Origin of the sequence: uncultured Psychrosphaera sp., assembly GCF_947500655.1 — a bacterium.
Lineage (GTDB): Bacteria > Pseudomonadota > Gammaproteobacteria > Enterobacterales > Alteromonadaceae > Psychrosphaera.
The window spans coordinates 1-57671 of sequence record NZ_CANMSK010000011.1 but is presented as its reverse complement, the minus strand read 5'-3'; the positions used below and the strand labels follow the sequence as shown (position 1 = coordinate 57671).

Below are 57671 nucleotides of genomic sequence, written 5' to 3'. Positions count from 1 at the left end.
AAGCAGATTATTACGGTTACGACAGCATTGGTAACGTCACAGATCGTTTATTCAAAGGCATGGACACACAAGAATTTAGCTATGACGCGCTTAACCGTGTTACCCATGTGGACGGCATACAGTTATATCATTATGACGATAACGGCAGCATAACCGAAAAAGATGGCTGGACACTTGAGTATGCAGGCACCGGCAGCAGTGAAAGCACAGAAGCCAGTCCGTTACACGGTGTCACCAGTCGCAGTAAAAGCGGTGAAGCCACAGAAACCTACGGTTACGACGCCAACGGTAATCAAATATGGGGCAGAAAAGACGCTGTAGACTGGCGTACATTTACTTACAGCGGTCGTAATAAAGCCACAAGCATAACCGTAGGTGATAAAACCACCACCTTTAGTTATGACGCCAATAACAAACGCTTTAAACGTACCGACAGTGAAGGCACTATCTTCTACGTAGGCAGCCTTGAGCTAACCATTAAAGATGCCGTTAGTGCAGGTGTGGATGAAGATGGCAAGGAAGAGTTTAATAAAGAGCTTTACATCAAGCGCTACCTTGGCGAAGCCATGCAAACCTATTACGTTAATGGTAATAGTATGTTGCGCTGGTTGTACAAAGACAACCTAGGCTCTGTTATCGCCATTGCCAACGACAGCGGTAAGTTAGTCAAACGTTTTAAATATGACGTATTTGGTCAACAAACCGAAATACTACCAACGCAACAAGAACGTGAGCTTTATTACGAACTCACCTTTGCGTCCGTATTAGGCTTGGCTGAAATATCAAACAATACCCGTGGTTACACAGGGCATGAGCCGGTATTTTTTGATAACGGTGGTGACGATGACAAACGCATAATCCACATGAACGGCCGCATGTACGACGCCTCACTAGGACGCATGTTACAAGCAGACCCAGTAGTTCAAGCGCCAAATAACCTACAAAACTACAATGCGTATACGTATGTGTTGAATAATCCGCTGAATATGACCGATCCTAGTGGGTATTTTTTCACTGCTAAGTCAAGAAGAAATATTATCAAAGGACTGGGGAAGGTATTTGGTAACGATTTTGTTTATCTAGCTGGCTCAATAGCTTCTGGTTATTGTTTGGCTTTGGCTCCTGCTTGTGCTGCAGCATGGTCATATGAATATAACCGCGCGATGGGTGTAAAACCATCAGATGCTTTAAGAGGTGCGGCTATAGCTGGAGTGGTTTCATATATCGGGCAGGGGGCGAATTCTTATTGGGGACAAGGATCTTGGCAGGCAGTAGGAACTCAAGCTGTAATTGGTGGTTTAGCCTCTGATGCACAAGGTGGTAACTTTGGTCATGGTTTCTGGGCCGCAGGATTAAACTCTGCAGTGGGAGGCGGGGATGTAAGTAACAATGCAACTCTTAATGTTATAAGCTCTGCCGTTATTGGTGGTACTATTTCTGAAATTACAGGTGGCAAGTTTGCCAATGGCGCATTGAGTGCTGCGTTTAGTTCTGCCATGAGGCAGGATTGGGGGAGTACCCGTGGTCAATTCAATAATAATATTGATATCGAAGCTGGGTATCAAGCAAGTGTTGATGCACATGGTAGTCAAGAAGCTTCTTTTAAACTTTCAGATGACCTTTCTGTAGATTACTCTGTGAGTGGCTCCACAGGTTTTGCTGATGATGTGGCATCTCACATTAGCGGATTAAGCAAAACCGATACAGGTCTCGAGATTCTAATTGGCTTAGCAGAAAGTGGTACAGGATTAGCAATCTTTGAAAATGCAGGACAATCTGCGGCTACAGCTAGAAAGGGCTATCATTTCTCATGGGATAAAACAATTATTGCACTTGACCCCAGAGCTGTTAGAGCGCCTGCTGGTTTATTTCAAACTGTGGCAGGTAAAGCTGCAAGACCTTATATCTCAGCCCAACATTCTTTGGGACATGAACTGGTTCATGCGTGGCAAAATACTTCATGGAGTAATGGTGCCCCTCAAATTTCTCACAATATTTCAGGGAGTTCTCCTTGGGAAACCCAAGCTTCTGCTTATATGAACTTGATCCGACAACAACAAGGTTATAGATATAGGCGAGTCAAATATGATTAATCAGTGGAGCAGCAAATATGAAAATGTATAAGATTAGAAATGCGCTTTTATTGTTTTCTCTAGCAGTATTTGGTTTGCTGGTAGGGGTTTGGCTCTCACCTCAAGAGCCAATTACTTCCTTTTTACCAACTCAAAGCGAAAGCGAAGCGTATAAAGGTGCTGTGAATACATTGGCATTTGTGTCAGGTGTTTGTACGTCTATTTTTGCTTTCTTAGCAGGTTGCCTACTTAGATTCACCTACGTTCAAGTTGCTACGGCAGTCGCAATTGTAGGCCTACTTTATATAGGGAACGATATAATTCGATTTGGACAGCTTACCCTTGGAAACTTAATGTGGCTGTTTATTTTCGGACTAGGAATGTTACTAATTCTTGTTTTTGAAAGATTTTTAGTCTTTTTATTTAAGAGAATTATAATAAATAATAAATAAAAGGGGTCAGGGTCAAATTAAATCTGCCTCTTTTTTGCAAAACCAGAAGTTTACAATCCTTTAAATAAAAGGGGTCAGGGTTAAATTAAAATCGAGAATAATTAAATCTGCCTCTTTTAATAAAAGGGGTCAGGGTTAAATTAAATGAATAAAAGGGGTCAGGGTTAAATTAAATCGCGAATAATTGAATCCGCCTCTTTTCTGCAAAACCAGAAGTTTACAATCCTTGTGCTATTCTTTTTTTATCATCCGTATGGAAAAAGGAAGCACCATGCCACGACGTCCACGAGTTTCTATCCCCGGTTATCCTGAGCATATAATTCAGCGCGGTAATAATCGTCAGCCTATCTTTGCTAGTGATGAGGACTTTAAAGCCTACGCTTATTGGCTGCGTGAATATGCTGAAAAATTTGAAGTCGCAATACATGCTTGGGTGTTTATGACTAACCACGTCCATTTACTTTGCACGCCACGTAGCTCAATGGGGGTATCTAAAATGATGCAATCGTTAGGGAGACAATACGTGCGTTACTTTAACTATTCATATCAACGCAGTGGAACATTATGGGAAGGGCGTTTTCGCTCTTGTTTGGTACAAAATCAAGATTATCTTTTCCACTTGTATCGTTACATTGAACTTAATCCTGTCCGCGCCAATATGGTGGCAGACCCTGCTGAGTATTCTTGGTCTAGCTATCAATGCAATGGTTTGGGCAAACGCAGTAAATTACTAACCCCACACCAGTGTTATTTGTCACTTGGGCATACAAATGAGATGCGCTGCAATGTTTACAGAGGAATGTTCCGTGAACAAGTCAGTGTTAAGTTAATAGATGATATTCGGTTAGCGACCAATAAAGGTTTAGCGTTAGGGAATGATAAATTTAAAGACAGGATAGAGGCGCTAACAGGGCAACGGCAAAAGGAAATTAAACGAGGCAGAAAGGTAGGTTGGCGGAAAGAACAAAAGAAAAAGTAGGCTTTAATTAATTTTACTCTGACCCCTTTTATGATAAATTCAATTAACTCATTGTTTTTATAAATATATAAAAGGATAGTCAATGATTTCTAGAACGCTCTACAGCTCAATTTTCACTTCCCTTATTAGTTTAACCCTTGTAGGTTGTGGTAGTGACTCAGCTAAAAATTCTGAAGAAATTTTAACGACTCTATCTGTTGCAAATCCAATTGCTGACTCTACATTGATAGCAGACACCAGTTTAGATCTTTCCATTCCAACAAATACTTGTACCGACAGTAGCGGTGCAGGTATTAGCTATCAAATGGGCTTTTCAAATAATCTTGGTTTTACATTTAACGGATCTCAATTAAGCGGCTTACCCACAGGAGTTGGCGTAGTTAACGTAACTATGACTTGTAGTACAGCAACAGAAAGCTTAAGTGACGAATTTATAATCACTGTTATAGATTTTGAAGCTAATCCTATCGTTGAAGTGACGGCACCTAACTTAGCTAGAGTGGATGAAAATACAACCTTAACCGCAATAGCAGAAGATGTTAATTTTACCGGCTCAATTGTTTCTTATGTGTGGGAGCAAGTGTCAGGCCCAATTATTGAACTAACAAGTACAAACACAGCAACCACTCGCTTTACTGCGCCAGATACAACAGAGCAAAGCTCGGCTGTTTTTTCAGTAACCGTTACTGATAATGATGGTGATACAGCAACAGATACGGTTGAAATCGACTTAATCTCAAGCTTAGCGCCTAGTATTTCTTTATCATTTCCGCTAAACCTTGGTATATATAATCAAGATAGTATTGATATGTTTGGTAATGTAGAAGTGACTACTGGAGATATTATTGATGCTAATGGTGATGTGACGACAGTAGATGTTATTGTAGATTCAGTTGAGTACTCAGCAATTATTACTGAGAATAGTTGGCGTATAGAAGATGTTACGCTAACAGAAACAACTGACATAAAAGTATTAGTCACAGCGACAGATGGTTTTATTAATTACGAAGAAATTAGCTTAGTTCATGGTGAGTTATTTACAACGGCGTTGGACAATAATGTTTCTGATATTGCTGTAAATGATGCAACGGATGAAATATACGTACAAGCAAATGGTGATTTGGTCAGCGACACTAAATTTACACGGTTTAATTTAACTTCTGCTGTAGGTAGGGTTTTAACCGTTAATCAACCTAGTAGTTACAGCTATAGCTCATATGCGCCAACAAGCATAGCGCTAGATGCTATATCGAATATTTTATTTGTTGGTTATTCAACGGCTATAAGTACAATTGATTTAAGCACTGGTGATGAAACACTTTTGTCGGATTCAAGTAACGGAGCTGGTACTTATCCTCAATTTATTTCAGATTTATCTTATAACTCCACTACGGATACTCTTTACAGTATAGATATTGATGCTCAAAGCATTAACACTGTGAGTACTACTTCTGGTAACCGTTCGGATATAATTGTTAATTTAAGCAATGGCTCTGCGGTAGCAACAAATTCAACTACAGGCGATCTTTATTATTCTCAAGGCCTTACAACCAGTGATCAAACTTTAATTAAAGAATACGACTCTTCCACCAACTCAAGTTCAACAATATACAACATTGCCGCTGGTGATCAAGGAAGCCCAATCTCAGACATAGCAATAAACGAAGCAGGTGAAGAATTATTTTTTGTTGATGGTAAAGGTAGCTTAATTAAGCTTGATTTAGAGGATGATTCAACAACGGAAATAATAAGTAACATATTTACTGTAGAAGATATAACTAATGAATACTCCTCTATGGTTGGTCTGCATTACCATACGCAACGTGATGTACTTATTGCCGCTGGTAAAGATGTTGACGGTACTAACAAGTTATTGGTTATAGATCCTCAATCAGGTAACTACGCAAAAGTAGCAACCGGTAAATAAATAATAAATGGGGTCAGAGTAAAATTATTTAATTTTACTCTGACCCCATTTAACCAAAGAAAGGATAATCTCAATGACTTCTCGGAAGCTTTATAGCGGCCTAATTTTTTTTATTAGTTTAACATTATCAGGTTGTGGAAATAATCATTCTGCCACTAAGGTACCTGAAACCACTACAGAAGAAGATACTTTATCAGTTGCAAATCCAATTACTGATATTACATTAGTAGCTGATGCCACGTTAGATTTTTCTATTCCAACAGATACGTGTATTGACAATAGTGGCCTGGATATTAATTACCAAATAGAAGTTACTAATAATGTTGGTTTTACATTAGTTAACGATATCCAGTTAAGTGGTTCAGCAACGGAGATGGGGGTTGTTAACGTAACTGTTGTTTGTAGTACAACAACGGAAAGCTTAACCGATGAATTCACCATTACCGTTATAGACTTTGAAGTGGATCCAACTGTAACGGCGGTAGCTCCCACTTTAGCTTATGTTGACGACATTGTTTCACTAACTGCAACAGCTAAAGATAATAATTTATTTGGCTCTATTGTTTCTTATTCCTGGGTAGAAACCTCGGACCTTGGTATTACATTAACCAATTCCGATATGGCAGTTGCTTCGTTTACAGCGCCAGATACTGTTGCACAAAGTAAGGCGATTTTTTCTATAACAGTAACAGACAATGATGGTGCTACGGCAAAAGAGACTGTAGAAATAGATTTAATATCCACTTTAGCACCTACTGTGTCTTTATCATTCCCGTTAGCTTTTGGTGTATATAACCAAGATAGTATTGATATTTTTGGTAACGTAGAGCCATTAGTTGGTGATGGTGTAGCAAGCGTTATTATCAACGTGGATGATGTGGATCACACCGCGACTGTTTCTAATAATATATGGCGCGTTGAAGATGTAATGCTTAGTGAACAAGCAAACATTAAAATGTTAGTGACCTCTACAAATGGCTTTATTAATTATAAAGAACATATACTTAATAATGATACGTTTTATTCTAGCTCGATAGATAATAGCGTTTCTGATATTGCCGTTAATGATGAAACAGATGAAATATATGTGCAATTGAATGGCGGTTTTATTAATCCAATTCAATTTATACAGTTTAATTTAACATCCGCTAAAAATAGTACGTTAATAGTAAATCAAGCCGATAACTATGCTTATCGCACCCATACTCCAACGAGTATTGCCTTAGATTCAGAATCTAATACTTTATTCGTTAGTTACCCAAGTGCAGTAAGTAAAATTGATTTAACTACAGGTTATGAGACGGTTTTGTCAGATTCAACAAATGGTACAGGTACAGCACCTTTATATATTTCTGATTTATCATATGACTTAGGTTCACAAGCTTTGTATGTTACAGATTTGACAAACAAAACTATTAATTCAATTGATGTCGATACTGGTGATCGTTCAGAATTAAGAAACTCAATAACAGATGTACTTTCTATAAATGTCAATTCAACAAACGGCGATTTTTATTACTCTCAAGGGAGAACTACAGCTTCACAGAGTATACTTATAGAATACGATAATACAGCGGTATCTCTTAACCCTATATACGATATTGCAGCCGGTAATGAAGGTGGACCAATATCGGACATAGCAATTAATGAAGACGGTGAAGAGCTGTTTTTTGTTGATGGTAAAGGTAGTTTAATTAAACTTGATTTAGCTGATAATTCGACAACAGAAGTCATAACTGGTTTATTCTTGATGGAAGATATTATAGATGAAACATCTTCGATTATAGGCCTCCATTATCATGCAGTTCGTAATGTACTAATTGCAGTAGGTAAAGACATTGATGGTATTACTAACAAGTTATTGATAATTGATCCGAAGTCCGGCGACTACGCAAAAGTTGCAACTGGTGAATAAAAGTCGTAGATTTCTTTGAACAAAATGGGTCAGAGCAAGATTATAAATAAACAAAAGAAATAATTTTACTCTGACCCCATTTAAAAATACAGGTTAAATATGAGTGAAGAAAAAAAGGACTCTGCATTACGCGTATTTGCAGTAAAGCTAAAGGGGCGTATTCAAAGAGCTTTAAAAGCAGCAATTTCACATCCTTTACATATACTAAAAAATACCTTCATTGTGACCGGTGGTTTGGTGTGGTTTGGTTTTTTACTATTAGCTATTTATTTTTACAGTGTATTTAGTAATGTACCTGACTTAGAAGATGTTGAATTTCAAAAGGTTAGGGAAGTAGCCGTTGAAAGCGTTCAGTCCAAAATAGACTCAAAATCTAAAAGAAATCAATATAAATGGGTAAGAATAGATAGTATAAATCGTGACTTATTGTACTCAATTGTTATGAGTGAAGATGGTCAGTTTTTTACTCACGGTGGTGTTAATTGGGACGCATTAATGAATGCTATTGGTGAGAATATTAAACGTCGTAAGTTCAGTTATGGCGCTTCTACTATTACTCAGCAAGTAGCCAAAAATGTGTATTTACGCTCTAACATTAAAAGTTTACACCGTAAATTTACTGAGCTGTTTGTTACCAGAGAGTTAGAGCAACATCTGTCTAAAAATGAAATTTTAGAGCTGTATTTAAATGTGGCTGAGTTTGGTCCAGATATTTACGGCGTTGCACACGCTTCCAAATACTATTTTAATAAAAAACCTTCAGAAATTAATGCAGCAGAGGGCGCTTTTTTAGCGGTTATGCTGCCATCACCTAGAAAATACCATTACAGTATTTTCAAAAACAAGTACCTATCAAAACGACATAAAACAAAACTTAAACGAATTTTAGCGGATATGTTGTACAAGGAATATATAAGTCCAAGGCAATATCGACGCTACCTTAACTGGAACTATTTCACGGATACAAAAAACTAATTATTATTTATAGTGCGTTATTTGAGCCCTTGCATATTATTTGCACTATTCTTGAGTAGGATAAGCAAATAACCCCTTGTATAGATAATTTTTTGGAGTGTGCAGTATGAATTTACAACTTACTACTAAACCATCGTTACTTGTTAAAGCGCGTCGTGCGGTATTGCTTAGTGTTGTATTGTTAGGCACAGTGTTTCTTAATGCTTGTTCTAGCGATGATGATGACGATAGCTCTACTGATACTGATGAAATAATTTACTCAGTAGATGAAAGTCTATTCGATACTGACTCGCTAGAATCCATTGAAATTGTCGACTGTACCTTATCTAATGGGGATTCATCGTCTTGTTATGAAATTACCGTGTCTGGCTTTCCCTCAGACCGCACTGAACTAGGTCCATTTTGTCCAACAACATTAACAACAACCGCTGAAGATACCGGTAAATGGTTTGATGATGGCGTTTTATACGACTTAACTGGCGACTTTATTTCTAGCTTAGACACGTTTTACGGTGACGATAACTGGTTGTTATACGATGAAACTACCAGTGAAGTTAAAATAACGGATACTCAAACATCTTGTGAAGCAGCAGCAAGACCAGATGTAGCTGATGAATATAATAACTATTGTGTACAGTGCGATATCGACTATTACAGTGAAGAAGAAGGTGGTGGTGTTTCTAGCACGTATTTAATTCCAGTAACGCCAGTGCTTCGTAGTTCATCTGGCAGTATTGGAAACGATGGTGTTGGTGTTGCATTTAACGGCGTAAATTTAGCCGCAGCTGCACCTACTGATGCTATTTTAAGTGCTTATACCATTGCTGCATTTGATGACTGTATTGGCCATGTAAATCCTTTTGAAGGATATCATTATCACGGAGCCAATCATGGTGACGGTACTTGTCCAGCAATAGAGTACGAAACCGATGGTCATGCAGGTGCTTTTGCTTATGCATTAGATGGTTTTGCTATTTACAGTATGCTTGATGAAAGTGGCGAAGAAGAGTCAGATTTAGACACATGTCGAGGTCATACCGACGAGACTCGTGGTTATCATTACCATAGTGCAGGTCCAGGTGAGAATACATTTATAGGTTGTTTCTCTGGAGAGGTTGCAGAGTAATGATATTTGTTAAAAAATTGAACACCATAAAAAGTGTATTGTTTACTTTTAGTTTGATTATAACTTCTCTTCCTATTTGGGCGCACAGTGGTCACACTCATAAAGCGCCGTGGGAAGCCTGTTTTGATGAAAAAAAAGATCAAGCTTGTGAATACAAAAATGCGAATAAAGATATATTCAAAGGTACCTGCCAAGTCTTTAGTGAACGTTTGATGTGCGTCAGAAATCAGCCAATTATAAAAGCCAATAGTCCACAAAAGAAGTCAGGCATATTAGATAAAGCATTAATAGTCGCGCCGGCAGTTGTTGGCGTTAAACTAGATTAAGTCCTTTTCTGATATAAAAAAACCAATCAACTTTAACAAACGTTGATTGGTTTTTTAGTTTAAGGCTTAGGTTAAATTACGTTAATAGATTTAACACTTTCACAAAACAGAACAACTCCCCCTAGATAGTTACAAATAAAGGCTCTTAAAGGATTATATAGCGGTAATAGGTGAATTATAACTAGCAAAGCGTGAGTGTATTTGTTACAAATATATAAAATAAAAACAGGCGATAACCTATTATGAATCAAGGTTATTAGCTGGTTACTAAATTGTCTATTTCAACAGGAGTTACACTTTGCCACATTGTATAATTGAACATTCAGAAAATTTTAATAAAAACATTGATGAGCTTATCAGCTCAGTATTTACCGGTGCTGCAGCGTCAGAACTGTTTAATGAAAATGACATAAAAACTAGAACATTGTCATACACCAATTATCAAGTTGGCAAAACAAAAAGTCCATTTATTCATATTGCGGCAAAAATACTTTCTGGCCGTACTGACGAGCAAAAATCCAAACTGAGCAGCTCAATACTATTACAAATGAAAAAATTAGACCTAGGTGATTACATTTTAACAATAGAAGTTATTGATATACATAGAGAATCTCACGCAGGTAACTAGCTCTACTGATTAATGAAACTTAGTGTATTTACCAATACATTGAGTTTCATTCAATCATCACAGTAAAAATAAACCAACCTTAAGTAAAAACGCATGAATATAGAATTAAAAACAGCCACCTTAGATAATATTGAAGAAATATTAGCATTGCATTACCGCTATCAAGTAGACTCAATAAGTGAAGACGATAAAGCCGATGGCTTTATAACTACTGCCTTTACTAGAGAGCATTTAACTAATTTAATTCAGCATGAAAATGGGCTTTTTACTGCAAGCGTAGACAATAAAATAGTGGCTTACGCTATGGCGGCTTCTTGGGATTATTGGTCTCAGTGGCCAATGTTTGAATTTATGATCAAACATTTAGACGACTCTGCTTGTTTAGGAGACACGATCACTAAAGATAACTCTTATCAATATGGACCAGTATGTGTTGATAAATCTGTAAGAGGCCAAGGCGTATTTGAAAAAATCTTCAATTACTCGTTAAGTGAAATGTCCAAACGTTATCCAATTATGGTTACCTTTATTAATAAAATAAATCCCCGCTCGTACCAAGCACACACCAGAAAAACACCATTAACAGTGATAAAACACTTTGAATTTAATAATAATCATTACTATAAATTAGCCTGTAAAACCGCTAAATAAGTTGTATCAATTTTAGGTTGTAAAATAACATGCGTATTACGTTAACGTTCGTCTTTTTGTTAATAATATCATTTACATCAAACAGTGCAGATGTTGAAAAAATCAAACCGTTTACATCAGACGGTTGCAGTATTTTCCCCGACGGAACACTTGAACACAAAGATTTATGGTTAGCGTGTTGTACCGCACACGACTACGCGTATTGGCAAGGTGGTACAGCCGAACAAAAAGACATCGCAGACAAAGAACTGAAAAACTGTGTTGCTAAAGTAGGGCAACCCAAAATAGCAGAGCTTATGCTCGCTGGTGTAATAGTAGGTGGTAATCCATATTTACCAACACCATTTAGATGGGGTTACGGCTGGCCTTATCCAAGAGATTACAAAATGTTAACCGAAGAAGAACTGCTACAAGTTAAAGCTGCAGACCCATTCAAAGATTCAAATAAGAACAATAATTAAACACACAGCTATTGTTTAAACGTAAATTAAACCAGCTAAGGTTTAAGCTTTTATGGATACACCTTGGAGTAATTTTATAAATGGAATCAAAGTTCGATAAACTATTAACATTTAGCGCGGTTTTTATTCACATTTTTGCCTTCAGCGGATTAGTGTATCGATCTCAAATATATCCACATATACCTGTAGCACCAGAAGAGGCCTATGGATTAGGCGATGTAATAGATTTACTGTTTGCTTTTGTGATTGTTATTACTTGGTGTTGTGCCTTTATATCCGCAATTGCAGTTACGTTATTTAACATTAAGCACAATTGGCTAACGTCATTAAAAACACTTTTATATGCAAGCGTCGCTCTTATTGGCTATTTTTACGTTAAAACCATCTAGCTTATTGCTGCACATTTTCAGACCTTTGTTATCAAATCTAGGCTAATAACAATAAACATTTATACAAAGGTTCAGACAAGAAAAGATTAGCTAACGTAAAGATGACAAAGAGAAACAAAGGACAGGAAAAGGATGAACTACACAATGAAAAATACAACCTTATCTAACATATCGATTTCATTTCTTTTTTTAACACTATTTTTACTTAGTATGGCTGCTTCTGCGGATTCTGAATCAAACAAACCAACAGCTAAACAAAGTGTCTTTATAGGTAACTGGACAGTAACAAAAGTCGACTTCCCAGATAATTATTTTAGTGAAATTAAATACCCAGCGTCTTTTCAGTTAACCACCGAAGATAGCGAAAAAAAACATGAAAAAAACAGCCAGGCGAATGTTCAAATAAAAGGGAAGTACATAGACCAGTTTGATCACCAATGTGATTTCTCATTAGCCCAATTAATTAATAACGGTAACGAACTATTGTTACTCACCTGTGGCACCACAAAACACAATGATTCATGGGCTCCATTGCATAAAGTAAAATTAATCAACGGACAATTAGTCGGCTCGGTTATAACCAAGACCCAACGCTTCATTTGGTATGCAGATCCAACCAAAGAATAAAAAGAGTTGCTGCAATGATTAAATGATTGTTATTAATGAAAAATAAAACATGCAATCACTTCAATTTGACCATTTTTTGAAGTGCCAGATTCAAAGTCTGTTAGTTGCATTTAAAGTGGGTGGCTGCTCTGTACTTTGTATTAGTGAGCATAAAAAAGATATAAATAACTATTAAGAAGAGTTCTATATGATAAATATTTTAAAAGTTTCACTGATAATAATATTGTCCATTTTTTTATTTTCCTGCACAGGTAAAAATAATGGCTTCGAGATAAATGGTGTTTGGACATTTTATGATTACGATAAAGTTTACAGCGAAATGTTTAATGAAATGTCTAGTTATAGGGATAGTCATGATAAGGCTGATTTTTTTACCGATGATTTTATCAAAGAGCATTTAAATAAAGAGCTAGATATAACTTTTTTCGATGTATTCGTTATTGAAAATAATATTTATATTTCTGCTTGGGGCTCAGAAAACGAAGGTACAAAAACGGCAATATCTCCCATTACAATCGAGAAGGGTGATGGTTATTTCAGCTTTACTCCAGAAAATGAAAAACAGATGAAATTTACTATTATTGATGATAATACTATTCAACTCGTAGGTTCTGATACTAAAGCGTTTAGAGTACAAACCAAATCTAAATTAGGCTTTGATGTCGATCGAAAGTTTTTGACTGGTACTTGGGAAGGTGATTATAGGGTTATGTTTAATAATAATCTGATATTTGGCGAAGACTCTGATGGTGTACATACTCATAAAGATCTTGTTGAGGGAGGAACTCTTGGTATGCCGTTTGATTTTTTCACATTCGATCTCAATGAATCAACCTATTTTTTGTCTTATAAAAAAGGTGAATATGAAAAGCATGAGCTTATTAAGTTTATCGATTATGATAACTTTGTTCGCTTAAGTTCAATTCAAGCTTCTAATTACAGCCGGATGAAAGACAAATAAAAGATAAAATAAGCGTTTTCGTAAATTTCACAGCATTGTCGTTGCCGGAAGAACTAAAGAACTAAAAGAGGCACCCATCTCAATTTTTGGAAGCATTTAAGCTTGTTAATATTATTCAGTGAATAGTTATTGAATAAAATAACGAGCTACCTAAATTTATAATTTAAAAAGTGGGTGGCTTAGTTATTTATAGAGTCAGCATATTCGTTTTCTATACGATGAATAATTTTGCATTTTATAAATGGTTTTGTGGAAGTTGTGACTGTCCAAGTACAGCAACAATCAAAATGAAGCAGTTTTCTTTTGTATAATAAGTCGTATGTTCACCAATATGAAAATAAAAACCACTTGGGTAAATATCATCGCAATTCTTACCAATAGCTGGATTATCAGCAAGTATCTGAAAACCGGTTAGCAATGTTTCTTTGTATATACGCCACTGATTTTCAGAATAGTTGCTAACGGTATAGTTTTTAATTTTTCGTAAATGAGCTTGAGCTAATTTACTTACTTTGTAATTGTTATTTTGCATCATAGATTACACATAGTAAGCTCACAAAGCATTTAAGAAATCTTCACCACCAACAACATCATTTTGCGCCAAGTCCTGTTTTGCAGACTCAAAGCAATGTTTAAGGTACTCAACTTTCATAGCTTCTAGTGCTTCATAGTCTTTTATGGATATTACGATAGCGGCGTCTTTACCATTTTTACTTATCTTTATTGGTTCACGTTGCGCGTTAAGTAGTAATTCACCAAAATTACGCTTCGCATCATTTGCTGTTAATGTATCCATATTTAATCTCCAAATTTGGAATAACATTAAGATTATAGTTTATTGCACAAAATGGTCAATTTAATTAAATCGTGCGATCTTTAATACACTAAAATAACAATCAAATTTAAAAATCACAGCTGTAGTATTTCTTCAACAACTCATATTTTAACAATGTATTTTAACAAGGCCACCCATTTTAATTTGACAGTTATTTGAACTGCACTAAACTCAGTTGTACCCATATTGATACGTTGAGTGTTTTGTGATGCCTAGACCAAGAGAATTTCAAATTAGCTTATCGGATACGCCTTATTATCATTGTATTTCAAGGTGTGTCCGTAGGGCGTTTTTATGTGGTGAAGATAAACAAACCCATCAATCTTATGAGCACAGAAGACAATGGGTAGAAGATAAAATAGAACAGCTACCCTATATTTTCGCGATTGAAGTATGTGCTTATGCAGTTATGAGCAACCACACTCACCTTGTTTTACATATTAACCAACAACAAGCGCTTAGTTGGAATACAACGGAGGTTTTAACTCGCTGGCATAAGATATTTAAAGGCACATTACTGACACAAAAATACTTATCTAAAATAAATGAATCATCTGATTTAAATGCAGAGTTTTTAACAGAGTCATTACCTTTAACTGAATCAGAGCTTCTAGCCATAGAGCAAACCACGGTTATTTACAGAAAACGCCTAATGGACATAAGTTGGTTTATGCGAGTATTAAATGAAGGTATAGCAAGACAAGCCAATAAAGAAGATAACTGCACAGGACGTTTCTGGGAAGGCAGATTCAAATGCCAAGCCTTGCTAGATAAGTCAGCTTTACTTGCCTGTATGGCGTATGTAGATTTAAACCCAGTAAGAGCAAAAATGGCAACCACACCAGAAACCTCAAACTACACCAGCATAAGACAACGCATTCATCATGTTCTTAACCATGAACAAGACCACAATCAACAACCAAACACATTAAAACCATTTGTAGGTAACCCAAGAAAAGACATGCCTGATGGTATTCCTTTTGAATTAAAAGAATACATAGAATTAGTAGAAGTAACAGGACGTTGCATAAGAGAAGACAAAGCAGGGCATATAGACAACAACTTACCAACTCTACTGGATAGGCTAAACATAGAGCCTGACAACTGGTTAATTATGAGCAAGCAATTCACCAAAGTATTCCATGGTGCAGTAGGTAATGAGCATGTATTGCAAAACTTCAGTGAGAACTTACAACTAAAACGACGACCAAACTTATCAAGTTGTAGAAGATTGTTAGCTTAAAGTCATAGATAACGTAACTAAACAAAAATAACTTAATCAGAAAACTCAATCAAAAGCTCTGAACTATCTATGTATCTAGCGTTTAATCAAAAAAACTCAAAGCAGCCCAACACTTCAATTCAAATTGGTGATCAACTCTAAAATCCAAAATATACCAAGATAAATTAACAATCTGAATTAGAGTGGATATCCACGTTATTTGTTTAACATACAGAAGTTAAGAAATAGTTTACATTAGGCCAAGAGTTAAGCCTTTATACCTACATCAAGCTACACTTCATCAACTAGCTCTATAAATCCACTTTAAACGCAATGTAACCAAAACTATTATTGAAAATAGAATAAGTTATTGAATCTTAGAGGAGTGTGAAATATTGTGGTTTTTATTTAAAGATATTGGCTGAGAATGAGAAATTCTACAACCTTGTTAGCTTTCCACTAATAAACATGAGTATACATAATGAAATATATGATTTTACCCATCCTTCTTTTAACTGGCTGCGCAGCTAAAATGCCTCCAATAGTAAAGGGACCCGTTCATGAAGTATCTGTTGCCGCTGAAGGGCTCCAAAAACACGTTATCTTTCTTGATGATACTCTTATGATAATTATCTATTCTGGAGATGTAAAGATGGCGGACATTAATAGGGCGGAGGATATAGGGTTGTACAGATTAACTGCGGATGAACCAAAAGGAAATCTATTATTAGATAGCACCCAAAATTATCTAATTCATTTCTACAGTGTAGCACATGGTTATCCGTCTTTTTCTACGTGTGGCATTTTAGCGTATATCCCAGCTAATGCTTCAAAACTAATATACTCGCTTCAAGGACGAACCTGTGAATTGAATATTTTGGATTCAAAAGATAAAACATTGGAAAAGTAAAATTTAAAGTGGGTAGCAATGTTATCTCCTCTACAATTCAAAACATACCAAGATAAATTAACAATCTGAATTTCTACATTTACAAATACCTGTGACTTAATTTAAAGTGGGTGGCAATGTTATTCTCCAATCTGAATTAGAGTGGATATCCACGTTATTTGTTTAACATACAGAAGTTAAGAAATAGTTTACATTAGGCCAAGAGTTAAGCCTTTATACCTACATCAAGCTGCACTTCATCAACTAGCTCTATAAATCCACTTTAAACGCAATGTAACCAAAACTATTATTGAAAATAGAATAAGTTATTGAATCTTAGAAGAATGTGAAATATTGTGGTTTTTATTTAAAAAGATTGGCTGAGAATGAGAAATTCTAAAGCCTCGTTATAAGCCATAGGATGGTCTGTTTTGAAAATATTAGTATTCACTTTGTTTCTTTTTATTTCTTCTATATCCATATCCGAAGAGCTACCGAGTAAATTTGAAAATAATTTAATTTATTTAATTCCAAAACTCAAAGATGGCAAAACAGTTACATTCTTCACTGATACTGGTGGGGGATGGAATGCCATTTCAAAAGAGCTTAGTGATAAATATCAGTGGACTATTGAAAATAGGCAAACGGAAAACGGAATTATCGAAGTTACAGATATGCCTTTGTTTCAAGAAAGTGCGTCGATACCTAAAGCAGGAAAAAATAACTGGTGGGCAGGTCAGTTGCAAGTAGTACCACAGCAAGAACTGAATAAAACAAAAAATAGCGATGGAACTTTAGGAGGTCGATGGCATGCCGAAAAGGTTATCGATTTCAATTATCCAAATAAAAGCATCACAGTTTTACCCAAAGCTCCAATTAGTGATAAATTCACAACCGCGCCACTGGGTTTTCAAAAGGATCAGGCTGGCAATTATACAATGGCTTTTCCAAGTATAGATATCTCTGTGGAAGATAAAACAATCCCAATGTTGCTGGATACAGGTGCGTCTGCTTGGCCATCGAAAGAAGCCAAAAGGCAACTAAATTTATCAGGTGAACAAGTTGCAACATCCTTTATTGTTGGGTCTGTATTCGATTCATGGGTAAAAAATCACCCTGAATGGACTGTCATTGATGGGGCATGCAAGTTATCAAAACAGTCAATGATTCGGGTTCCAATGTTAACAATTGCCGGTAAAGTAGTTGGCCCAGTTTGGTTTACTAGAAGAGCTGATCATAATTTTCACCAATTTATGTCTTCGATGATGGATAGAAGGATAGATGGAGCATTAGGAGGGTCTGCATTACAGTATTTAAGAATAATTGTGGACTATCCCAACGAGAAGGTTTTGGTTGAAAATGGCATATAATAAGAGAATGAATAGTGATTCACTTTAGTTTGTCATTTTTAGTTGCAAACGACGCAATAAAACTGCCAAACTAGCTCACACATCATTCAGGCGTTAGACGCTTAAAAGGAGATGAGTTATTAAATCACTAATTGTGTTTGTTCTTTTTATTTTTACGTCGATTAGTTTTGGGACAGAATTTAAACTGAATAGTTTTAATCGCTATGGTGCTGTTCCTAGTATGGAGTTAAGTTTATATTCAGATAACGCAAATACTCTTGATGAAATATTTAACGTGTTAGAATTTTCTAGGGATAAATTACATCTTCGTTTAATTGGAAGTTCATCCGAAAAAACTAACAAAGAATTAGCTGATTATTACTTTGATAAGTTTCATTACTGGAAAGGGGATTTAAGAAAAGAACCTAAGCTTGTGAAACCTCTTTTTACTGACGCACTGAGATCAACTAGTCTATTCAAGAAATTAAAACAAAAATTAAATGAACACGGTTATCAAGTTACGAATATATCATTTGAAAAATTAAGTTTTAGTACTGATAAAATTAGTATCCCAGACGTTTATATAACTTGTGTAAAAAGCGCCTAACAACACGCCCTAAGGTGGACCGCTAGTAAAATTCAGCAATTTATTGCAAACTTTAAAAGCGGTGGGACATAGTAGAGACACCCACTTTAAAAATACAAAACGAGTGCAGGTATAAAAATTTATCAAGGTAATTTGTCTGCGTAATCAAAAACTAACAACACGTTAAAGCAGGACAAATAATAGTTGGCTTTTGCTCCTGCGTCGCTAATTTTAGCCAACATATTATTTGCCTCTTAACGAAGCGTTGAGGCCGTAGAATAACTCTTTTTTTAAGAAAGTGGCCGATTTTATGGGTTCCAAATGCATTATCTAGTGCGATAAATACGCTTAGCATTTGTTACAGGAACTCGATTTCTCATCAATTTGGGCTGTTGTAGTAATTCTACAGCCTCGTTATGTTTTAGGGGAAGTATGGAAGCCGAATCACTAACTCAGACCTTGGCTTTATGGGGGGCTGTTACCGGCACAATTGGAACTGTCGCAGGTATCGCAAACTTAATCCTAAGGTTTAAGCAGCATCAAAAAGATCAGCCCAGGCTCCTTTGTAGTTCTGATTTTTCGTTTGAGCATTTTGCAGGTACAGTACAGCCAAAACATAAATTGATAATCCGGTCTGTAGGAAAGCGGCCAGTAACGGTTGATTATGTGCGTTATTTTATTAAACCAAAAGGGTTCTGGCAGGCATTATTCAAGCAAAGAGTTTGGGGTAAATCTCGATGGATATACGATGATAAGCCAAGAGCTCCAATGCACATTACTGAAGGTAAGAAAGAAGAGATTAAAATATCAATGTCTAACGGCTTTAGTATTCCAGAAATACTCAAGGTAGAAGTTCATGATCAGTCTGGTAAGTCGTGGAATGTTAAATGGCCTTCACCTAAAAAGCTGGCAATAGAGGTACATCATGAACAGCTTCACGAATCTGAAGAATCAAACAGCGACAGAGTTTGCAAAATTAGTGGGTATAGCGCGGCCGTTAAATATCACATATACGCACGTTGGAACCACACACCAAAAAGCAAGAACTCTTTCAAAGGCAGGTTATTTCATTTAAGAACTGAAAAAGAATATCAATCAAAGTTGCGTGACATCATCGATAACCAGCAACCAAAGATATTGGCGTGTGAAGTTGATGAAATTACGTAAAAATATAACAAGCGCAAGCACAATCTCCAGCAAGCTGGCTGGACTACGTCACTTCGCTCCACGCCTGTGTTACGGGCGTTACTGAACGTCCCATTCCACAAGTTTTTACTATAATCATGATGCATTCCTCTTTTAAGTTACATATCTTAAGGGGAGTTCATCTTATTCGTTAGCATTCCATGGTAATCATGTTTTGCAAAAATTTATATAGAAAAGAAAGTTATAAAAATGGGGGTAAGTATGAGAGAAAGTGTGCTGTTTGATCTGCTAAAAAAGGAAGTTATTGCTTCACCAACGCAGAAAAAGTTTAATAAAACGAAGTGGGAGGAACAACATAAAAAGCACGAAAATAAGCTAACAGAAAGGGACAAGGAGCTTTTTAAAGCTCTTGAGTTTTTCTCTAGTCAACTTTCTATGATTAGAAAAGAGCTATTCGAACTAAATTCTAAGGTGCCAGTTACTATCAAAAAGTCAGATGTTTTGAAGTTATTTGTTGCTTATTCGAACAGAAATAGAATTGAACTACAAAGACAAGCTCTAAAAGCCCCAATATTAAGTCTTCTATAACAAATAATATAATGACACCTCAGGAAGCAGCAGATGCGACTGTTGATTTATTGGCTGGTGCCATCACTAATGCTCATAAAAGCGTTGCTAACGAAGAGTTGAAGGTAAGTAAATATAAAAAAACAAATAAAGTTAAAGTAAATAAAAGTAATGTAGATGAAGTAGATCTGCTGATTCACATTGAAACTGAGCAGAGGTTAGCACAATTGCATTCGCTGTATGAAAATTATTGGCATGCAATTGCTTGGTTAGATTATCGATTCGAGATTGATGATGCTCAAAAGAAAGTTGCAATTATTCAACCAATGTCTAAGTTTGAAATCGCTTTTGAAGCCTCGTTAGTGCGAAGGATGAGGCTAGGAAGTCAAACATACATGTTCCCAAATTTAGATTCTGAAAAGCTAAGTTCGAAGAAATATATTGATATACGATATAAGGGAAAGACCGTAGAGTTTATAGTTGCTTCAAGTGAAACCGCAATCGACAAAGTTATATTTAATAATGAAGGTATCTTAACTCAAATCAAACAACTTGAAGAGGACTTAGCAGTATATGACTTAACCAACGGACATGACGGATTCTCAATATACGAATGCTTAGATGTGTTTCGAATACTGGTCGTTTTATCTAACCTAATTTCTGATAAGTATCCTCAAAATAGCTCTATATACGAATATTCAGACCTGAAGGTTTTTGCTAAAGAAATTCCTAAGTTCAAGTTATTCTCAGCTGTGTCTAAAGCAACCGGCTTTCATGATAAAAAAGTCCAGTCGATATTTTACTTCTTGGAATTTGATGGTGAGAGTAAAAAAGATCTTTGGTGCTTTCCAATTTTGAGCGTATCTAAATTTAATTATGTTTTTTTGACAAGCGCATTAGTAACACCTGTAATACTCAGAGTTGTTGAGAATTGGTTAAAAGTATTAAAAGTGGATTTAACCAAAAAAGGACCCGTTTTCGAGCGAGAAGTAATAGACAAAATTAATACTGCTTCACTAAATAACCCCTTAATTTCAGACTTTGATAAAGCTCAGCAAAGTGAACTAAAAATAAAAGACGAAGGAGTGGTGGAAATTGATTTATTAATGCGTTTGGGAGATATGGTTTTAGTTGGAGAATCTAAATCTATTGTTACTGTAGATTCACCGATTTCAACATATCGCGCTAAAACCATATTGAAATCGGCATCTGTTCAGGCGAAGAAAAAAGCATATATAGTGGAGCAAAATATTCAGTTCTATTGCAAAAAGTTGAGGTGGAATTATGTGCCCTCCGACAAAACTGTTGTGGTACCACTGATTATTAATAGTGGAAAAATGTTTTCCGGATTGGAAGTCGACGGTGTACCAGTTACAGATACCCGATTACTATCTGCATACTTACAGTCTGGTTTTATCCCTATCATTAGTTCCGTAAGTAAAAGTGAGTCTATACATGAAGCAATTGCTATTCTTTATAATGATTTTCACGAAATGCAGCAAAACATATCTAAATACTTAACTTACCCTCCTCAGCTAAGGGAAATGTATCATGATTATTATTATAGGAAGTCCGTAATTCCAGATTCTCAATATAAAGTCCAAATAAATCAAATTAAAGCGATTACGAACGACGAACTCATAGTGAAAGATAAGTTAAAGTTTGAAATACGGACAACACCCGAATTTACGAATAAGAAGGATTCGGACACCTTGTTTGTTTAACGTTTGAGACTAGTGTTTTTAATAACCTAAATTGAATGAATCTTAACTTGATTTATCAGGGGTAACTAACTGGACACATTCAGCTAACTCGCAATTGTCCATTGGCGAGTTAGACGCTGACTCGTTTATGCCCCAAAGTGAGTTGGAGTAATTACTTTCAAATCTAAAGTAACTTACACAACGGACTGACAACTCCATTAGAAAGAAACATTGGGTTCAGGTCTTTAGCTGGTTTGGTGTTTATATCTAGTTAAATAATAGTAGAGACATCCACCTCAATTTTTCCATTATAATGGTTAATTTCTAACCCTATTACCAATAAGGCGCATAACAATTAACTGTTCAGATCGTTAAATATTCCTTTTAAACACTCCCACATCGCACAAAGATCCCTTACTATACAAATCAGCGTTAAAATAATAACAAACGGATTTTTTAGCATTCAATGTTAACTTTATATCAATCAAATCGATTAGAAGCTTTAGTTACCTTACTGGCGACTCAAATTCAATTTCCTGCCAGTGATAATGCGCTTGCCCCTGAAACAATTTTGGTTCACAGCCCTGGTATGTCTCAGTGGTTAAAACTGCAAATAGCAGAGCAAAATGGCATTGCGGCTAATATCGACTTCCCATTACCGAGTAGCTTTATTTGGCGTTTGTATCAGCATTTATTGCCAGATGTTCCGGCGCAAAGTCCGTTTAATAAAGACCGCATGACGTGGAAGTTGTATCAACTTTTACCACAGCATTTGGACAAGCCAGAATTTAAATCTATTAATGATTATTTGAATACAGAAAAACCGATATCGGTGGACTCTGAGCTTGAGACAAGATTAGCGAATTTATCGGATCTCTCGGCAACTCCAGTAGTAACAGCAGATTCAGCATCTACCGAGACATATGAATCCAAAGCCTATAACTCCAACGAACTAACTAGCTACGAACAGCTTAGGTTATTTCAGTTAGCCGAAAAAGTGGCTGACGTATTCGACAACTATTTAATGTATCGCCCACATTGGCTAAAACATTGGCAACAAGGCCATACCGATTTACCCGGTGAAGAGACCGCTATGGGGGACGATATAAAAGGCCAGCAATGGCAAAGTATTTTATGGCAAGCCTTAGTCGAATTTACTGATCAGCAACAGCAAAGCCCGTTACACCGTGCTAGTATGCATAAGTTGTTGTTAGAAAAACTAGCAGGCATTAGCACAGAACAATTAAAAGCCGCATTACCAAAACCATTACATAGACTATTTATTTTTGGTATCTCAAGTTTGCCAACCCACCAGCTGGAAGTATTAACGGCATTATCAGAGCATATTGACGTGCAAATTTTATGGCTAAATCCGTGTAGTCAGTATTGGGGTGATATTTTAAGTGACAAAACTATTGCGCGCTTAAACAGCAAACAACAAGAATTAGCGCAGTTGAATATCAATCATAAAGAAGACTATTTTGTAACGGGCAATCCATTGCTTGCCAGCTGGGGCAAAGTAGGCCGAGATTATTTAGATGTATTAACCAATTCAGATATTCAAATACATGATGTTTTTATCGATGCTTCAACAGACACATCTGCTGGCTTTACTAGTTTGGAGAAAGTACAAAACGATATTTTAAATTTAGAATATCGTGGTGAACAAATGCCGTTATCGCCAGAGCAAATAAACTCAGACTTTGGCAAAGTGCTGTTAAATAAAGACGACGACTCAATACTTATCCATAACTGCCACAGTAGAATTCGTGAGCTTGAAGTATTAAAAGACAAATTATTAGGCTGGATAGAGCAAGACCCAACATTATTACCAAAAGATATTTTGGTGATGGTGCCAGACGTAAACCAATACGCGCCTTTTATTGAGTCGGTTTTTAAGTCAGTAGATACCAAGTCTGCTGGTAAGCCTTTCGACAAACAGAAAAGCCAACATAATCAAAACATACCTTTTACCATTTCTGACCGTGGTGGCTTAGAAGAAAACCCACTGTTAAATACCTTTGTAGACTTATTACTGCTGCCGTCGTCGCGCTTTACTGTGTCTGAATTGTTTGATCACCTTGAAGTACCTGCAGTGATGGCCACTTTTAAGCTGAGCCAAGGGGATATTAATTTAATCAAGCAGTGGATTGAACAAAGCCAAATCAAATGGGCAAAAGACGCAAAACACAAAACCAAATGGCAATTACCAGAGATTGACTTAAACACTTGGGTGTACGGATTAAAACGTATGGTGCTTGGTGTGTCATTAGGTGAACAAGGTTTGTGGAATAACATTTTGGCTTACCAAAAAATAGAAGGGCTTAATCAAGCTATTCTGGGTAAGTTACTAAACTACTTTAGTTTTATAAGCGAATTAGAACAAATCCTGTCAGGGGATAAATCCATTGAACAATGGACCGAGTTACTTGAGCAGTTTGTTACGCATTTATTTACGCTGGCTGACTTTACTTCAAACGCTAATGGTCAAGACGGTGAGCATCAAACTGAATATCAGAAAAAGCTCGATGAAATCACCATTCAAAAAATTAGGAATGCCATTGCACAATTAACTGTGTATTTGGATGACCGAGATTTTACTGGCAAATTTAACTATCACTTAGTTCATCACTTTTTTGCCCAGCATTTAAGTGAGAGTGGAGTAGCTCAACGATTTTTGGCCGGGCGCATGAATTTTTGTACTTTGATGCCAATGCGTTCAGTGCCATTTAAAGTGATTTGTATTTTGGGATTAAACGACGGAGATTATCCTCGTCATGTTGACCCAATCAGTTTTGACTTAGTTGGCTTAAATAATCCAAGAAAAGGTGACCGTTCACCAAAATTAGATGAACGATATTTATTTTTGGAAGCGGTAAGTTCAGCCAGAAATAAACTTCATTTAAGTTTTATAGGGCAGTCGGTAAAAAATAATCAGAGCTTAATGCCGTCGGTCATTTTGTCGGAATTGATCGACTACATACAACAGTCATTTATTGTCGACAATACAAAGGATAAAGGATTCTTAGCAGATCAAGTGCTTGATCGTGTGATGATCAAGCATAAATTGCAACCATTTAACCAAGAGTATTTTTTAGTAGCGAATCAAAATAAGCCTTATAAATCATACTCTAAGCGTTGGTTTGATGTTTGTGAAACACAAAATAGCGTGAAAAATAATAGTACAGTGAGTGACCACTACGGACAAACGATAGACAGTGTGGGAATAGGTGAGGATCACTTTGATCGTCCGCAAGATCGACAAGATCTGAAAATCGATCAACTTGATCGCAAAAACAGCCCTGAAGATCCAATTAAAGATCTTGATGATCCATTCAATGGACAGGTAGGATCAAAGTTTGATCTTAGTAATATAAACACGAATATAAACAACGACCTTAAAATAAACAAAGCACAGATTGACCTTGGTGATTTAATCGAATTCTGGCGTCATCCCATTAAATATTATTATCGTAGAGTGTTAGACATTAAACTCGACTTTAACAACGACGCCTTATCCGATCATGAAGTGTTTCAGCATGACGGCTTACAAAAATACACCAATCAGTCGGCCTTATTAGAGCAACTGCTTTTTTCTGATGCATCTGACACTGACCAAAATAATCAATTTAATAATGACAAATCCTTACGTTCTGGTAATTACCCAGCTAAAAAGTGGGGCGAGTCGGTTATCCATTCTTACCAGAAACAAAGTCTAGATATGGTTAACTTAGTTAAAGACTTGCTTAATTTAGACCCTAGCGAGTCATTTAAACAACAAACCAAGCTAGTGAAAAAGCAACATATTATTGAAATTGAATTACCAAGTTTAACCACGGAACACAGTGTTAGCAGCGTGAACCTACAAGCGACCATAGAAAAGTTTGAGTTTGGCAACGCTAACTCCAGCTCCTCGTCCACTATGTCGCAAAAGAGACAACAAGCAAGTGTGTTTGTCCGTAGCGGTAAAATAAGAAGTTCGGATAAGCTGTCAGCTTGGTTAACGCATTTATCTAAATGTGCGGCCTTTGACGGCTCTACAACCGTATTAATTGGTAATGACAATACATTGGGTTGGTTTGAGCCAATAACGCCGCAGCAAGCTCAACAGGCGCTATCACTTTGGGTGAGCGTATTTGTCCAATACAAACAACAAAACAGAATGTTGAAATGGCATTGCGACCCAGCATTTGATTGGTTTAAAGAAAAACAAGCAGGGGCGTCAGAGTTAAGTTTGCAAAATACAATTACCAAACACATTGCACCAAGTACCTTCAGTTTAAGTGCAAGAAACTTAACGGACGATGAGTATGCAGCTAAACACCTGAGAAAATTAGAAGACTTTGACGATAGCTTTTATCAATTGACCGAGGCTAGCTTGGCTGAATTATTTGACCAGTATCAAGAAGGCAAAGCCAATAAAGTACTGAGCGATGTTAAAAGTGCGTTGGTTGTTGGCTCAGAAGCTAATTCAAGCCGAACAAGCAGTCAGGGAGCGGAGTAAATATTATGAATATATTAAACCCATTAACCATACCGCTTGATCAAAATGCCTTAATTGAAGCCAGTGCAGGTACTGGTAAAACCTACACAATTACCACTTTGTATCTACGCGCTTTACTAGGTTTAGTGGATGGCCAGCCAAATTTACGTCCTAAGTCGATAGAACAAATCTTAGTAGTTACCTTTACTGAAGCGGCGACGCAAGAGATCAGAGATCGAGTTAGAAAGAAGTTATTGGAAGCCCAGCAAGTTCTGTTATCTAATGTGTTATATGGCTCAAGCTCTAGTCCAAAAGACTTTGATAGTAACTTAGTTGAATTATTAAAAACCTTTGTTATACGTTGGATTGACGCTTCTAGCCCTGACCAAATAAGCTTGAATCAAACAAGTACAGAGCAGATACAACAAGCAATATTATACGCGTATCACAGACTGCAAAACGCCATCACCTTAATTGATGAAGCATCTATCTTTACCATTCATGGTTTTTGTCACCGTTGTATTAAGCAGTTTGCTTTTGAAACCAACTCTAGTTTTGAGCAAACGTTTGAGATGGACAACAAGCCTGTTTTACAAGGTGCCTTGTACGACTTTTGGCGTAAATTTGTCGTTGGGCTAAATGGCGCTGAATTTTCATGGTTTCAACAGAATTGGCGTACTCCAGATGGATTATACAAAGACATTGCCAGCGTATTAGGCAAAAGTATTGTATTAACTCCACAAGTGAATGAACAGACTTACCGTGCCTTGATGGACGATTATCAATCACTAATTGTGACATTAAAACAACAATGGCAAAAAGCCGGCTTTTCTAAAATATTGTTAGATGCACAGCTAAAAAAGAACGGAAAAATCTACAAACGAATTCCGTTATTAACTGAGTTTATGCAGTCGGATGATTGGTTCCCGCCATTTTTAAAAGACGACGATTGGTCTTTGTGGGGTACAGACTCGCTTAACAACAGCAAAAACTACACTGCAAAAGCAGAGCCACTAAATCATCCTATTAGCCAAGTTATCGATAAATTGGCGCAAGTTGAACACGAACTTAAAAACGGTGGCTTTCAAAGTTATTGGTTAACTTTGGCTAAAGACTATATAGAACAGCGTGCTCAGCAAATAAAAAATGAGCAACAGATCATTAACCCAGATGATTTATTAACTCAGCTGTTACAGGCCATTAGCGGAAATTCAGGCTCAGACAAAAACAACTTACTGTTAAACGCCATCAGAACTAAGTATCCAATTGCTTTTATTGATGAATTCCAAGATACCGACCCAGTTCAATACGGTATTTTTAACGCCATCTACAATTCAAATACGGTTGAAAGTGCGGTTGAAACTGCTCTTGAAAGTACGCCAGAGCATGACAGCCCTGAGCTGTTACAAGTGCCGTCCAATATGATTTTAATTGGCGATCCTAAACAAGCTATTTATAAATTCCGTGGCGCTGATATTTTCACTTACATTCAAGCTAAACAAGACTTGCCAGAGACGCAGCATTATACGTTAGCCACTAACTGGCGTTCGCATCCAAATTTAATCAACGCCGTTAACCAAGTGTTTGTGCAAAGTGAAGAAGGTTTCAAACAAAAAGAGATCCCATTTGAAGTGGTATCTGCAGGCCAATCACCATCAAATAGGCTGGTGAGTAATGGCGTAGATGACAATCAGCTAATGTTTTGTCATTTACTGCCAGATTCACAGGCGTCAGATAAAATAGGCTTTAAAGGCCCAGAAGCGGAAGGTTTATTGGCAAAATGGTGTGCGGCTCAAATTCAAACAACCTTGATAGAGGCGAGCGAAAACAAAACCTATATCGACAAATCAGGCAAAACACGCGCTGTGCAAGCCAATGATATTTGTGTTCTGGTTAGAAACCGTAATCAAGCAGGTTTAATGAAAAGAACCTTAGCGCAATTGAATATTCGCTCTGTGTTTATTAGCCGCGACAACATATTTAAAACCGCATTAGCCAAAGACTTGTTACGTTTGTTAATGGCAATCAACTCACCATTTAACGAGCAAAAAGTCAGAGCGGCTTGTGCAACTCGCTTTTTTGGTTACAACGTAGAGCAGTTATTTGCGCTTCAACACGATCCCGTTTTATGGCAACAGCACCTAGAATGGTTTTATAACGCCCATCAAACATGGACTTACGGCCAAATATCCAGTTCCATTGAATACATTATTTTACAAGCCGACACATTATCAAATTGGCAGTTATTGGAACCAACCGAATACGAAAGGTTAATCACCGACCAACGCCATTTGTCTGAGCTTATTCAGCAGCAGTCGGTTAAACACGCTGGTGTTGAGAAGTTATTACATTGGTTTGAACAACAAGTTATCTCTGAGGATAGCTGGAGCGACGCCACAGACGATCAACAACTAAGGTTGGAGTCAGACAGTAACTTAGTACAGATAGCCACGCTACACGCTTCTAAAGGCTTGGAATACCCAATTGTATATTTGCCTTTTGTTTGCGAGTTTAAAGCGGCTAAATCGGCCATTTATACGTCTAATAAAACCAATGGATCAGAGATTTCAAACGATAAACAAGGCTTAACGTATCGGGTTGATAACCGTAAACAAGAACTACAACAAGCCGAGGGGGAACGTTTAGCCGAAGACTTACGTTTGTTATACGTTGCTATGACCAGACCGATTTATAAATTGGTGATTGGTGTATTCAACTTGTTAGATGGCTACAAACGCTTAGTGCTTGATAACACTGGGATAGGGCAATTACTGCTGGGCGAAATAGCCACAGATCAAAAACCGAGTAATGACTTAATACAACAAACCTGTGAACGTTTTGTTAACGCTGAAAACAGCCAAGGTACTTGCTTTACTTACTCGTCATTGGCGGAAGATTTATTGGTCACGCAGTTTAACCAAGCTAAACACACAGGTGTGAACTTACAGAATGATCATAACGCTCCGCTTGCGTTTATCCCGTTTAACGGTGACGTAAAGGACAGCTGGAAAATGCTGAGTTACTCGTCATTAGTGGCCGGGGCACATCATTTAGACAATACAAAGGTTATTGAAACCGACAAAGCTGCTACTGTGAGTATTGCTCAAGAGCAACTTAACGATATATGGGTGCCTGGGTTATCCGATGAACAAACCTCATCTGGGACGGTTTTAACTAATTCAGAAATAAGTAAATCACAGCCAGAACAAAAGCAAGAACCACAACTGAATCGATTCTCATTTCCTAAAGGCGCTAACGCCGGTACTTGTTTACATTGGATTTTAGAGAATGTTAATTTCCAACAACCAATAGCAGAACAAGCGGATGTTGTAGAGGCCGGATTAACCCGATACGGAATAGATACTTTATGGCTATCTGTTGCGGTTGAATGGATGCAACAAGTTATAAATTGCAGTTTAACTGAGCAAATATCAAACGCGATGGTAACGCGTAACCAATCTGAGAGCGGTAACCACACAAGTTGGTCATTAGCCGATGTAAATCAAGCTAACTGTCTGGTTGAAATGGAGTTTTACTTTAATTTTGCCACACTAAATTCAGTTATTATTTGTAACGCGTTACGAATGATGGGCTTGAAACCTGTACACTTTGGTCACTTTTTAGAAAATGGTGCAGAACAAGCTGGATTGTCCGGCATTGTTAAAGGTTTTATCGATTTAACGGTACATCATCAAGGTAAATATTATGTGCTGGATTATAAATCTAACTACTTAGGTGATGATTTTGCATCGTATACGCAAGCTAATTTGGCCGTTTCCATGTCCGATCATCATTATGAAATACAAGCTTTGATTTATACCTTGGCATTACATCGTTGGTTAAAAACCCGTTTACAAGATTACGATTACAATCAGCATGTTGGTGGTGCCATGTATTTATTTTTACGTGGCATGAATGACAAAGGGACAGAGCAAGATCAAACGGGTGTGTACACAATGAACATCAAACAAGATGTGATTGAATATTTGGATTCTGCGTTAAATGATAAAGGCGAAAATTCAGTAAAAAGCATAGTAGCGAATACCGAAGCAGAAACTGCACTTACAAAAGATAAAACAAAAGCAGTACCACAAATGGGGTTTGATTTTGACTGATAACAACAATACAACCACAAGCTCACAAAGCCAGGACACACCAACGTCGACAACCAAGCACGTTAAGCAGTGGTTTGCTGACACGTCTATTTTTGTTCAAGGTCTAACCAACACAGAAAACTTAGCTAACCGGGAATTACCAGAAACATTACAGTGGCTGTTGTTGTTAAAACAACATCAAGTTATTCAGTCTATGGATTATCACTTTGCTTGTTTTATGTATGGCGAGCTTGTGATCCTCTCTGAATCAGGCGCTCAGACTCACGCTAGTTTAACCAGAGCAGAGATAAATTTGATCTTGTTGCTGTCTGCCAAGTTAAGTTATGACATGAGTTTGCAAGATTCGTGTTTAAACTTAGAGCTTCTTAATTTAGCGCAACCTTTTGGTTGGTTAGCACCAGAGCTTCAAAGCCACAGCTTAACTCAAAATGTACTAACCCAATGTGCAGTTACCAATACTGACTTGCAAGATATTATGCTGCGTAGCGGATTGGTTGAAGATCAAAGCGGTTTGATTGAAAGTAAAGGCGCTCTAGTTGAAGAGTCACTGCATAAAAATCTATTACATGACGAAACGCCATTAGTGTTATTCCAGCAATGTTTATATATGCGCCGTTATTTTAATTATGAACATTCAGTGGTTAAGTTTATTAGCTCAAATACCAATCTTAAAGAGAACACTAAGCCAAGTAGCAGTAAATCATATTGGTTTGATGCTCTTAGTAATGAACAAGTTGAAAGTAAGGTGGCGGAGTTATTTCCGCCAAGCCAAGGCCTTGATCAAGTAATTGATAATACAAGTAACGAGATTGACTGGCAGAAACAAGCGGTTATCAATTCAATCACTAAGTCGTTTTCGGTTATTTCTGGTGGGCCAGGTACAGGTAAAACAACCACTGTGGTTAAGCTTTTAGCTGCGTTAGTACAATTGTATAAAGCGCATGACTCAAAAAGTGGATTAAACATTCAACTTACCGCGCCAACTGGGAAAGCGGCACAACGTTTAGCTGAGTCCATTAGTAACTCGCTGACCAATATAGACGTAGACCAAGAGACTAAAAGCTCAATTCCCAATAAGGCCGTCACAATTCATAGATTACTTAAGCCTCAAGGTTTAAATGATTTTGCTTACAATGAAAACAATAAGCTGTTTTTAGATGTCTTGATTGTTGATGAAGCATCTATGGTCGACCTAAGCTTGATGAGTAAATTACTATCAGCCGTGCCTGCACACGCTCAAGTTATTTTGTTAGGCGATAAACAACAGCTATCGTCAGTAGAAACAGGCAACGTTTTATCTGAGCTTTGTCGACCTGAAACTGAATCGTTAAACTTAGTGGTAGAACTTAAAAAGAGTTATCGTTTTAACGCTGCAGGTTTAATAGGGCGTTTAGCCACTGAAATTAATTTAGGTAATAGCCACAAAGTTATTAGCTTGTTATCTGAGCACGCCAACACAGATTCACAGAAGTTGTCTAGCAATGAGCTTAACTGGATAAAACCAGAGCTAGATAATTATCACTTATTAATAGAGCACAGCTTTAAACATCAATTAGCCTTAATTGAAGAAGCCAAAGCATTTACTGAGAGTACGGACACAAAGCAGAAAGTATTATTGCTACAGACGTTGTTTAATCACTTGCAGCAGTTCCAAATATTAACCTGTGTTAAAGATGGTGAACACGGCATTGAGGGAATTAATCGTCATATTAAAACTCGACTTGCTAGTCGCAGGTTGGTGGATCAATACGATCAGCATTATCATTGCCGACCAATTATGATCTCAGAGAATGCCTATCACTTAGGCTTATATAACGGCGATATTGGTTTACAGTTAATTGATGGTGTTACAAAACAGTTAATGACGTATTTTATCCAAGCCGACGGTGAAGTATTAACGGTAGCTTGCCAACGTTTGCCTAAGCACGAAACCGTATACGCGATGACAGTTCACAAAAGCCAAGGCTCAGAGTTCAGTCATGTGGCCTTGGTGTTACCAGAGCCAAATCAAAACAATAAGATTTTATCTAAAGAGATTTTGTACACCGGCTTAACCCGAGCGAAAAAACAATTCACCTTGTTTGGTCAGGCACAGGAAATACAGCAGGCTGTAAACAAGGCAACCATAAGACAGTCAGGCTTAAGCTTGATGTTAAAAACCAAGTTACAAGCAACGGGATAAACAAACTCACAAAAAAGCCTGTTTACTCAAAAATAAACAGGCTTTATCTTTCCCTAAACGTTTAATTTACCTTATAGCCTAAAACTACAGCCATACATCCTTTTAACGTGTGGTTTTTTGCACAAAAACCACAACGTATAAGGCCAATGCAAAGCTACCAATAAATGCTTCTATGGTGGCAATTAACCTTGAAAATCCAACTGGCGTAATATCGCCATACCCCAAAGTTGTAAAGGTCACTACGCTAAAGTAAATAGTTGAGAAAAAGTTATATAAGTTATCAACAAAGGAATTAGCTAAAGACATTTGTATAATGGAGTCAGCTTCTTTTATACCAAAGATAAAATATAAAATGGCACAAAATAAAATCATACCCAATGAGAACACAATGACATTCATTGGACTCTCGCCATAACCGCAGAATAAGTCTACCGCCTTAGATACAAGTCTATCTTTAGAATAAGGCGCATATTGCTTACGGCGCATAACTAATTCTTGGTGCGCTAAACGTCCCGCTAGAATATGTAAACCGTCTAACTCTGCCGTTTTTCTTAAATTACGATAAATTTCTTCAGACTGTTCGTAATTGTCGATGGCTTTTTCTCGGTCATTTTCCAGATCAGCTTGCTTGGCAATAGCTTCTTGTTGAAGCTCCGATCCAATTTTAATATTGTCGATACGGGCATTAGCTAACTTTACACCTAACAAATTAGTATTTTGTAGATTCGCTTTATGCAGTTTTGAATTATTCAATTTGGTTTTCATTAATGAAGAACCAGACAGATTGATATTAAATAAGTGAGCGTTATCCATATTGGCATGATACAAGTCAGCATCACGCATATCGTAACCAACAGAGCAGCCACGTCTAACCAAGCGAATATTTTTTAAGTTAGCTTGTTTGAGTTGTAAACCTTGCATCATACCGCCGTCGGCAGCGTAGTTTTGCAAACGCTCAGATAAATCCATTCCGCTTTTATCTATGTTTTTGTCGTGCCAAAAACAATATCCAGCGCCCATATTTTTACTTTCGCATTGTTTACCTTCAGGGTTGTGGTATTTACAACTTTCTTGTTCTGACATTAAGCACCAATATATTTTTTATAAGTTAACAATTTGTTCTTACTAACAAAAATAATAGACTAATGCCGATTTCGCCATTAAGTTTGTCACTTATTTATCTAATTTTTTTGCTAACATATCGATTCGGCTATTATTGCGACTATTAAGTCAGTTGTAAGATTGGAGTTAAAAACTTGTTAGTTTTAATTACAGATATATTTGGTGAAACCAATTGGTGCCAATCGTTAATCCAAGCTTGGCGCGCAAAAGGACACAATGCCATGTGTCTTAGCCCTTATACTAGTCCTTATATTGCTCCATATGACTCATTAACGGATGTAACCTTATTTGCTAACGAAGAACAAGCTTATCAGCAGTTCCAATTTAGTGGGGGGATGGATAGTTACGCTGAAAAAGTAGAACAAGCATTACAACAAGCTACTCAAGAAACAAATGAGCCTATAATTTGCGTTGGCTTTAGTGCTGGTGCATCGGCATTATGGCAAGTTGCTGCTATGTCTTTTGTTAAAGATAAAGTTAAACATTGTATTGGTTTTTACCCTGGTCAAATTCGTCACTCGTTAGAGTTAACGCCTCAAATTCCATTTAGTCTAGTATTCCCAAAATCCGAAGATCACTTTGATGTAGAATCTGTGATCCAACATCTTGTTACAAAACAGAATGTTGATATTGCTCAAGTTGAGTTAAAACATGGTTATGCTAATCCTCAGTCAGACAACTTTAATGAGTTAGCCAGTAGAGAGTTAACGCAGTTATTGGCTCAAGTGTTGACTCAAACATTGGATGAACCTAAAAGTTTTATGCAGCAGTTAAGTTTGCAAACTCATGAATATAAAGGAATAAATAATGGGACTGATCATAATATCCATTAATATCGTTTGCGAAGCTATTTGTTGGTTAATAGCGGGTAAAAAAAACAGACGATCAGGGTTTTGGGGAGTAGGAGGACTTATATTTGGTCCTTTGGCTGTCTTGTTGTTATTGTATCTTCCTAAAAAGGAAAAACGTTAAGTTATCGCAGAAGCGTTACTTTTACTAGACCTCCTAATATTAAGGAGATCTAGCATGTCATTTATGTAAGCCAGGCTAGAACACCTGACAAACAAAGCCTTTCAAGTAGAAACCTTCTGGGTATGCGCTGCCAACAATATGATCTTGAGCTTGGCTTAAGCGCTCCACAAATACCATATCTCGGTTAGCATCTAGTGCAGCATCAGCAACAATCTTTTGGAATAATGCCGTTTCCATTAAACCAGAACAAGAGAAGGTTAATAAATAACCACCTGGATTAAGCAGCTTCATTGCCAACATATTAATGTCTTTATAACCGCGACATGCGTCGTTTAACTTAGCTTTAGACTCAGCAAATTTAGGCGGATCCATAACAATAACGTCAAACTTGGTGCCGTTGTCGCGGTATTCACGTAATAACTTAAATACGTCTTTTTTAAGTAATGACATTTTGTTTATGTTGAGTTTGTTTAATTCAACGTTTTTCGCGGCAATATCCAGTGCATCTTGTGAAGCATCAACTTGCACCACTGATTTAGCACCACCACGTAATGCGTATAAGCCAAATGTACCTGTGTAACTAAAGCAGTTTAATACTGATTTGCCTTTAACATATTTTTCTAATGCAGCGCGACTGTCACGTTGGTCAACGTAATATCCTGTCTTGTGCCCTTGAGCTATGTCCACATAAGCTTTAATGCCGTTTTCTTCAATGATCACTTGCTTTGGCATTTTGCCATGTACTAAACCGGATGATTTTTGTAAACCTTCTTTGCTACGCACATCAACATCTGAACGTTCAAAGATATTAAATTCTGGATAACAATGCTTAAGGGCATCAAAAATCAAATCACGTTTGTATTCTGCACCCGCACTTAATAACTGGATAACAATCGTGTCATTGTAAATATCTGCTGTTACACCTGGTAAACCGTCAGACTCTGCACATAACAAACGGTATCCCGTTAATCCGTCACGTTTGATGATAGGTTTGCGTATGGTTCTAGCGCGTTCGATTTTTTCAATGAAGAATTGTTTGTTAATAGGGCGCTTTTCAAAGCTCCAAATACGAACTCGTATTTGGGAATGTGGAGAGTAAGCGCCTTTAGCTAACCAGTTACCGCTTTCTGAGAATACATCGACAGTTTCGCCTAATTGCGGTTCGCCTTCAATTTTGGTGACACCTTTAGAGAAGATCCAAGGATGTTTGCGTTTGAGTGTTTTCTCGCGGTCGGCTTGTACGAATACTGAAGGCATATTATTAACTTAATTTTAGAAGCGGATCGCGATTTTAATCTAGCTGTTAACGTAATACCAACACTATTATGTTTTGTATGAACTGGTATCCATAAAAAACGTCTACAGCTTCTGATTAAATTTGAGAGGCTTTGTATCAATTTCACTTTTTGGATGTCACTTAACCGTCATAAATAAGTCACTTAGCCGACATAACTCCTTGTTAATTTACAGCCAAATTAAATAAGGAAATGAAGATATGTTGAATACGACTATTACAACAAATACTAGCAAGAAGTTTAATGCTAACAAAGTCTACGTACCTGCCACTAATCGTGAAAATCATTATTTAATTGTCGAACTCCCAATTACGTCTGAATTATTACAAACCGTTTCTGGTGAAACAGAAATTAATGAATTTGTCTTATCCGACTTTTATATGCAGCTTAAACAATCGTTTATCTCTATTAGCAAAAGAAACGGCATTAAAAGTGGATTATTTGTGGCTAACGATAAGCTGGTACGTTTACGTTACGGCGAAGAGTCACAAGTGATTGAAACTCAAGAACAATTAATTGTGTTTTACGATCCAAATAACCACAAAGGTTTTCAAAGTTATTATGACCGTACAAAAACCGCTAAGAAGGTGAGTTTACTTGTACTGGCTAATGGTGGTGAAATTAGGCAATCTGCTTTTGAATTACACCAAAAAGCAGTGGAGATGGCAGTAGAGTTAGCTGAAACTATGGGTTTTTCATCCAATTTAATTAAGATAAAAGACCATCAGTACATAACCTATGACTTATTTAGTGCGGAAAAAGGGGATAAAAAAACATCCACCCATGAACTGCGTCAAGTTAAACACAGATACAAACAGCAGTCGGTATTAATTCCGCCATTAAATAACCAAATGGGTTACATAGTTGCAGAGATACCAATTAATGAAACTATGGTGGAGAAAATGAATAAAACCGCCACACATACTGCACCTTATAATGAGCTTTATAGCAAAATATCTTATGTGGTTGCACAGGTGACTGACGAGTTAGCTATAAAAAATGCAGTGATGATCGCTAATGGTCGCCATCCAATTGTGGCTTCAAGTAAACATAGCTTTGTGCATAATGACGGTGAGTTAATTTATTTAGGTTTTAATGCAGAGGAAGATCAGAACTGCATTGCTAAATGGAATAGCACAATTTTAACCAATACCTTTACCTTAATTTTTGTTGCTAATGAAAATGATATTAATAACAAAGCCTACGGTCGATTTGTAAATCGTATTCAAAGCGCGTTAAAACAAATTACTAAAAAGTTGGATATTGAACCAGAGTCAAACCAGTTGATGGTTAGATTTCACCAAAATATCGCGTATCAAATACCTAAAATGGACTAGGTATTTCATCAAATAGATCAATACTATTTATTAGTATCAATCCATTTTTTCAGTATTTTTACCGTTACATCTGGTCGCTGAGAGGCCAACTCTTGTACCAAACCCAATAGTTTATGTTTACTGGCTTTTTGATTGTTTAACTGACGTCTTATCAGTTGAAATTTATTCTTAGCTCTTTGTAAGCGTTCTTTTTTTTCTAAATCAGTTGGAGGTGATTTCATATCTTTCCTTCTTTAGTGAAATAAGAAACTATAAATTAGTTAATGGGTGTAACAATACAAACTTTTTGACTTAAGTTCTATGACTTAATCCAGAATAACTAGCAATACAGATTACGCGGATTCAACTCGTAAGTGCAACAGCAGCATTGATTATTTGGTATAAACAATTTTGTCGTTATCTATTCTGATCTTTAATCTGATTTATAAGCAATAGGGGATATTATTTCGGATAAATCCAAGATACCTTCGCATCCTTTTTAGCTGTGTTTTTTTAAGGTAAGATTACCTTCTTATTTATCAAGAAGCTTTATTATGAATGCATTAGATCTTTTATTAACTCGCTCGTCTTATAACAAACTTGTAGATCCAGCGCCAAGCGGTGAAGCATTAGACAATATATTATCCGCTGCACACCGAGTGCCAGATCATGCAAACCTTTCACCATTTGAATTCATTGTTTGTCAAAACGATGGCTTAACAAAACTCGCTGATATTTATCATCAAGCGGCTATTAAGTCAGGTTTTGATGATGCAGCGATAGAAAAAGCGAAAATCTTACCGCTTCGTGCGCCTATGATCATTATTGGTATTTGCAAATACAAACACCATGACATGGTGCCTAGAGTAGAGCAGGTAGCGACAACGGCTTGTGCCTTACATAATATGCAGTTGGCGGCGTTTGCCCAAGGTTTTAACGGAATTTGGCGTACGGGGAATTACTCGCAAAACCAGTATGTAAATGAAGCGCTAGGTTTAACAGAATTAGATGAGGTTATTGGCTTTATGTACCTAGGAACACCTATGGAAGATACGCCAATTAAGAAAGCTAAAAAACAAACGGATACGGTTTCATATTGGGATTAAAGATAATCAATAAGTATTCCTAAATAATATTACCAATATCAAACTAATTTAACCTAAGTTAATAGCCATTTAAGATTAGTTTGCTTTATGTGAGCCTAAATTCTCTCTGTTTAAGGCTCAGAAACTTAGTCTACTAAATATTTTTTACTTTATAGTGAAATAGTCATAACTATCTGAAAATATAAGCTAATATCAATAAAGTTAGTTTGTTTTTCGTTAAAATAGCTAAATAAAACCAACAATTTTTATACTAATAAATTTAGGGTTAAGCATTAGTTTTGTTTATAGTTGCGTTTCAAAATAATTGATTAGCAAAAAGTTGAGTTGGTGGACTAGAATGCCCGCTAATATTACGCCCACACACCACTAATTATAAAGGTTTACGCTTATGTTGTTTAATGGCAACTTGATGACAGATTGTCCAATTCGTCAGAAAATCCGTGATTACTATCGCATTAATGAAAAAACAGCGATAAAACATCTATTACCGGAAGCTGAAATTAGCATGGCTGCTCGAAGTCGAGCGTGGGAACGTGCGCGTAAAATGGTGCTACAGATCAGATTTGAATCTGAAGGCTCTGGCGGTATTGACGCACTGTTAAATGAATATTCACTGTCTTCAGAAGAAGGCATAGTACTCATGTGTTTAGCCGAAGCATTATTACGTGTTCCAGATAAAAAAACACAGGACGAATTAATCCGTGACAAATTATCACAAGGCCAGTGGAGTTCTCACTTAGGTTCAAGTGACTCTATGTTTGTTAACGCCTCGTCTTGGGGCTTATTGTTAACCGGCAGCATGGTTAAGTATTCTGATAGTAATTTAAAGAAAGACTTTGGTGTTGTTAAACGTACGTTAGGTAAAGTATCAGAGCCTGTTATTCGTAAAGCAATGAACGTTGCCATGAAAATAATGGGTAAACAGTTTGTTATGGGCGAAACCATAGAAGCTGCAACAGAACGAGCTATCGAAAAAGAACGCAACGGTTATGTATATTCTTACGACATGTTAGGGGAAGGTGCCCGTAACATGGAAGATGCTGACAAATATTACGATGCATACATAAAAGCCATTCACGTTATTGGCAAAGTAGCACAGGGAAAAGGTCCACGTACCAGTCCTGGTATTTCCATAAAACTATCTGCTATCCACTCTCGTTATGAATTTAGTCACCGTGACCGCGTAATGGATGAGGTTGTTCCAAGATTAAAAGCACTCTGTTTATTAGCCAAACAATACAATATTGGCTTAACGGTTGATGCTGAAGAATCTGAGCGTTTAGATATTTCTTTAGATGTTATTGAAGTTGTCTTCTCAGATAAAGAATTGAATGGTTGGAATGGTTTTGGTCTTGCGGTTCAGGCTTATCAAAAACGTTCGTTTTTTGTTATCGAATGGTTGCGACAACTTACATTAAGAGTTGGTCGCAAGATAATGGTGCGTTTAGTTAAAGGTGCGTACTGGGATACTGAGATCAAAAACGGGCAAAAAGATGGTTTAGAGCATTATCCAGTATTTACTCGTAAAGCCTCTACAGACGTGTCTTACCACGCGTGTGCAAATAAGCTATTAGAGTATCGCGATACTATTTATCCACAATTTGCTACGCACAATGGTTACACGGCATCGGTAATTTTAGAATTAGCCGGTAATGATAAAGAAGGATTTGAATTCCAATGTCTACATGGCATGGGCGATACCTTATATGATCAAATAGTGAGCAAAGAAAAAATTCAATGTCGTGTTTACGCACCAGTTGGCGTGCACGAAGATTTGTTGGCTTATCTGGTAAGACGTTTATTAGAAAATGGGGCTAACTCGTCATTTGTAAACGCGATTGTTGATGTTGATAAACCAGTTGAATCTTTATTAGAAGATCCTGTTGAGCGCACTCACAGAGTAGAACAAATCTACAATGAGAAAATTGCATTGCCAATTTCCTTATTTGGTGACGAACGCGCTAATTCAAAAGGCATGGATTTAACCGACATTACTAAAATATCTCCACTTCGAGATAATCTTAATAACTGGTTTGAGAAAAACCAAATTGATATTTCAACTTTAGCAGACAATGAATTAGCGGTAATTAACCCGGCTAATTTGGATGAAGTGATAGGCCGTGTAAAAATTGCTGATCAAGATGATATGTTGGCCATGTTAGATAAAGGCCAAACGGCTTTTAATACTTGGTCTACAACTCCAGTTAAGGTTCGTGCTGAGGTATTAAGAAAAACAGCTGATGCATTAGAAGCAAACATGGACGAGTTAATTGCTTTTTGTATTAAAGAAGCAGGTAAAACGGCTCAAGACGGTATTGATGAAGTTCGTGAAGCGGTGGATTTCTGTCGTTATTACGCCAATGAAGCTGAAGTATTAGCAAAAGATACGCGTTTAGAACCACGTGGTGTTATTTTATGTATCAGCCCTTGGAACTTCCCGCTAGCAATATTCCTAGGCCAAGTTGCTGCGGCAATTGTCACTGGTAATGCCGTTATCGCTAAACCTGCAGAGCAAACAAGTTTAATTGCATTACGTGCAATTGAATTATTGATTGAATCTGGTTTACCAGAGAACGTTGTTCAGTCTGTTATTGCTCAAGGCTCTGATGTAGGTAAGGTATTATTACCAGACTCAAGAGTGGCTGCGGTTATGTTTACCGGTTCTACACAAACAGGTACATTAATTTCTCAAATTCTAGCCCAACGTGGTGGTGAGCAAGTTCCATTTATTGGTGAAACTGGCGGGCAAAATTGCATGATAGTTGACTCTACAGCGTTACCAGAGCAAGTTATTGATGATGTTATTGCTTCTGGTTTCCAAAGTGCAGGCCAACGTTGTTCAGCGTTACGTGTATTGTTTGTGCAAGACGATATTGCCGATAACGTTATTCGTATGATCAAAGGCGCAATGAAAGAGCTGCATATTGGTAACCCAGCTATGTTATCAACCGATGTTGGTCCTGTGATTGATACCAAAGCATTAAAAGCATTGAACGAACACGCAGAGTATATGCAGACTCACGGGGAGTTGTTATATCAATGTGAAATGGGTGAAGAAACGAAAAACGGTCATTTCTTTGCACCTCGTTTGTATGAAATTAGCGATATTAGCCAGTTACAAAAAGAAGTATTTGGTCCATGTGTCCATGTCATTCGTTTTTCTGGTAAAGACATAGACAAGGTTATTGAGCAAATTAACTCAACGGGCTTTGGTTTAACTATGGGCATTCATTCACGTATTGAAAGCCGTGCTATTGCCTTAGCTAAAAAGTCACGTGCGGGTAACGTTTACATTAACCGCAATATGATTGGTGCTGTGGTTGGCGTTCAACCATTTGGTGGTAGAGGCTTATCTGGTACAGGTCCAAAAGCGGGCGGTCCAAACTATTTACCACGTTTGTTACAAGAAAAATCAACACCAAGTGAAGATGAATTAGTATTAGATGATGAAGCGCTAGAGCCAACAGATAAGTCCATTAAAGAAGCTAATAAGTTAATGGATAAAGCGCAGGAAGGTGAGAAGTCATGGCGCTTAGCCGACTTAAATACTCGTACTTCTCATGTGCGTCAATTATTGGCTGAAATGGCTACAGTTGAACATACGGTTGAGTTCGCGGATAACTTAGATAAAACCTTAGCAACCGCCCGTTCTCAGTTAATTGATATAGAACGTAAACTGAAAAAGCCAACGGTATTGCCAGGGCCAACAGGTGAGTCTAATATTTTGTACTTGGAGCCAAGAGGTACGTTGGTTTGTTTTGCCGATAAAGACGCAACATTCCATTACTGGGTAATGTCTATTATTACGGCTTTATCAACAGGTAACACTGTTATTGCCGTGGTTTCAGACGTGTTTTATGAAGAAGGTGTTGAATTTATGAATAAATTCAACAAAACCGGTGCCGATAAAGGCGTGTTGCAAGTAGCCAAATTAGAACACCTACAGCCTTTATTAGAGCATGAATCGTTAGCTGGTGTAGTTATTGACTCAGAATGTCGTCGTAGTGCGTATGTTGCACATAAATTAGCGCAACGTGTTGGCGCTATTTTACCAACGATAACCGCTGAATATAACGATAACTTAATCCAACGTTTAGTGACTGAGAAGACCATAAGTATTGATACTACAGCTTCTGGCGGTAATACATCGTTAATGACCTTAACAGATGAATAAAAACTATGTTTAGTTGGTTTTATCTATATAAGAAAAACCATATAAGATAAAAAGCAAAAAGGTGAACTTAGGTTCACCTTTTTTTATGCATGTTCGTCAGATTAAATCGTTACATTAAGCCGCGACTGTGAAGTCCAATTTTTTCATGGTTATCTTAAGCCATATAAGGAACAACACGGAAGCGGTGGTTAAACCGATAACCGTACCAACCCAAAACCCTTGAGGCCCCATAGCAGGGACTATGTAATCGGTTCTACCTAATAAGTAACCTAAGGTAAATCCAATCGGCCAATAAGAGATAAAGGTGATGTAAAACAGCGGTTTAGTGATTTTTAATCCTTTAAATATACCCGCAGCCATTACTTGGATTGCATCGGGCAATTGATAAATCGCGGTGATAATTAAAATACTCGCAGCTAACGCCACAACTTCTGGATTTGACGTGTATATAAGGATAATTTGTTCACGGAATAAAAGGGTGGTTATCATCACTAAAGTACCAAAACTACAGGCCATAAAAAAGCAGGTTTTGATCGAACGCTTTAGTTTAGTTAAATCTCCAACACCTTTTAAATAGCCAATTCGTATAGTGGCGGCCATGGCTAAACTTAACGGGAACATAAACACTACGGCGCTATAACTAAAGGCTACTTGATGTCCGGCAACGGCAATTGAACCAAGTGGAGCGATAAACAGTGCCATAAAGGCAAAAAGACTCGATTCAAACAACAAAGACAGAGCGATAGGTGTTCCAAGTTTTGAAAGCATTTTAATGCTTTCAATATTAGGTTTTTCTACATGTTTAAATATTTGATAGTGCTTTAATTTACGTGAAATACTAAAGTAAATAAGCAAACTGATTAAGCTTATCCACTGAACAATTGCGGTGGCAAGTCCACATCCAGCACCACCTAATTCAGGTGCGCCAAACTTACCAAATACAAATATGTAGTTAAGCGGAATATTGGCAAGTAATGCAATAACACTAACGATTAATGCAGGTTTAGTGACACTAATACCTTCACAAAAAGCACGTAATGCAAAGAACAAACAGGTTGGTAAGATGCCCCAAACCACATAGTGTAAATAGCCTAAGGATTTTTCGTGTAATTCAGGTTCTAAATTAAGGTTATCTAATGGAATATGAACAAACTGGAATATAAATACAATGACTATGGTAATCGCCGCAGCAATATAAGCACCTTGGAATAAAGTAGAAACCATTTGAGCTTGGTTACTATTGCTACCTTTACTTGAGCCAAATAAATGCGCAATAACCGGTGTAACCGCAATTAACAAGCCTTGAGCAGAGAAAATAACTGGAGACCATAAGCCGGTAGCAATAGACACTGATGCCATATCAACGTGTCCAGCTTTACTGGCCATTACTGTGTCAGTAAAGAACATTAAACTGGCGGTAATTTGAGTTAACAATAACGGAATGGCCAACTTTAATATGTGTCTTACTTCAGTAAAATCAAACGCTTTCATTGAGAACTTTCAAAATAATAATAACCATGCTGCATTATGGATTGTATAAACCAGTTACACCAGTTTCTTATTGTTTAAATTAGAGTTTCTTTGAACAGTGATTTAATTCAAGATTTCAATTCTGTTGGAGTATGGTATTAGGTAAAGAGTAAGTGGGTAATGTAATTTTACTCTGGTACCTTCTATTTCTTATCCTGGATCCGCTCGTGTGTTGAACCACTCTTGAGTTAATAATTACAAGATCTCAATCTCAATATCTTCGTTTGGTACACTACAACAGGTGAGTATTTCACCTTTTCTGACAAAGGCAAGTGGTTCGTTGATATAAGAAATAGAGCCTGACTTTAGTTTGCAGCGACAGGCACCACAAAAGCCTTCTTTACAGTGATACAGCATATCTACCGAATTTTTTTGTAATGAATTTAGTAAGGTCGCGTCGGTATTAACGAATTCAATTTCCGTTTCTATAACCCCATTGCGGTGAACCGTCACTTTACTCATAGTTGTAAATTAAGCTCTCACTTTTGTTGTCATTGTATAAATTAAAAGTGGGGTAAAATATTGATGAACGGACTCAGAAATAATAAAAATGATATGTTTAATTGAGTTATTGAACATAAGTGTTTGTTCAGCCTTTATTATTTTTTTGAAAGCGTTTTTATGCTCTTTGAGGGAAAATATTATAACGTAATACGAGGTGTAATTCACGTGAAGAGTAAGGCGTTATTACATAAAATAACGCCTTACTCTTTCAATTGGCTTTAATAATTAGTTTTTAAGTAAATGCTGTAAACCGTCTCTAATAAAATTTGGTAAAGCAAAAGCCGCTGTGTGTACGCCTTTGTTATAATACTTAAATTCTAAACCACTTTTATCTACTGCATCAGCGTTAAAGTCGTTAATTGGATGATACTTTTTAGAGGCTAAAGTAAAGCACCATAAACCACCTGGGTAAGTTAAGTTACTGAAGCTATACATGTAAGTATTATCAAATACGTTGTTTAATACGCTAAGTAAAGAGTGTTGAATTTCTTTACCGTACCAAGGTGTTTCGCCTTGAGACACAACAATACCATCGTCGGACAAACATTTGTTTACGTCTTGGTAAAATTCTTCGCCAAATAATGGTGTCGCAGGGCCAATTGGGTCTGTGCTGTCTATAATAATGACGTCAAACTTTTCTGTGGTGTCTTTTACAAATTGAACACCGTCACCAATAATTAACTCTATTCTGTCGTCATCTAATGCACTTGCTGTAAGAGGAATAAACTCTTTACAAGCGTCAACCACCATAGCGTCAATTTCTACCATAGTGCATTTTTCAACGCCTTTATGACGAATAACTTCACGCGCTGAGCCGCCATCACCACCGCCAATCACTAATACTTTTTTAGGGTTAGGGTGAATAAACAAAGGAACGTGAGAGATCATATCGTGATAAGCAAATTCGTCACGTTCAGTCACCATGATCAAACCATCGTTAAGTAACATTTTGCCATGACCTTTGGTTTCCACCACGTCTACAGTTTGGAATTCACTTTTTCCTGAGAACAAAACTTTTTCTACTTTTAAACGAAGTCCCAAAAAGTCTTCAAATTTTTCTTCTACCCATAGATCAGAGTGCATGGTTATCTCCATTGATATTAATTTTTGCAGGTGAAGTAAATTCAGCTGATGGTTTTAAGTAGTTACTGAATTTGACTTCATAACCATTGGTTAATGTTTGTTGAATTTTACAGGTTGCTTGATATTCACGTGGAATAAACTGATTTACTTTTTCAACGTAATCAAATTCATTGTAAGTCAAAATATCAAACGACTCTGGCTCTAACACTTGCATTATTTGTGGCGTTAACGAGATTAAGTCGATGTTAGATTCAAAACTAACGTAACTGCTGGATTCTTGTGGTGTCACATGAATGGTCAGGTATTTATCGTCTTTAATTGCATTTAACGAGTAACCATAAGGCTCAAATACAAAATCATCTATAGCAAAGCCAGGGATAAGTTGGTCAAAGTTAAACAAGGTTCTAATTTGTTGTTTAGATAAGCCTTCAGTAGACAAGAGTTTTGATGCTCGTTCGCTTATTTGATAAGCCAAAAGCTCATAGGTTTTGTCTTGTTGATCAGCCTCAAAGTCATTCTCATAATGGAAAATGTAGTTGTGGTGGCCATCAAGTGCACCAAATCTATATGCTTGTCCATCAAGATATTTAGCAAGTATTTTTAAGTCATCGCCAAAACAGCTCGGTTGAGCATGAGAGAAGTATTCATTTTTACGTTGATAGGTCACTTGTTTTAACACGACAACATCGTATGTTTGAATAAAAAACTCAATTGAATTGATAAGCTTGGTTTCGCCACAAGTTAATATTAAGAATCTATCATCCCAAACAAATAGGCTAGATTCAGACAGCAGAAAAGCTTTACAATATTTATTCTCTATAGAAGAAAGTATTTTTGCTTCACATTTATGTACTAAGTCATGCCAATACTCGTTTGGAATGTCGTTTAGTAGCGATAGTTTTTGGCTATCAACTTGGATTTCGGCTTTTTTTTCAGCGCCTTCAAAAAACAAGAGTGGAGTCTCCGCAAGATTGATTTAAGCTATTAGCTAAATTTCGATGGCGTATTCTACAAAAATTAGCTTATTTCACAATAAATGATCGAGTTTTTAGTAAAAAAAATTATAATGCGCAGTCCTCTTGAAAGAGTAATCAGTTACAAATTTTGTTTTAGGCACCGTAATGAATTTAATAAAAGCAGTTAATGTAAATCTCAATCCCGCTGAAGTCATTTTTGAATGTGCTGTAGAACAGGTTGGCATTTTCAGCAATACCATCCATATTATTGGGTTTGAGTTTGATGGAACTGCATGTTTCCGTAAAGGTACTAAAGATGGCCCAGACGCATTAAGATCGGTTTCAGATGGTATTGAGTCTTATTCTCCGTATCTTGATGATGACATTGACGGTGTGTCGTTTGTTGATCTTGGTAATTTATCTTTATTTGCGACAAATACGGCTAAAAATTCAGTACCTATGTCTGCAGAGGAACTAAAATCAGCGTCGCCTGAATTCATTCAAGCATTATGGCAAAAGGGCACTAATGACTTTATTAAGCTATTTTCCGATGTGAAATTAGAGCAAGATAAGGTTAAAGTGTTGACCTTAGGGGGTGAACATTCTATTTCTTATGCGCCTATAAAAACCTATTTAGCGCAATATGATGATTTAGCCTTAGTGCATTTAGACGCACATGCAGACTTAAGAGATGGTTATTTAGGTTATCACTACTCTCACGCCTCTATTATTAGACGAGTGGTTGATCATTTTGGGCCAAAGCATGAACTTATCCAATACGGAATTCGCTCTGGTACCAAAGATGAATATGTTTGGATGAATGAAAATAACAGTCTAATAAAAGACAGAGCGTCGTTTCTTAATAAAATAGAAAGTATTCCAGATGACAGACCAATTTACTTAACTTTAGATTTAGACTACTTTGATCCAAGCTTTTTCCCAGGAACTGGCACACCAGAGCCGGGCGGTGAAGACTTTCATTCTTTTATCAGTCTTTGCAAAATATTAACAAAGAAAAACTTTGTCGGTTGTGATGTAGTAGAGCTCGCTCCCAATATTGATGCATCAGGAAACAGCGATGTATTTGCTGCAAAAGTAGTACGCGAGCTTATCTTATGTTTAAACAGCAGCGGTAAGAGTAGTAACAATAACAATGGTGGTGCAGTAAATAATGCCAAATAGAATTACCGAAACTAAAACCTGGTCTTTTGAAGACTCAGATAAGCTATATGGCGTGAGCCGTTGGAGTAAAGGGTATTTCTCTATTGGTGATAAAGGTGACTTGTTAGCAACCCCAGATCATCATCAGCCAAATCTAACGCTTAATATTCAAGAGATTGTAGAAGAAATGACGGAAACTGGGATTAAATTTCCAGCTGTTATTCGCTTTCACGATATTTTACGTTCACAAGTGGAAACCTTAAATACCACCTTTCGTCGCGTTATAGCCGATGCGGAATACACCGGACAATACTTTGGTGTTTTTCCAATTAAAGTTAACCAAATGCGTGAAGTGGTTGAAGAAATTGTTAACGCTGGTGAGAAATTTAATTACGGCTTAGAAGCAGGGTCGAAACCTGAACTAATGGCCGCTTTGGCTTACAACACCAATAAAGAATCTTTAACCATATTAAACGGTTATAAAGATGAAGAATATTTTAGGTTAGCTTTGTTGGGTCAACAAATTGGCCGTAACATTATCATTGTTATCGAAAAGTTTAATGAATTAAAAACCTTAGTTAAAATCGCTAAAGAAATGGGCGTTACGCCGGTTGTTGGTTTACGCAGTAAGTTAATGGTAAAAGGCAAAGGTAAGTGGAAAAACTCAAGCGGAGAACGCGCTAAGTTTGGTTTAAGCTACGTTGAAATGCTAAATGCCGTGGATTACCTAAAACAACAAGGCTTTGCAGACAGCATCCAGTTATTACATTTTCATATTGGTAGCCAGTTAACAGATATTCGTTCCATTAAAGGTGCAATTCAAGAAGCCTCAATGGTCTACATGAACTTAGTTAAGTATGGCGTCCCGTTACAGTACATTGATGTTGGCGGTGGCTTAGCGGTTGATTATGACGGTAGCCAGTCGACTAACAATTCATCGTGCAACTATTCCACCGAAGAATACATACTTGATATCGTTTACGGCATTAAACAGACATGCGACTTAAACGATATTCCACACCCTAATATTGTCAGTGAAAGTGGCCGAGCCATTACCGCTCACCACTCCTGTGTTGTAGCAAAAGTCATTGGTGAAATAAAACCCAATAGCACTAAGTTCGATACAAGTGTGGAAGACGACGAACATATATTAATTACTAATATACGTGATATTACACAAGAATTAACGTCCGATAATTACCAAGAAATGTACAACGATTTGATGTCGATAAAAGAACAAATGGTGAGCGCATTTAATTTAGGCGTACTTAGTTTAAAAGATATGGCGAAAATGGAAAGCTTATATTGGCAAACGCTAGAGCAAATTAACCAGCATTTAATTGGTGAAGAGTTTGTTCCTGAGCAGCTAATGGAGATCTCATCGTTATTATCGTCTCAATATTTAGTGAATTTCTCGGTATTTCAATCAACTATTGATTCTTGGGCAATTAAGCAAGTATTGCCTATTGTGCCAATTAATCGTTTGTCAGAAAAGCCAACTAAAATTGCTAGTTTAGTTGATATAACGTGTGACAGTGACGGAAAAATTGACCACTTTATTGATACCAATGGCACAAGTAATACCTTGCCTTTACATGAGCTTAAAGCGGATGAAGATTATCATATAGGGATCTTCTTAACCGGTGCTTATCAAGACGTAATGGGCGATATGCATAATTTGTTTGGCCGACTAAATGAAGTACATATTTATAGCTACGACGACGATCCAAAAGATTATTACATTGAAGAAGTTGTTCATGGCTCAGCAATGGGCGATGTGTTATCAACCATGCAATACAGCTCAGAAATTCTAGCTAATAACATTAAAAAAGAGATAGATAAAAAAGTATCAAAAGGGCAGATCAAACCAAGAGTAGGTGTGCAGCTTACGGACTTTTATGAGAACTGTTTGAGTAGTTATACGTATTTAACCGATGATAAAGAAAGACGAAATAGGTTTGTACCTCGTTAGTCGGCTACGTCTTTAACAATGTGAATTGTTTTTAGCAACTTTAGCTACTTTTGCTAATTAAGAAAAAGCAAAAACAAAAAAAGGTGATTTCATTTCTGAAATCACCTTTTTTATTGTCTTACTGAAAGCTACAAAGCTTTTAAAACTCGTCTCTCGCAGCTCAAAACTCGCAGCTTATCGTCTATAGCTCAAAGTCATCAAAGGCACTTGCATCAACGTCTGAATCAATCTGACCAACCAGGTAAGAACTTATCTCAGACTCTTGTGGTGCAACTTGCACGTTGTCAGACTCTAAGTACTTGTTCATCCAAGGAAGAGGGTTGCTCTTAATATCATACATTGCTGGAATACCAATAGCAGATAGACGATGATTGGCAATATATTCAACATATTGACACAATATTTCTTCATTTAGACCTATCATAGAACCATCTTTAAATAGGTATTTAGCCCATTCTTTCTCTTGGTCTACCGCATTTACAAAAATTTCTTTAGCTTGGGCAAAACACTCAAGGCTGATCTCTTGCATTTCAGGATCGTCTTGACCATCAGCCCACAAGTTAAGAATGTGTTGAGTCGATGTTAAATGTAAGTTTTCATCACGAGCAATTAAGCGAATGATCTTAGAGTTACCTTCCATTATTTCACGCTCTGCAAAGGCAAAAGTACAAGCAAAACTTACGTAAAAACGAATCGCTTCTAACGCATTAATAGAGTTAACCGCTAAGTAAAGTTTCTTTTTAAGCTCTCTAAGGGTGATGTTATAAGTAACACCATCAACAACATGTTCGCCCAAACCTACAGTTTGATACAACTGAGTACAGAAAATTAAGTCATCGTAGTATTTAGAGATATCTGATGCGCGTCTTAAAATTTCTTCATTTCTAACGATATCGTCAAACACTTCACTTGGATCAGTAAATAAGTTTCTTAGGATATGTGTATAAGAACGTGAGTGAATGGTTTCACTGAACGACCAAGTTTCAATCCAAGTTTCTAACTCAGGTAATGACGTAATTGGAAGCAGGGCAACGTTAGGGCTACGACCCTGAATTGAATCTAACAGAGTTTGATATTTTAAATTTGAGATAAAAATATGTTTTTCGCTGTCCGTCATTGCTTGGAAATCAGCGCGGTCTTTACTCACATCAATTTCTTCTGGACGCCAAAAGAACGAAAGTTGTTTTTCAATTAACTTTTCAAAAATGCCGTGACGCTGTTGGTCATAACGAGCAACATTAACTGGCTGACCAAAAAACATAGGCTCTTTTAATGCGTCGACAATATTTTGATTAAACGTGGTGTATTTCATATTTGTTTTTATCTCTAATTCTTTAAGTACCCACCACAATTAGTAGTGGGCATATATTCCCTATTTTTAACGTTTGTTTTTCAACAAGCGTTAAATCTTACAAGCGCCGCCTTCACAATCGTCATCATCTTCAATAACAACTGTGGTTGGATTGGTTTTTTGCTTACCTGTAGTAATACCAGCACCGTCACGGGTGTTATGGTAATACAAGGTCTTCATTCCGTATTTATATGCCGTTAACAAGTCTTTCAACAATTGTTGCATAGGCACTTTGTTATCCGGGTATTTAGTTGGGTCATAATTGGTGTTTGCTGAAATAGTTTGGTCAACAAATTTCTGCATAATGCCACATAGTTGCAAATAACCTTCGTTATTTGGAATGTCCCACAATAATTCATATTGGTTACGTAAGCGGTTCAGCTCTGGAACAACTTGTTTTAATACGCCATCTTTACTTGATTTAACAGAAATCAAACCACGTGGTGGCTCAATACCGTTAGTCGCATTAGATATTTGCGAAGACGTTTCAGAAGGCATAAGTGCTGACAATGTTGAGTTACGTAAACCATGTTTCGTTATTTCAGTACGTAATGATTCCCAATCTAAATGAAGAGGTTCATCACAATAAGTGTCTACCGACTTCTTATACGTATCAATTGGCAACAAACCTTGAGCGTACGTTGTCTCATTAAACTTAGGACAAGCGCCACGTTCTTTCGCTAAATCATTAGATGCTTTTAATAAGTAAAACTGGATAGCTTCAAATGCACGGTGAATTAACTTGTTACCGCTGCCATCAGAATACTTAGCGCCATTTTTAGCTAGGTAATAAGCAAAGTTAATAACACCAACACCTAAGGTTCTACGACCCATAGTTGCATTAAGTGCAGCTGGAACAGGGTAGTCTTGGTAATCTAATAAGTTATCTAATGCTCTTACTGCTAATTGAGCAAGTTCATCTAGTTCATCTAAAGAATCAATTGCACCTAAGTTAAAGGCCGATAACGTACATAAAGCTATTTCACCTTCTTCATCATTTACATTATTTAAAGGTTTGGTTGGTAAGGCTATTTCTAGACATAAGTTACTTTGTCTAATTGGCGCAAATTCAGGATTGAACGGGCTGTGAGTATTACAGTGATCTACATTTTGTAGATAAATACGACCTGTACTTGCACGTTCATTTAAAAATAGGGCAAATAACTCAACTGCTTTAATGCGTTTTTTACGAATATTTTCGTCTTTTTCATATTTAACGTATAACTCGTCAAACAAGTCTTGATCTGCAAAATAAGCATCGTATAAACCAGGTACGTCAGAAGGGCTGAACAAGGTAATGTATTCATCTTTAATAAGACGTTGATACATAGTTCTGTTGAACTGTACGCCGTAATCTAAATGACGAACGCGATTTTCTTCTACACCACGGTTATTTTTAAGAACTAATAATGACTCAACTTCCAAATGCCATAACGGATAGAACAAAGTTGCAGCGCCGCCACGAACACCACCTTGAGAACAACTTTTAACCGCTGTTTGAAAGTGTTTATAAAATGGAATGCAACCTGTATGGAAAGCTTCACCGTTACGGATTGCGCTACCTAATGCACGAATTCGACCAGCATTGATACCAATACCAGCACGTTGACTTACGTATTTTACAATCGCTGATGTAGTGGCATTTATAGAGTCAAGATTGTCACCCGCTTCTATTAATACACAAGAGCTAAATTGGCGAGTAGGGGTACGAACACCAGCCATTATAGGCGTTGGTAATGAAATCTTGAATTTTGACGTCGCGTCGTAAAAACGCTTAATGAAATCTAATCTGGTTTCTTTTGGATATTTAGCAAATAAACACGCAGCAACTAATACATATAAGAACTGAGCACTTTCATATATTTTGCCAGTAACACGGTTTTGGACTAAATATTTGCCCTCTAACTGTTTTACAGCGGCATAACTAAAATCTAAATCGCGTGAATGAACAATAAATTTGTCCATTTCATCAAAGTCAGCGGCTGTGTAGTCTTCTAATAAGTGTTGATCATAACGCTTATCTTCTACCATAGTTTTTACGTGAGTATATAGGCGAGGTGGCTCAAATTGACCATACGCTTTTTTACGTAAATGGAATACTGCTAAACGAGCTGATAAATATTGATAATCTGGTGTTTGCTCAGATATTAAATCTGCGGCAGCTTTTATGATCGTTTCGTGGATGTCTTCAGTTTTTATCCCATCATAGAATTGAATATGAGATTTTATTTCAACTTCAGAGACAGAAACGTTATCTAAACCCTTGGCGGCCCAAGTGATAACTCTATGAATTTTATCTAGATCAAGAGGTTCTTTAATTCCATCTCTTTTACTAACAGATAGCTGCTGATTCATCTTACGAATTCATCCTTTATATTATTTGTTCTAGCAATGCTGAAATTGTTTTTTTGTTGACAACTATATGTAGTAGTGGTTTTGTTTAAAAACACATCATGTAGTGTCTAAAAATTATTATAGACACAAGATAGTGTGTCTTGGGTGGGAATGCAAGCTGAAAATTGTTTATGATTTGTGTAATAAATCGTCTTGTAAGTAGCTCCTAACGCTACACAATAACCCATGAATAAGCGCTTAAGAAAGTCTAGGTTTTATAATAAAAAATCACATTTTATAAATTAATTTTTTTCTCACGTCGCCAATTTAAATCTAAAAATCGGCGACAAATAGACTACTGCTTTGAACAAGTAAAACAATACAGTTAATTGGTTTTAAAATGATCGTTTTGGGTGTTTATTGAACTTGTTTTTATTGTTCCAACTTCTTATTGATCTAGTTTTTCAAAATACAAAATGTAATTAACATCGATATTCGGCTTTAACGTAAATTGTTCATTTAACGGATTGTAATGCAGACCAATCGCATCTCTTATTTTTAAACCGTATTGTTCTGCCCATTTTATTAATTGAGCTGGTTTTATAAATTTTTCAAATTCATGAGTGCCGTTCGGTACTAGCTTCAATATTTTCTCAGCAGCAACAATAGACAATAAATAGCTTTTCGCTGTTTTATTTAATGTAGAGAAAAATACTTTTCCGCCAGGTTTACAGGCATTTGCTGCAGCGCAAATAATAGATTCTGGATCCGGAACATGCTCAAGCATTTCCATACAAGTTACGACATCAAAGTGTTGGTAGTTTTGTTGGCTAAAACTTTCAGCACTGATGTTTTGGTAGGTAACGTTTTTAATACCGGCTTCCAATGCATGTAATTTAGCTACATTTAATGAATCTTGGGCTAAATCGATACCAACCACGTTGGCCGACAGTTTCGCCAGACTTTCGGCTAATATGCCGCCGCCACAACCAATATCTAATAATTCTTTATGGGCAACAGAGTTAGTCATTTCTTGAATATAAGACACTCGTACCGGATTTAACTTATGCAAAGGCTTAAAGTTGCCTTCCATATCCCACCAAGACTCAGCAATGGAATTAAATTTCTCGATTTCGTTGGAATCTACATTGGTATTTTCAATAGGATTTGAACTCATAAAATTTGTGCCACTATATATAAGGTAATTATTTGTGATTATATGAGTCACAAAAAAATAAAGATAGGTGAAATAATTGTAATTGTTCAATTAAAACGCAAATAGAGAGTACTCAAACGCCGAATAATCAATTTTTATACATTTTGCATAGGGTAGGTAATAAAGACGCTGAAATTGGACTAGCGTGACGATAAGAATGTGTTACAATCGCGAGTAAGATAATACTAATAAAAACTTACTCTAAGTAGTTGCAGGGAATCATACGTTTATGACAGATCATACTGATAATATTAGTCCTATTAATATTGAAGAAGAATTAAAAACCAGTTACCTAGATTACGCCATGAGCGTTATCGTAGGTCGTGCATTACCAGATGTACGTGATGGCTTAAAACCGGTTCACCGTCGTGTATTATTCGCGATGAATGAGCTAAAAAATGACTGGAACAAGCCATACAAAAAATCTGCACGTGTTGTAGGTGACGTTATCGGTAAATATCACCCACATGGTGATAGTGCGGTATACGACACAATCGTTCGTATGGCTCAGCCTTTCTCTTTACGCTACACACTTGTTGACGGCCAAGGTAACTTTGGTTCTGTTGATGGTGACTCAGCGGCGGCAATGCGTTATACCGAAATTCGTATGGAAAAAATGGCACACGAACTTTTAGCTGACTTAGAAAAAGAAACGGTAGACTTCGTTCCTAACTACGATGGTCAAGAACATATTCCAGTTGTATTACCAACTCGAGTGCCTAACTTATTAGTTAATGGTTCTTCTGGTATTGCTGTTGGTATGGCAACGAATATTCCTCCACATTCATTACGTGAAGTTATTGACGCTACATTAGCTTTATCTTTTAACGAAGATATTACTGTTGAAGAGTTAATGGAACATATTCCAGGCCCAGATTTTCCTACTGGCGCTATCATCAACGGTAGAAAGGGCATTATAGAAGCCTATAATACTGGCCGTGGTAAAGTTTATATTCGTGCGCTTGCAACTATTGAAACGGATGAATCAAACGGTAAAGACACTATTATCGTTACTGAAATTCCATATCAAGTTAACAAAGCAAGATTAATCGAAAAAATTGCTGAGTTAGTTAAAGATAAAAAAGTGGAAGGTATCACTGCATTACGTGACGAGTCTGATAAAGACGGTATGCGTATTGTTATCGAAATCAAACGTGGTGAACCGTCAGAAGTAATCCTTAATCAATTATATTCATTAACTCAGTTACAAACTGTGTTTGGCATGAATATGGTTGCATTAACACATGGCCAACCAAAAATTCATACATTGAAAGAAATGCTAGAAGCATTTGTTTCTCACCGTCGTGAAGTTGTTACGCGTCGTACTGTATTTGATTTACGTAAAGCTCGTGACCGTGCCCATATATTAGAAGCGCTTGCGATTGCGCTTGCTAATATCGACCCAATTATTGCAATGATCAAAGACTCACCAACACCTGCAGAAGCTAAAGTAAAATTAGTGGCGCAAGGCTGGGAATTAGGTCATGTATCTCAAATGCTTGAAAAAGCGGGTGAAGATGCAGCTCGTCCAGAATGGTTAGAGCCTGAGTTTGGTTTACGTGATGGTCTGTACCATATGACTGAGCAACAAGCTCAAGCTATATTGGAACTACGTTTACACAGATTAACTGGTTTAGAGCATGAAAAAATTCTTGCTGAATACAGTGAAATTTTAGAGTTAATTGGCGAGTTATTAGAAATTCTTGGTAGCCCAGAACGTTTAATGGAAGTTATTCGTGATGAATTAGCGGTTATCCGTGAAACATACGGTGATGAACGTTGTACTGAAATCCGTGATGCGTCACACGATATCAACCTTGAAGATCTTATTAATGAAGAAGATGTTGTAGTAACACTTTCACACGAAGGTTACTGTAAGTATCAACCATTAACAGATTACCAAGCACAACGCCGTGGTGGTCGTGGTAAGTCAGCAACTAAGATGAAAGATGAAGACTTCATCGAGAAGCTTTTAGTGGCAAATACCCATGACACTATCTTATGTTTCTCTGATAAAGGTCGTTTATACTGGTTAAAAGTATATCAATTACCTCTTGCAAGTCGTCAATCTCGTGGTCGTCCAATTATCAATTTATTGCCATTGGATGCAGACGAGAAGATCACTACAATCTTACCTGTACAAGAATATGAAGCTGATAAGTTTGTATTTATGGCAACAGCTAATGGTACAGTTAAGAAAACAGCATTAACTGAATACTCTCGTCCAAGAGCAAACGGTATTATTGCGTTAGGCTTAAATGATGGAGATAAACTAATTGGTGCGTCATTGACCAATGGTGAAAATGAAATCATGTTGTTCTCGCAAAACGGTAAAGTGGTTCGTTTCCATGAAAGCCAAGTTCGTTCTATGGGACGTACCGCTACTGGTGTTCGTGGTATTAAATTAACGCAAGACGCTAAAGTAGTGTCGTTAATCGTACCTGATGAAGACGGTAATATCTTAACCGTAACTGAAAATGGTTTTGGTAAACGTACACCTCAAGCAGATTACCCAGCTAAGAGTCGTGCAACACAAGGTGTTGTATCTATTAAAGTTAGTGACAGAAATGGATTGGTTGTTGGTGCAACACAAGTTGCAGATACCCATGAAATTATGATCATTAGTGACAAGGGCACTTTAGTTCGTACTAAAGTAAATGAAGTTTCTGTTGTTGGTCGTAACACACAAGGTGTGCGTTTGATCAGAACAATAGAAGGTGAAAACGTTGTTGCTCTAGCTCGTATAGAAGAGATTGAAGAAGACGATACATTATTGTTAGATGAAGACGGTAATGTGATTGAACCTGAAGTCTCAGAAGCGGCTGTTGAAGGTGAACAAACACCTGAAGCTTCAGACGCAGAATCTACCGATGAAAGTGTAGATGAAGCTGACGACGAATAGTTAATCTTTGATTAAATAAAAAGGCTCACTATGAGTAATGCCGATCAGTTAAGAAATATTTAACGATCCATTGACCGATCTTTTGAATAGTTCAAAATCCGATATCAATTA

General features: G+C 36.9%; 43 protein-coding genes (1 of these 43 running past the window's edge). 31 read left to right on the top strand and 12 right to left on the bottom strand.

Annotation, left to right across the window (positions count from 1 at the left end; all coding sequences use genetic code 11):
• The 14 genes from Q0940_RS10575 to Q0940_RS10510 all read left to right on the top strand — a co-directional run.
• Positions 1 to 2093: the 3' end of a SpvB/TcaC N-terminal domain-containing protein gene (locus Q0940_RS10575; RefSeq protein WP_299268143.1), read on the top strand. It extends 9118 nt beyond the left edge of the window; only the last 2093 of its 11211 coding nucleotides appear in the window; its start codon lies beyond the left edge, outside the window; its stop codon occupies positions 2091 to 2093.
• Positions 2094 to 2110: 17 nt separating this feature from the next.
• Positions 2111 to 2524: a hypothetical protein gene (locus Q0940_RS10570; protein WP_299268140.1), complete on the top strand. Its 414-nt coding sequence runs from the start codon at positions 2111 to 2113 to the stop codon at positions 2522 to 2524.
• Between the two features lie 271 nt (positions 2525 to 2795).
• The gene (locus tag Q0940_RS10565) at positions 2796 to 3503 is read left to right on the top strand and encodes a transposase (RefSeq protein ID WP_299268137.1); all 708 of its coding nucleotides are present in this window, start codon (positions 2796 to 2798) and stop codon (positions 3501 to 3503) included.
• Between the two features lie 82 nt (positions 3504 to 3585).
• Entirely contained in the window at positions 3586 to 5430 is a 1845-nt protein-coding gene (locus Q0940_RS10560; RefSeq protein WP_299268133.1) for a hypothetical protein, read from the top strand.
• Positions 5431 to 5503: 73 nt separating this feature from the next.
• Complete coding sequence (locus Q0940_RS10555) at positions 5504 to 7345, top strand: hypothetical protein (RefSeq protein ID WP_299268130.1); 1842 nt, start codon at positions 5504 to 5506, stop codon at positions 7343 to 7345.
• A gap of 99 nt (positions 7346 to 7444) precedes the next feature.
• Positions 7445 to 8320: a biosynthetic peptidoglycan transglycosylase gene (locus tag Q0940_RS10550; protein ID WP_299268127.1), complete on the top strand. Its 876-nt coding sequence runs from the start codon at positions 7445 to 7447 to the stop codon at positions 8318 to 8320.
• A 106-nt stretch (positions 8321 to 8426) separates the two neighbouring features.
• Positions 8427 to 9446, top strand: a complete 1020-nt coding sequence (locus Q0940_RS10545) for a YHYH protein (RefSeq protein ID WP_299268124.1) — start codon at positions 8427 to 8429, stop codon at positions 9444 to 9446.
• Positions 9446 to 9772 carry a hypothetical protein gene (locus Q0940_RS10540; protein WP_299268121.1) on the top strand — a complete coding sequence of 109 codons (327 nt, stop codon included), beginning with the start codon at positions 9446 to 9448 and terminating at the stop codon, positions 9770 to 9772. The genes Q0940_RS10545 and Q0940_RS10540 overlap by 1 nt, the downstream gene beginning before the upstream one ends.
• A gap of 298 nt (positions 9773 to 10070) precedes the next feature.
• Positions 10071 to 10400, top strand: a complete 330-nt coding sequence (locus tag Q0940_RS10535; protein ID WP_299268116.1) for a 5-carboxymethyl-2-hydroxymuconate Delta-isomerase — start codon at positions 10071 to 10073, stop codon at positions 10398 to 10400.
• Between the two features lie 93 nt (positions 10401 to 10493).
• The gene (locus Q0940_RS10530) at positions 10494 to 11051 is read left to right on the top strand and encodes a GNAT family acetyltransferase (protein WP_299268114.1); all 558 of its coding nucleotides are present in this window, start codon (positions 10494 to 10496) and stop codon (positions 11049 to 11051) included.
• A gap of 29 nt (positions 11052 to 11080) precedes the next feature.
• The gene (locus Q0940_RS10525) at positions 11081 to 11512 is read left to right on the top strand and encodes a hypothetical protein (protein ID WP_299268112.1); all 432 of its coding nucleotides are present in this window, start codon (positions 11081 to 11083) and stop codon (positions 11510 to 11512) included.
• Positions 11513 to 11592: 80 nt separating this feature from the next.
• The gene (locus Q0940_RS10520) at positions 11593 to 11901 is read left to right on the top strand and encodes a hypothetical protein (protein ID WP_299268109.1); all 309 of its coding nucleotides are present in this window, start codon (positions 11593 to 11595) and stop codon (positions 11899 to 11901) included.
• Positions 11902 to 12045: 144 nt separating this feature from the next.
• A complete protein-coding gene (locus tag Q0940_RS10515; protein WP_299268107.1) occupies positions 12046 to 12528 on the top strand; it encodes a hypothetical protein in 483 nt (160 codons plus the stop codon).
• Between the two features lie 187 nt (positions 12529 to 12715).
• Positions 12716 to 13489 (top strand): hypothetical protein, encoded by a 774-nt coding sequence (locus Q0940_RS10510; protein WP_299268105.1) that lies wholly within the window; start codon positions 12716 to 12718, stop codon positions 13487 to 13489.
• A 235-nt stretch (positions 13490 to 13724) separates the two neighbouring features.
• On the opposite strand, the gene Q0940_RS10505 is transcribed toward Q0940_RS10510, so the two are convergent.
• Both Q0940_RS10505 and Q0940_RS10500 read right to left on the bottom strand, forming a co-directional pair.
• Positions 13725 to 14024 carry a type II toxin-antitoxin system RelE/ParE family toxin gene (locus Q0940_RS10505; protein WP_363323578.1) on the bottom strand — a complete coding sequence of 100 codons (300 nt, stop codon included), beginning with the start codon at positions 14022 to 14024 and terminating at the stop codon, positions 13725 to 13727.
• An 18-nt stretch (positions 14025 to 14042) separates the two neighbouring features.
• Positions 14043 to 14285 (bottom strand): type II toxin-antitoxin system Phd/YefM family antitoxin, encoded by a 243-nt coding sequence (locus tag Q0940_RS10500; RefSeq protein WP_299268102.1) that lies wholly within the window; start codon positions 14283 to 14285, stop codon positions 14043 to 14045.
• Positions 14286 to 14532: 247 nt separating this feature from the next.
• On the opposite strand from Q0940_RS10500, the gene Q0940_RS10495 reads away from it, so the two are divergent.
• The 10 genes from Q0940_RS10495 (at position 14533) to recD (ending at position 32566) form a co-directional block, all read left to right on the top strand.
• Positions 14533 to 15567, top strand: coding sequence for a transposase (locus Q0940_RS10495; protein WP_299268099.1), 1035 nt, complete (start codon positions 14533 to 14535; stop codon positions 15565 to 15567).
• Between the two features lie 460 nt (positions 15568 to 16027).
• Positions 16028 to 16456 carry a hypothetical protein gene (locus Q0940_RS10490; RefSeq protein WP_299268097.1) on the top strand — a complete coding sequence of 143 codons (429 nt, stop codon included), beginning with the start codon at positions 16028 to 16030 and terminating at the stop codon, positions 16454 to 16456.
• Between the two features lie 410 nt (positions 16457 to 16866).
• Positions 16867 to 17805: a hypothetical protein gene (locus Q0940_RS10485; protein WP_299268096.1), complete on the top strand. Its 939-nt coding sequence runs from the start codon at positions 16867 to 16869 to the stop codon at positions 17803 to 17805.
• A gap of 220 nt (positions 17806 to 18025) precedes the next feature.
• Positions 18026 to 18391, top strand: coding sequence for a hypothetical protein (locus tag Q0940_RS10480; RefSeq protein ID WP_299268095.1), 366 nt, complete (start codon positions 18026 to 18028; stop codon positions 18389 to 18391).
• Positions 18392 to 18802: 411 nt separating this feature from the next.
• Entirely contained in the window at positions 18803 to 19537 is a 735-nt protein-coding gene (locus Q0940_RS10475; protein ID WP_299268094.1) for a hypothetical protein, read from the top strand.
• Between the two features lie 240 nt (positions 19538 to 19777).
• Positions 19778 to 20104 (top strand): hypothetical protein, encoded by a 327-nt coding sequence (locus tag Q0940_RS10470; RefSeq protein ID WP_299268092.1) that lies wholly within the window; start codon positions 19778 to 19780, stop codon positions 20102 to 20104.
• Positions 20105 to 20115: 11 nt separating this feature from the next.
• Positions 20116 to 21807: a hypothetical protein gene (locus Q0940_RS10465; protein WP_299268090.1), complete on the top strand. Its 1692-nt coding sequence runs from the start codon at positions 20116 to 20118 to the stop codon at positions 21805 to 21807.
• Positions 21808 to 22252: 445 nt separating this feature from the next.
• Positions 22253 to 26290, top strand: coding sequence for an exodeoxyribonuclease V subunit gamma (recC, locus tag Q0940_RS10460; protein ID WP_299268088.1), 4038 nt, complete (start codon positions 22253 to 22255; stop codon positions 26288 to 26290).
• Between the two features lie 5 nt (positions 26291 to 26295).
• Positions 26296 to 30384 carry an exodeoxyribonuclease V subunit beta gene (recB, locus tag Q0940_RS10455; protein WP_299268086.1) on the top strand — a complete coding sequence of 1363 codons (4089 nt, stop codon included), beginning with the start codon at positions 26296 to 26298 and terminating at the stop codon, positions 30382 to 30384.
• The gene (gene recD / locus Q0940_RS10450) at positions 30377 to 32566 is read left to right on the top strand and encodes an exodeoxyribonuclease V subunit alpha (RefSeq protein ID WP_299268083.1); all 2190 of its coding nucleotides are present in this window, start codon (positions 30377 to 30379) and stop codon (positions 32564 to 32566) included. The genes recB and recD overlap by 8 nt, the downstream gene beginning before the upstream one ends.
• A 102-nt stretch (positions 32567 to 32668) precedes the next feature.
• Here the strand turns inward: recD and Q0940_RS10445 are convergent, their stop codons facing one another.
• Positions 32669 to 33649, bottom strand: coding sequence for an ion channel (locus Q0940_RS10445; protein ID WP_299268080.1), 981 nt, complete (start codon positions 33647 to 33649; stop codon positions 32669 to 32671).
• Between the two features lie 173 nt (positions 33650 to 33822).
• On the opposite strand from Q0940_RS10445, the gene Q0940_RS10440 reads away from it, so the two are divergent.
• The gene (locus Q0940_RS10440) at positions 33823 to 34521 is read left to right on the top strand and encodes a dienelactone hydrolase family protein (protein ID WP_299268076.1); all 699 of its coding nucleotides are present in this window, start codon (positions 33823 to 33825) and stop codon (positions 34519 to 34521) included.
• A gap of 214 nt (positions 34522 to 34735) precedes the next feature.
• Here Q0940_RS10440 and Q0940_RS10435 read toward each other — a convergent pair whose 3' ends face one another.
• Complete coding sequence (locus Q0940_RS10435) at positions 34736 to 35917, bottom strand: class I SAM-dependent methyltransferase (protein WP_299268074.1); 1182 nt, start codon at positions 35915 to 35917, stop codon at positions 34736 to 34738.
• Positions 35918 to 36155: 238 nt separating this feature from the next.
• Here Q0940_RS10435 and Q0940_RS10430 point away from each other — a divergent pair, with 238 nt between their 5' ends.
• Positions 36156 to 37292 carry a DUF3083 family protein gene (locus tag Q0940_RS10430; protein WP_299268071.1) on the top strand — a complete coding sequence of 379 codons (1137 nt, stop codon included), beginning with the start codon at positions 36156 to 36158 and terminating at the stop codon, positions 37290 to 37292.
• A 23-nt stretch (positions 37293 to 37315) separates the two neighbouring features.
• Here Q0940_RS10430 and Q0940_RS10425 read toward each other — a convergent pair whose 3' ends face one another.
• Positions 37316 to 37513: a hypothetical protein gene (locus tag Q0940_RS10425; RefSeq protein WP_299268069.1), complete on the bottom strand. Its 198-nt coding sequence runs from the start codon at positions 37511 to 37513 to the stop codon at positions 37316 to 37318.
• Positions 37514 to 37825: 312 nt separating this feature from the next.
• On the opposite strand from Q0940_RS10425, the gene Q0940_RS10420 reads away from it, so the two are divergent.
• Together Q0940_RS10420 and putA are read left to right on the top strand one after the other, a co-directional pair.
• Positions 37826 to 38377 (top strand): NAD(P)H nitroreductase, encoded by a 552-nt coding sequence (locus tag Q0940_RS10420; RefSeq protein ID WP_299268066.1) that lies wholly within the window; start codon positions 37826 to 37828, stop codon positions 38375 to 38377.
• 388 nt (positions 38378 to 38765) lie between these two features.
• Positions 38766 to 42551, top strand: coding sequence for a bifunctional proline dehydrogenase/L-glutamate gamma-semialdehyde dehydrogenase PutA (putA, locus tag Q0940_RS10415; protein WP_299268063.1), 3786 nt, complete (start codon positions 38766 to 38768; stop codon positions 42549 to 42551).
• A 114-nt stretch (positions 42552 to 42665) separates the two neighbouring features.
• Here the strand turns inward: putA and Q0940_RS10410 are convergent, their stop codons facing one another.
• The 4 genes from Q0940_RS10410 to Q0940_RS10395 all read right to left on the bottom strand — a co-directional run bounded on the left by Q0940_RS10410 (position 42666) and on the right by Q0940_RS10395 (position 46620).
• Complete coding sequence (locus tag Q0940_RS10410; protein ID WP_299268060.1) at positions 42666 to 44042, bottom strand: MATE family efflux transporter; 1377 nt, start codon at positions 44040 to 44042, stop codon at positions 42666 to 42668.
• A gap of 234 nt (positions 44043 to 44276) precedes the next feature.
• Positions 44277 to 44543 carry a class I ribonucleotide reductase maintenance protein YfaE gene (gene yfaE, locus Q0940_RS10405; RefSeq protein WP_299268057.1) on the bottom strand — a complete coding sequence of 89 codons (267 nt, stop codon included), beginning with the start codon at positions 44541 to 44543 and terminating at the stop codon, positions 44277 to 44279.
• A gap of 267 nt (positions 44544 to 44810) precedes the next feature.
• Positions 44811 to 45668, bottom strand: a complete 858-nt coding sequence (gene speE / locus Q0940_RS10400) for a polyamine aminopropyltransferase (RefSeq protein ID WP_299268052.1) — start codon at positions 45666 to 45668, stop codon at positions 44811 to 44813.
• On the bottom strand, positions 45658 to 46620 hold the full coding sequence (locus Q0940_RS10395; RefSeq protein ID WP_299268049.1) for an adenosylmethionine decarboxylase: 963 nt from the start codon (positions 46618 to 46620) through the stop codon (positions 45658 to 45660). The genes speE and Q0940_RS10395 overlap by 11 nt, the downstream gene beginning before the upstream one ends.
• Before the next feature lie 169 nt (positions 46621 to 46789).
• Here Q0940_RS10395 and Q0940_RS10390 point away from each other — a divergent pair, with 169 nt between their 5' ends.
• Entirely contained in the window at positions 46790 to 47806 is a 1017-nt protein-coding gene (locus Q0940_RS10390) for an agmatinase family protein (protein ID WP_299268046.1), read from the top strand.
• Positions 47796 to 49757, top strand: a complete 1962-nt coding sequence (speA, locus tag Q0940_RS10385) for a biosynthetic arginine decarboxylase (protein ID WP_299268043.1) — start codon at positions 47796 to 47798, stop codon at positions 49755 to 49757. The genes Q0940_RS10390 and speA overlap by 11 nt, the downstream gene beginning before the upstream one ends.
• Positions 49758 to 49938: 181 nt before the next feature.
• Here the strand turns inward: speA and nrdB are convergent, their stop codons facing one another.
• The 3 genes from nrdB to ubiG all read right to left on the bottom strand — a co-directional run bounded on the left by nrdB (position 49939) and on the right by ubiG (position 54619).
• A complete protein-coding gene (nrdB, locus tag Q0940_RS10380; RefSeq protein WP_299268040.1) occupies positions 49939 to 51069 on the bottom strand; it encodes a class Ia ribonucleoside-diphosphate reductase subunit beta in 1131 nt (376 codons plus the stop codon).
• A 90-nt stretch (positions 51070 to 51159) separates the two neighbouring features.
• Positions 51160 to 53463, bottom strand: coding sequence for a class 1a ribonucleoside-diphosphate reductase subunit alpha (gene nrdA / locus Q0940_RS10375; RefSeq protein ID WP_299268037.1), 2304 nt, complete (start codon positions 53461 to 53463; stop codon positions 51160 to 51162).
• Between the two features lie 427 nt (positions 53464 to 53890).
• The gene (ubiG, locus tag Q0940_RS10370) at positions 53891 to 54619 is read right to left on the bottom strand and encodes a bifunctional 2-polyprenyl-6-hydroxyphenol methylase/3-demethylubiquinol 3-O-methyltransferase UbiG (RefSeq protein ID WP_299268035.1); all 729 of its coding nucleotides are present in this window, start codon (positions 54617 to 54619) and stop codon (positions 53891 to 53893) included.
• Positions 54620 to 54887: 268 nt separating this feature from the next.
• Between ubiG and gyrA the strand changes: the two genes are divergently transcribed.
• Complete coding sequence (gene gyrA / locus Q0940_RS10365; protein WP_299268031.1) at positions 54888 to 57560, top strand: DNA topoisomerase (ATP-hydrolyzing) subunit A; 2673 nt, start codon at positions 54888 to 54890, stop codon at positions 57558 to 57560.
• The last annotated feature ends 111 nt before the right edge of the window (positions 57561 to 57671 follow it).

Coding starts and splice junctions, on each gene's coding strand:
- Q0940_RS10470 (WP_299268092.1), top strand. CDS start 19,778: ATGAGAGAAAGTGTGCTGTTTGATCTGCTAAAAAAGGAAGTTATTGCT.
- Q0940_RS10490 (WP_299268097.1), top strand. CDS start 16,028: ATGAAATATATGATTTTACCCATCCTTCTTTTAACTGGCTGCGCAGCT.
- Q0940_RS10475 (WP_299268094.1), top strand. CDS start 18,803: ATGGAAGCCGAATCACTAACTCAGACCTTGGCTTTATGGGGGGCTGTT.
- Q0940_RS10540 (WP_299268121.1), top strand. CDS start 9,446: ATGATATTTGTTAAAAAATTGAACACCATAAAAAGTGTATTGTTTACT.
- speE (WP_299268052.1), bottom strand. CDS start 45,668: ATGCACTCTGATCTATGGGTAGAAGAAAAATTTGAAGACTTTTTGGGA.
- gyrA (WP_299268031.1), top strand. CDS start 54,888: ATGACAGATCATACTGATAATATTAGTCCTATTAATATTGAAGAAGAA.
- Q0940_RS10420 (WP_299268066.1), top strand. CDS start 37,826: ATGAATGCATTAGATCTTTTATTAACTCGCTCGTCTTATAACAAACTT.
- Q0940_RS10530 (WP_299268114.1), top strand. CDS start 10,494: ATGAATATAGAATTAAAAACAGCCACCTTAGATAATATTGAAGAAATA.
- Q0940_RS10425 (WP_299268069.1), bottom strand. CDS start 37,513: ATGAAATCACCTCCAACTGATTTAGAAAAAAAAGAACGCTTACAAAGA.
- Q0940_RS10565 (WP_299268137.1), top strand. CDS start 2,796: ATGCCACGACGTCCACGAGTTTCTATCCCCGGTTATCCTGAGCATATA.
- Q0940_RS10510 (WP_299268105.1), top strand. CDS start 12,716: ATGATAAATATTTTAAAAGTTTCACTGATAATAATATTGTCCATTTTT.
- Q0940_RS10445 (WP_299268080.1), bottom strand. CDS start 33,649: ATGTCAGAACAAGAAAGTTGTAAATACCACAACCCTGAAGGTAAACAA.
- speA (WP_299268043.1), top strand. CDS start 47,796: ATGCCAAATAGAATTACCGAAACTAAAACCTGGTCTTTTGAAGACTCA.
- nrdB (WP_299268040.1), bottom strand. CDS start 51,069: ATGAAATACACCACGTTTAATCAAAATATTGTCGACGCATTAAAAGAG.
- Q0940_RS10505 (WP_363323578.1), bottom strand. CDS start 14,024: ATGATGCAAAATAACAATTACAAAGTAAGTAAATTAGCTCAAGCTCAT.
- Q0940_RS10495 (WP_299268099.1), top strand. CDS start 14,533: ATGCCTAGACCAAGAGAATTTCAAATTAGCTTATCGGATACGCCTTAT.
- Q0940_RS10545 (WP_299268124.1), top strand. CDS start 8,427: ATGAATTTACAACTTACTACTAAACCATCGTTACTTGTTAAAGCGCGT.
- Q0940_RS10500 (WP_299268102.1), bottom strand. CDS start 14,285: ATGGATACATTAACAGCAAATGATGCGAAGCGTAATTTTGGTGAATTA.
- nrdA (WP_299268037.1), bottom strand. CDS start 53,463: ATGAATCAGCAGCTATCTGTTAGTAAAAGAGATGGAATTAAAGAACCT.
- Q0940_RS10410 (WP_299268060.1), bottom strand. CDS start 44,042: ATGAAAGCGTTTGATTTTACTGAAGTAAGACACATATTAAAGTTGGCC.
- Q0940_RS10550 (WP_299268127.1), top strand. CDS start 7,445: ATGAGTGAAGAAAAAAAGGACTCTGCATTACGCGTATTTGCAGTAAAG.
- Q0940_RS10560 (WP_299268133.1), top strand. CDS start 3,586: ATGATTTCTAGAACGCTCTACAGCTCAATTTTCACTTCCCTTATTAGT.
- Q0940_RS10570 (WP_299268140.1), top strand. CDS start 2,111: ATGAAAATGTATAAGATTAGAAATGCGCTTTTATTGTTTTCTCTAGCA.
- recC (WP_299268088.1), top strand. CDS start 22,253: ATGTTAACTTTATATCAATCAAATCGATTAGAAGCTTTAGTTACCTTA.
- recB (WP_299268086.1), top strand. CDS start 26,296: ATGAATATATTAAACCCATTAACCATACCGCTTGATCAAAATGCCTTA.
- Q0940_RS10520 (WP_299268109.1), top strand. CDS start 11,593: ATGGAATCAAAGTTCGATAAACTATTAACATTTAGCGCGGTTTTTATT.
- Q0940_RS10515 (WP_299268107.1), top strand. CDS start 12,046: ATGAAAAATACAACCTTATCTAACATATCGATTTCATTTCTTTTTTTA.
- Q0940_RS10525 (WP_299268112.1), top strand. CDS start 11,081: ATGCGTATTACGTTAACGTTCGTCTTTTTGTTAATAATATCATTTACA.
- yfaE (WP_299268057.1), bottom strand. CDS start 44,543: ATGAGTAAAGTGACGGTTCACCGCAATGGGGTTATAGAAACGGAAATT.
- Q0940_RS10555 (WP_299268130.1), top strand. CDS start 5,504: ATGACTTCTCGGAAGCTTTATAGCGGCCTAATTTTTTTTATTAGTTTA.
- Q0940_RS10390 (WP_299268046.1), top strand. CDS start 46,790: ATGAATTTAATAAAAGCAGTTAATGTAAATCTCAATCCCGCTGAAGTC.
- putA (WP_299268063.1), top strand. CDS start 38,766: ATGTTGTTTAATGGCAACTTGATGACAGATTGTCCAATTCGTCAGAAA.
- ubiG (WP_299268035.1), bottom strand. CDS start 54,619: ATGAGTTCAAATCCTATTGAAAATACCAATGTAGATTCCAACGAAATC.
- Q0940_RS10465 (WP_299268090.1), top strand. CDS start 20,116: ATGACACCTCAGGAAGCAGCAGATGCGACTGTTGATTTATTGGCTGGT.
- Q0940_RS10430 (WP_299268071.1), top strand. CDS start 36,156: ATGTTGAATACGACTATTACAACAAATACTAGCAAGAAGTTTAATGCT.
- Q0940_RS10435 (WP_299268074.1), bottom strand. CDS start 35,917: ATGCCTTCAGTATTCGTACAAGCCGACCGCGAGAAAACACTCAAACGC.
- Q0940_RS10480 (WP_299268095.1), top strand. CDS start 18,026: ATGGAGTTAAGTTTATATTCAGATAACGCAAATACTCTTGATGAAATA.